General features: G+C 66.6%; 31 protein-coding genes and 1 pseudogene (2 of these 32 only partly in view). 8 read left to right on the top strand and 24 right to left on the bottom strand.

Features of this window, described 5'->3' with window-relative positions; genetic code table 11:
- The 9 genes and pseudogenes from CVN68_RS21550 to CVN68_RS21505 all read right to left on the bottom strand — a co-directional run.
- Positions 1-92, bottom strand: partial view of a tetratricopeptide repeat-containing sulfotransferase family protein gene (locus CVN68_RS21550; protein ID WP_100284012.1) — the 5' end (the start) only. Its footprint begins 1,747 nt before the window's first position; only the first 92 of its 1,839 coding nucleotides appear in the window; its start codon is at positions 90-92; its stop codon lies off the left edge, out of view.
- A 54-nt stretch (positions 93-146) separates the two neighbouring features.
- Complete coding sequence (locus tag CVN68_RS21545; RefSeq protein WP_100284011.1) at positions 147-1,598, bottom strand: Hint domain-containing protein; 1,452 nt, start codon at positions 1,596-1,598, stop codon at positions 147-149.
- 41 nt (positions 1,599-1,639) lie between these two features.
- Positions 1,640-14,217, bottom strand: a pseudogene (locus CVN68_RS21535) (filamentous haemagglutinin family protein).
- 619 nt (positions 14,218-14,836) lie between these two features.
- The gene (locus tag CVN68_RS21530) at positions 14,837-16,624 is read right to left on the bottom strand and encodes a putative porin (protein ID WP_158299013.1); all 1,788 of its coding nucleotides are present in this window, start codon (positions 16,622-16,624) and stop codon (positions 14,837-14,839) included.
- 58 nt (positions 16,625-16,682) lie between these two features.
- Positions 16,683-17,414 (bottom strand): energy transducer TonB, encoded by a 732-nt coding sequence (locus CVN68_RS21525; protein ID WP_100284007.1) that lies wholly within the window; start codon positions 17,412-17,414, stop codon positions 16,683-16,685.
- Positions 17,415-17,432: 18 nt separating this feature from the next.
- Positions 17,433-17,843, bottom strand: coding sequence for an ExbD/TolR family protein (locus tag CVN68_RS21520; RefSeq protein WP_100284006.1), 411 nt, complete (start codon positions 17,841-17,843; stop codon positions 17,433-17,435).
- A gap of 22 nt (positions 17,844-17,865) precedes the next feature.
- Positions 17,866-19,647, bottom strand: a complete 1,782-nt coding sequence (locus tag CVN68_RS21515; RefSeq protein WP_100284005.1) for a MotA/TolQ/ExbB proton channel family protein — start codon at positions 19,645-19,647, stop codon at positions 17,866-17,868.
- A 25-nt stretch (positions 19,648-19,672) separates the two neighbouring features.
- Positions 19,673-21,391 (bottom strand): ShlB/FhaC/HecB family hemolysin secretion/activation protein, encoded by a 1,719-nt coding sequence (locus tag CVN68_RS21510; RefSeq protein ID WP_100284592.1) that lies wholly within the window; start codon positions 21,389-21,391, stop codon positions 19,673-19,675.
- Between the two features lie 22 nt (positions 21,392-21,413).
- Complete coding sequence (locus tag CVN68_RS21505) at positions 21,414-22,187, bottom strand: helix-turn-helix transcriptional regulator (RefSeq protein ID WP_158299012.1); 774 nt, start codon at positions 22,185-22,187, stop codon at positions 21,414-21,416.
- Between the two features lie 433 nt (positions 22,188-22,620).
- Here CVN68_RS21505 and CVN68_RS21500 point away from each other — a divergent pair, with 433 nt between their 5' ends.
- The 3 genes from CVN68_RS21500 (at position 22,621) to CVN68_RS21490 (ending at position 25,245) form a co-directional block, all read left to right on the top strand.
- Positions 22,621-23,325: an STN domain-containing protein gene (locus CVN68_RS21500; RefSeq protein ID WP_158299011.1), complete on the top strand. Its 705-nt coding sequence runs from the start codon at positions 22,621-22,623 to the stop codon at positions 23,323-23,325.
- Between the two features lie 97 nt (positions 23,326-23,422).
- Positions 23,423-24,412, top strand: a complete 990-nt coding sequence (locus CVN68_RS21495) for a KpsF/GutQ family sugar-phosphate isomerase (RefSeq protein WP_233503473.1) — start codon at positions 23,423-23,425, stop codon at positions 24,410-24,412.
- Positions 24,412-25,245 (top strand): 3-deoxy-manno-octulosonate cytidylyltransferase, encoded by an 834-nt coding sequence (locus CVN68_RS21490; RefSeq protein ID WP_100284002.1) that lies wholly within the window; start codon positions 24,412-24,414, stop codon positions 25,243-25,245. The genes CVN68_RS21495 and CVN68_RS21490 overlap by 1 nt, the downstream gene beginning before the upstream one ends.
- Positions 25,246-25,273: 28 nt before the next feature.
- Here CVN68_RS21490 and CVN68_RS21485 read toward each other — a convergent pair whose 3' ends face one another.
- The 4 genes from CVN68_RS21485 to CVN68_RS21470 form a co-directional block, all read right to left on the bottom strand.
- On the bottom strand, positions 25,274-26,098 hold the full coding sequence (locus CVN68_RS21485) for a helix-turn-helix transcriptional regulator (protein ID WP_100284001.1): 825 nt from the start codon (positions 26,096-26,098) through the stop codon (positions 25,274-25,276).
- A 119-nt stretch (positions 26,099-26,217) separates the two neighbouring features.
- The gene (locus CVN68_RS21480) at positions 26,218-27,201 is read right to left on the bottom strand and encodes a FecR family protein (RefSeq protein WP_100284000.1); all 984 of its coding nucleotides are present in this window, start codon (positions 27,199-27,201) and stop codon (positions 26,218-26,220) included.
- Positions 27,202-27,261: 60 nt separating this feature from the next.
- The gene (locus CVN68_RS21475; RefSeq protein ID WP_233503472.1) at positions 27,262-27,864 is read right to left on the bottom strand and encodes an RNA polymerase sigma factor; all 603 of its coding nucleotides are present in this window, start codon (positions 27,862-27,864) and stop codon (positions 27,262-27,264) included.
- Positions 27,861-28,541: an energy transducer TonB gene (locus CVN68_RS21470; RefSeq protein ID WP_158299010.1), complete on the bottom strand. Its 681-nt coding sequence runs from the start codon at positions 28,539-28,541 to the stop codon at positions 27,861-27,863. Before CVN68_RS21470 ends, CVN68_RS21475 begins: the two co-directional genes overlap by 4 nt.
- Positions 28,542-29,022: 481 nt before the next feature.
- Between CVN68_RS21470 and CVN68_RS21465 the strand changes: the two genes are divergently transcribed.
- Positions 29,023-31,014 (top strand): calcium-binding protein, encoded by a 1,992-nt coding sequence (locus tag CVN68_RS21465; RefSeq protein WP_158299009.1) that lies wholly within the window; start codon positions 29,023-29,025, stop codon positions 31,012-31,014.
- A 405-nt stretch (positions 31,015-31,419) separates the two neighbouring features.
- On the opposite strand, the gene CVN68_RS21460 is transcribed toward CVN68_RS21465, so the two are convergent.
- The 10 genes from CVN68_RS21460 to CVN68_RS21415 all read right to left on the bottom strand — a co-directional run bounded on the left by CVN68_RS21460 (position 31,420) and on the right by CVN68_RS21415 (position 53,848).
- Complete coding sequence (locus tag CVN68_RS21460; RefSeq protein ID WP_100283997.1) at positions 31,420-32,031, bottom strand: OmpH family outer membrane protein; 612 nt, start codon at positions 32,029-32,031, stop codon at positions 31,420-31,422.
- Positions 32,032-32,077: 46 nt separating this feature from the next.
- The gene (locus CVN68_RS21455) at positions 32,078-32,842 is read right to left on the bottom strand and encodes a SapC family protein (RefSeq protein WP_100283996.1); all 765 of its coding nucleotides are present in this window, start codon (positions 32,840-32,842) and stop codon (positions 32,078-32,080) included.
- 32 nt (positions 32,843-32,874) lie between these two features.
- Positions 32,875-45,744 carry a filamentous haemagglutinin family protein gene (locus CVN68_RS21450; RefSeq protein ID WP_158299008.1) on the bottom strand — a complete coding sequence of 4,290 codons (12,870 nt, stop codon included), beginning with the start codon at positions 45,742-45,744 and terminating at the stop codon, positions 32,875-32,877.
- A gap of 100 nt (positions 45,745-45,844) precedes the next feature.
- Positions 45,845-46,006 carry a hypothetical protein gene (locus CVN68_RS23520; RefSeq protein WP_158299007.1) on the bottom strand — a complete coding sequence of 54 codons (162 nt, stop codon included), beginning with the start codon at positions 46,004-46,006 and terminating at the stop codon, positions 45,845-45,847.
- Positions 46,007-46,348: 342 nt separating this feature from the next.
- Complete coding sequence (locus CVN68_RS21440; RefSeq protein WP_233503471.1) at positions 46,349-48,079, bottom strand: putative porin; 1,731 nt, start codon at positions 48,077-48,079, stop codon at positions 46,349-46,351.
- Positions 48,080-48,130: 51 nt separating this feature from the next.
- The gene (locus tag CVN68_RS21435) at positions 48,131-48,853 is read right to left on the bottom strand and encodes a TonB-dependent receptor (protein ID WP_100283992.1); all 723 of its coding nucleotides are present in this window, start codon (positions 48,851-48,853) and stop codon (positions 48,131-48,133) included.
- Positions 48,853-49,272 (bottom strand): ExbD/TolR family protein, encoded by a 420-nt coding sequence (locus CVN68_RS21430; RefSeq protein WP_100283991.1) that lies wholly within the window; start codon positions 49,270-49,272, stop codon positions 48,853-48,855. The genes CVN68_RS21435 and CVN68_RS21430 overlap by 1 nt, the downstream gene beginning before the upstream one ends.
- Before the next feature lie 15 nt (positions 49,273-49,287).
- Positions 49,288-51,021: a DUF2341 domain-containing protein gene (locus tag CVN68_RS21425; RefSeq protein WP_100283990.1), complete on the bottom strand. Its 1,734-nt coding sequence runs from the start codon at positions 51,019-51,021 to the stop codon at positions 49,288-49,290.
- Positions 51,021-52,571, bottom strand: a complete 1,551-nt coding sequence (locus CVN68_RS21420; protein ID WP_100283989.1) for a ShlB/FhaC/HecB family hemolysin secretion/activation protein — start codon at positions 52,569-52,571, stop codon at positions 51,021-51,023. The genes CVN68_RS21425 and CVN68_RS21420 overlap by 1 nt, the downstream gene beginning before the upstream one ends.
- A 377-nt stretch (positions 52,572-52,948) precedes the next feature.
- A complete protein-coding gene (locus CVN68_RS21415; protein ID WP_100283988.1) occupies positions 52,949-53,848 on the bottom strand; it encodes an AraC family transcriptional regulator in 900 nt (299 codons plus the stop codon).
- Positions 53,849-54,039: 191 nt separating this feature from the next.
- On the opposite strand from CVN68_RS21415, the gene CVN68_RS21410 reads away from it, so the two are divergent.
- From CVN68_RS21410 to CVN68_RS21395, 4 genes are read left to right on the top strand one after another with little or no spacing between them, the layout of a single operon-like run.
- Entirely contained in the window at positions 54,040-54,693 is a 654-nt protein-coding gene (locus CVN68_RS21410) for an energy transducer TonB (RefSeq protein ID WP_100283987.1), read from the top strand.
- Positions 54,694-54,707: 14 nt separating this feature from the next.
- On the top strand, positions 54,708-55,448 hold the full coding sequence (locus CVN68_RS21405; RefSeq protein ID WP_158299006.1) for a TonB family protein: 741 nt from the start codon (positions 54,708-54,710) through the stop codon (positions 55,446-55,448).
- 16 nt (positions 55,449-55,464) lie between these two features.
- A complete protein-coding gene (locus CVN68_RS21400; protein WP_100283985.1) occupies positions 55,465-56,025 on the top strand; it encodes an RNA polymerase sigma factor in 561 nt (186 codons plus the stop codon).
- 25 nt (positions 56,026-56,050) lie between these two features.
- Positions 56,051-57,019, top strand: coding sequence for a FecR family protein (locus tag CVN68_RS21395; RefSeq protein ID WP_100283984.1), 969 nt, complete (start codon positions 56,051-56,053; stop codon positions 57,017-57,019).
- 100 nt (positions 57,020-57,119) lie between these two features.
- Here the strand turns inward: CVN68_RS21395 and CVN68_RS21390 are convergent, their stop codons facing one another.
- Positions 57,120-57,671: the 3' portion of an aminotransferase class V-fold PLP-dependent enzyme gene (locus CVN68_RS21390; RefSeq protein WP_100283983.1), read on the bottom strand. The gene runs 720 nt beyond the window's last position; the window shows 552 of its 1,272 coding nt (coding positions 721-1,272); the start codon falls outside the window, past its right edge; it ends in the stop codon at positions 57,120-57,122.

Here is a 57,671-nt window from a genome sequence, read left to right as displayed (position 1 = left end):
TCGAGCTCGCAGCAATTTTGCCGGCTGAGCCCGGTCCCGCAGGGACATGCTGGACCGCCTGCGACATCCGGCTTTTGAATCAGGTCGAGCAAAGAAGAACTCCTCGCACGCAAAGGCCCGGCCGCGGGCCGGGCCTTTGCAAGCCATCACGCCACGATGCGGAGCGTCGGCACCGCGCTGATCCACGACGGGGCGACCATGGTGAGCTCGATTTCGAGCAGCACCGGCGCAGTCCCTTCGAGCTGGAGCGTCGCCGCGCCATCGCTCCAGCGCCAGCCGAGATGCTCGTGCCGCTCGGTCGGGTAGAAGCCCTTGCCGAACGCTTCGGCATCGAGCGCGATCGCTTCGCCGTCGATGCGCAGTTGCGACACCGCCACACCCAGCTGGCGGTGGTCGGCGAGGCCGGGAACGAGTTGCGCCAGCACGCCGCAATTCGAGCGCAGCGTCACTTCGGCCGCCGCGGGGATCGCGAACCAATAGCGGTTCGCCGCGACATGGAGCGGCGCGATCTCGACGCCGTCCGCGACGATCGAGAGGCCGGCCTCCTCGCTGTGCAGCCAGCCGAGCTCTCCGGCGCGCGCATGAAGCCGCTGCTGGATCTCGACGAGTTGTGGACCCGCCGCGACCATCGGCGCGCAGGCATCGTCCCAGCTCTTCGGATCGAGCCGGCCGTGCAGCACCACGGCTTCGCCCGAGTTCGCGAAGCTCGCGCGATTGCCGTCGTCGAGATAGCTTTCGCAGGGCAGCCCTTCGGCGAGCAGGACGTCGTGCGTCTCAAGCTCGATGTGGAAATAGCGGATCGATTCGACCGCTTCCCGAACGATCGTCGCACCGTTGACGAGGTGGCCGACGGGCACGAGCACGCCTTCGACATGGACGGCATGGCCCGGCGACAGCCGCACGTCGCGCTCGGGAACGTTCGGCGCAAAGGCGTGTGCCTTGACGCGGATTGGATTGACTTCGTCCGGGCGCGGATAGCGCGCGGGACGCGCGGTCATCCAGCCGATCCATTTGACCGGCCGCGCTTCGCCCCCGGCGGTCAGCACCGCCTCGCCCGCGGCCAGTTCCTCGACCGCGCGCGGACCCGAGGGGGTGAGGATGTGCGTACCCTCGGCAAAGCAGATCGGATAGACGCTCGGGTCATAGCCGAAGGTCACGGGGAAAGTGAAAGCACCCGGCCCGAAACCATCCTCGCTCAACATCGCAATGTTGTAGCGGGTGTCCATGTTATCGATCGTATTGTACTGCATCGTATCTCTGTACAATACCCGATACAGTATCAGGCCATCCGGCGAGAACCCGATGATCGCATATTGTTGTAACCCCCCATTGAACGTGTCTTCGATATTGTCGAACGTGATTATGCCGAATACCGGTGGCGTATAGTCGCCACCGTTGGCAAATCCGGCTACGTAGGTATAATTTACGACATTCAGCGTCCCTGGATTGATCGTACTCGAATAGCCTGACGCCACGAGGTTATTTCCCGACCGTGTCACATCGTCGGGGGTTGCCTGCGCAAGATCGCCCAGATCGAAGGTTACGCCGTTCAGCTGCGCCAATTTGTCGTTGAACGGATTAGAGGGATCGCCGGCCATATCAAATCTCCGAAGAAGGTGTCGCTATTGAGTTCGCATCGTCACTGCGGATTGCCGCGATCGGGCGCGCAGTCCGGGTCGTCGCTCCGGTTGCGATCCTCGCAGCGGCCGTCGCCGACCGGCCCCAGCACGTCGACGGTGATGATCGAGCGGCGGTCGGCCGGGGGCTGCGCCGCCCGCGTCACTTCGCGGAGCTGTGCCTGTGCCTCGTTGGCGCCGTTGGGAGTCACCGCAACATTGATGCCGCTCTGGCTCGGCACGCCGGTGATGTCGCCCGCAGCCTTGAAATTGTCGGCGTTGGCGACGCGCGCAGCGGCGACCACGACATTGCCCGATGCGCGAACCCCGGCGTCGCCAGCGTCGACTTCGCCACCGGCGCGATGAGAATCACGTCGGAGGCAAGATCGTCGGGCGTCCGCCTGAACGTGCCGATGCCCGCACCCGAGACGCTGCCCGCGCTGTTGACGTCCGAAAGTCCGTTCTCGTCGAACCGCAAGGTGATCGGCGGGAAATTGGAGGCGCTCTTCGGCCCCTGACCGGCGTTGAGGTCGCCGTTGGACGACCACATGACGATGTCGCCGCCCTGCTGGGTGAAAGCGCGGCTCTGGTTGAGGATGAAGTCGCCGTCGGTGAACGCGTGGATCTCGCCGCCGCGCAACGTCAGCAGGCCTTCATAGCCCAAGGGGACGGAGGCGAATCTTGCGCCCTCGCTCCCGGTGACCCAGCCGAGCTCGAGGCGCGATCGAACCGTTCCCGCGTTCACCTGAAACGCCGTCGCCCGGCGCACCGCCTGGTCCGCCGTACGGACTACCGAGCCCGCGATGACATCGCCGCCGGGCCCCAGGATCGTGACGTCCCCGCCGCGCGCGGTCTGGATCGTCGCGAGGCGGAGGTCGACGCCGCCGGTGACCACGCGCTCCGCCCGTTGCGGCTGGCCGCCGACGGTGTTGCGCACCGGCTCGCCGAGCGGATGATCCGCGGAGACGGTCGAAGGATCGAGCGAATAGGGCGCAAGATTATCGGTATAGCCGAGGCTCGCCGGGAACAGCGTCTGGATCCCGCGATAGCCGCGGACATATTGCTGGAACGACGGCCCGCTCCGATTGCCGACCTCGGCGACCTCGTTGAAATAGAGGCGGTTGATCAGGAAATCCTGCTGGTGCAGCGAGTCGATCGCGGCGAAAGCATCGTAAAGCGCGCCTGCGTGGCCATAAGCCGCTTCCGCGAGCCCAGCGCCGCTCGCGACGCCGGCGCCGCCGAAGATCGCGGCAAAGGCCTCGGGCGCATTGTCGCGCAACCACTCGGCGAGGAGCGGCGCATAGATCGGCTTGCTGCGATCGGGCCGCTTGTTGCCGAACGCATCGGTGACCTGCGCGAACAGGTCGCCGTCGAGTTTCGCGAAATTCGCCGGGTTGAGATAGGTCTCGCGCAGCGCCGCGTAGTCGGCACCGGCCGCCATGCCGAAGCGGAGCTGCAAATCCGCGCCCTGGTCAGCCAGCCAAGGGTTATATTCGTTGCCGATCGTGCGGACACCACCGGCGAAGCTGTAGGTCTGTCCGCCTGCAGTGATATCGGCGGAGCTCGCGAACGGCCCGATGTCGCCGCCGGCCTCGAGGATGAAACTGCCCGGCCCGCCGAGGATGAAATTGCTCGATCGCACATAAGGCAGCGGATCCGAGGTCGACGCCATCGTCCCGAAAATGTCCCCGCCCGCCCGGATGCGGGTCACGTCGCCCCGGGCCAGATTCTGCCCGTTGAAGAACATGTCGACGATGTCGCCGGCCGCGGTGATCCGCGCCTGTTTGGGCAGGAAGATCGCCGAATTCAGGATGTCGCCGTTGCTGTAGATCCGCACCGGCTCGGGATCGCCCGCATGGGTGATGCGCCGGTTGTGCGCGGCGCGAAGCTGCGCGTCGGTCGTATCCGTGACGACATAGGGGAATTGATAGAAGAAGCCGACATTGGCGACGAAGGCGCCGGCGAGCAGTCCCGGGTCGACGTCGCTCATCGCGATCGACAGATCCTTGATGTCGCCATCGCTGAACAGGCGCAACTGGCCGATCGGCGAAGGATAGAGCAATTGCTGCGGCTCGGCGGGCAAGGCCACGCTGCCCGTCAGCGAGGTGAGCGACACGGTCGGTGGGAGAAGCTGGACAAACCGGGGAATGCTGCCAGTCGCAAGGAGCTCTCGCGGCTGCAGGCCGTAATCCCAACTTGCGGTCAACAAGGGCGGCGCTATCTCAACCTTCTCATTGGCCGAAATGCCGATCGCGGCGGCCGGGCTGAAGAAGCCGGCCGAATTGGCCGATTGCGGCGCGGTGCTGTCCACCCCGAGCGCCGATACGCTGGCCAAGCTCACTGATCCCTTGGCCGAGACGTCGACCACGGCATCGGCGAGGCGGATCCGCGCATATTGGGGCGGAACCGTCTCACCTATTCCAGCCATGACCGGCTCGAGCCCGAAGGCGCCGATGTCGCGCCCGGCGTGGATCGCGGCAGCCCCCGACGCCATGTCGAATTTGCCCGCGAGGATGTCACGGCCGGCGGTCAGTGCGAGATTGCCGTTGCCGAACGCGAGCATCACTGCATCCGGCGCAGTCGACGCTGTCGTAACGCCGTTGGTGAGCGCGACCATGAGTTCGACAACATCGCGCCCCGCGTCGATCGTCACGTCGCCGCCAGCGAGCGCGCCGACTCCCGAGGTGAAGTAGCGCGGCGCAATGCCGATCTCGGTGTCGATCCCGACCCCGCCGGTGCGCCACCGCTGGCTGATCTGGCCGCCGGTCGGGCCGGCATCGAGCCAGCGTTCGCTCCAGACGTCGCGATTGCCGAGCACGTCCCTGCCCGCCATGAGCGAGAGATCGCCGCCGCCATAAGCCAGCAGCGGCTGGGTATCGGACAGCCCCTTGGGCGTCGGGATGAAGTCTACCTTCTCGGACGCCGCATCGAGATAGGGGCTGTCGGGACGGATCGTAACCAATCCGCCGCCGATGATCCGCGCGCTGACATCGGCTTTCGCCACCCGCACGCCAGCGGTGTAGACCGCCGCCGCCGAGAACTCGACCGAGGCGCTCGGGCTGTTGCCGTAATTGGGGCCGGCCGTCGCGGTGCCGTTCTGCTGGCGATAGGTGACCGCATTTCGATCGGCGAGGTTCGCAGCGCCGCGCAGATCCACGTCGCGCGATGCCGCGAGCTGGATCGAACCGTCGCCGGTCCGCACATAGGAGCGGACATGGGCCTGGTCGGCGCTGCCATAGCTGGTGATCGCCGGGGTACGGTTGGCGGTATATCCCGTGCGTCCGTTCGCCAGCCCGGCCAGATAGGTCGGCTCGAACGATTGCAGGAATCCGATGATTTCCGAGAGCGGTGCCGAGATGCCCGTAGGCTGGGTCGGCGATCCGACGAAGCTATAGCCCTTGCCCGCGAAATAAAGCAGCGCCGCCGTGCGCGCGTCCACGCCCAGGCCTGCCGAATTGCCCCAGTTCAGCTGGGTATAGGCATCGCCGCGCAGCTGATCGAGCTGCGCGGTCGAGTCGCTCAGGTTGAGCGTGTCGCCGATGTTGAAGTCGATCGGGTTGGCCGCGGCCGAGTTGATGAGCCTGAACTGCAGCGGATCGTCGAAGCTGACCGTCCCGGTGGCGGTGAGCCTGTAGCTATATTCGCCCGCCACGATCATGTCCGCGTCGAGCGCGCGATCGACGTGGAGCGGGTTCGCCGACAGCACGCTGTTTGCGCCCGCGACGAGCCGCAGATCGGACGAATGCATCGCGACATTGCCGTCGAGCAGCGGGAAGAGCTCGGCAAAGCCCAGCGAGTCCCCCGCCTCGCCCCCGCCTGCCGCGCCGTTGCCCGCCAGCGCGAGCGGCGAATTGACGAAGGGATTGCCGTTGAAGTCGCCCTGCGCCGCCTGCGCGCTCAGCGAGATGGTCAGCGTTCGCGGCACGCCCGGATTGCCCGAGCCATAGCTCGGGATGTTGGCGCACGAGCCGGTGGCGCCGCCGCACGAGAATTGGAGCGCCGGCGAATAGCTGCGGTCGCCGCCGCCGAGCTGCCAGTTGATATAGGCGGGGTTCGATTTGTCGCGGAAACTGAAGAAGCCGTCGCTGATGCTGCGGTTGACGGTCAGGTTCCCGCCTGCGCGCAGCGTCATGACCGGCGCCTCGCCGCGCGCGGAGCCGCCCGTGCGATAGAGGAAGGTGGCGAAGCGATCGAGCAGCGTGCCTTCCTGACCGGGCACCAGCCGATATTGCGTCTGCCCGCCGGTGCTCAGTTCGGGGATCACTTCGAGTACCCCGGCGTTCACGGCCGCCTGGATCTGTTCGGGCGAGAAGGTCGCCGCGGCTAGATTCCACTGGGTCGTCGTCTTGATGCTGCCGTCCGAAGCAAGCTCGACTCCGGGGCGCAGGCGGACTCCGTCAAGGCTGCTGCCGTCCATGGTGGAGACGTCGAAATCCTGGATGAAACGGACCACCGACGATCCGCCATCGGCCAGCGCGAAATTCTCGGTGAACGGATTGAACTTGCCGCCGGCGGCGCTGCTCGCCGCCATGTTGAGCAGCAAGGTCCCGTCGGCATCGCGAGTGATCCCCGAATAGAGGCCGCTGCTCGCCAGCACATCGAGATCGTAGCGCTTGAACGCCTCGAGCTGAACGGTATCGGCGCCCAGGATAGAACCGCGCAGGCTGACCGCGACCTTGTCCTCGCCCGTACCGAGCACCGGCGCGCGCAGATGAACGGTCCCGCCGGTGTCCGCCGCGGCATAGCGATAGACGGTGACCGGATTGCCGCTGACCGGATCGGTGATCACTTGCGGGATCAGCCGTGCGCCGGTCTCGCCCGCGGCCAGCGCCGCCTGGGTGCGGCGCGCACCGACATCGATGATCGCGCCGTTCGCGATATCGATCGCCGCGTCCGCCGCTTCGATCCCGATCGTCACCTCTCCGGCCGAGGCGGCCCGGCTGTCGGTGTCAGCATGGCCGCTGGTGTGCGTGTCGAGCTTCGCGGTGGCAGTGAGCGTCACGCCGCCACGGCCCCAAAGCGCGATGTCGCCGCCGTCGACTGCGGCGTTGCGCGCCTGGTCGGCGGTCATTCCCGCAATGTTCACGCCCGAGGTGTCGATCGTCCCCGCGACGGTGATGCGCCCGCCATCGGCGGTGAGGCTGACATTTTTCGCCTTCAGCGTCTGACCCGCCGCGAGCGCGAGGTCACCCGCACCGCTCCGCACCGCCACGTCGCCGCCGAACAACCGGCCGTAGCGAGTCACGAACCCGCTCAGATCGAAGCCGGACCGGCCCGAATCAAAGACCAGTGAACTCTGGCGATTGCCCTGCACCCCCGGGTTGAGCGTCGCGGCGAGCGTGATCGCGCCATTGCCGGCGAGCAGGTTCAGCGCTCCGGCCGATCCGGTGCCGCTATCGACGATCAGGGTACTCGCCGCATCGACGGTCAGATTGCCGTTCTTCGACAGCAGGTTGATCGTCCCGCCGCCCGCCGACACGGTCACTGCGTCGACACTGTCTCCGAAGGTCTTTTCATAGCCCGGCGTCGAGAGTGTCGCACCCGTCAAGGCGATGTCGCCCTTCGCCTCGACATCGATGATGCCGGACGATGCGCGGATCAGGCTGCCGACGATCTTCGCCGAAAGCACCGGAGCGTCCTTCGTGCCGATGCTGATGCTGGCGCCCGGCGCGGCATTGCCGCTCGGCGTCGATGCGGACGCGCCCGCCGGCGCGGATAGCGTGAAGCCGGCGTTGGTGAGGAAACTGTATTCGGGCCGCACCTTCTGCGCGCGCGGATCGGCGGACAGTGCGCGATCGGCGAGGAAGGGCGCACGCAACGCGAGCGCGGCGTTGCCCGCCGAGAAGGAGCCCTTGCCCTCGACATAGATGCCGCCGGTCGCGGCGAGCGTCACCGAGTCGGCGAAGCCCGAAGCCCGCACGGCGTTGGCGCCGAAGCTGAGCGTCGCGGCGTTGAGCGTCAGCGCGCTCGCCGCGCCGCAGAAGCCCGCCACGCGGCAGCCGTCCGCGCCATTACCCGCATTGAGCAGGCGGACATCGCCCGCATCGATCGTCACTGCGCCGTCGGCCGCGGTATCGGCGACGGCGGCGAGCGTCGCGGTATCGAGGACAAGGCCGTTGAAGCGATGGGTCCCGGCCGAGAAGCGGATGGCGCCCGGCGAACGCACGGTAAGCTGTCGCGCCGCGGCGAGCTTCGCCTCGAGCGCCGCGCCGATGATGCCGGGTTGCCCCGCCGCCTGCGCGCTCGAATCGAACTGAAGCGCGCTGCCGCTGATCGCGATCCGATCCGCGGCGATCGCCGCCTGATCGGCGACCGCGAAGGTTCCGCTGGTGTCCAGCGCCAGTGACGTGCCGCTGATGCTTGCCGCGCCGATATTGATCGACGACCCGCCGGTGGCGGAGCGCGAGACGAGGCGCTCAGCGCCATTGGCTAGCCGTAGCAGCGAGCCCGCGGTCGATGCGGTATAACCGGTCGCCGGCTGTGTCCCGAGCGCGCCGCTCGCCTTGAGCGTCACGCCGTCTTCGATCGTCAGCGCCGAACCGGTGCCGCCGACCGCGAGCAGCAGCTCGGGGGTGTCTAGCGTCACGCCGCTTTTGATCAGGATCGACCCGGCGCTGGGATGGATCGCGGTGGTGCCATCGGCACCGTCGCTGCGCTGACCGCCAATTAGCAGGCTGGTCGCGCCGAGGCTCGCCAGAGTCGAGGCGCCGACCGTCAGCGCGCCGGGAGTCTGCTGGCTGTCGTCCGCGGCGATGACGACGTTCGTGCCGAGCAGGTCGAACTGGCCGCCCTGCCCGCCCTCGGCCGCGCGCGTATCGAACACTCCGGCGATACGAAGCTCGGTGAGCGGGCTGAGGATCACCCGCGCGGCATCGAGCGGCAGGCGCGGCCGGGCCACGCCCTTGTCGGAGGCATTCTTTACCAGCGTGTTGGAGCCGCTCGTCGTGACGATGTTCGAATATTTGAGGAAGCTGTCACGGCTTTGCACGGTGAACGCGTGGCGCGTCGATTCCGCGATGCCGGTGTCGGCATAGCCATAGGTGCCGCCGACGACGACGCTGCCGTCGAGCATCGTCGCGCTCTGCCCCGGCAGCGGCGCGCCGCTTCCCGTATTCTCGACGAGGCGCAACGCGCCCGGGATCGCCAGCGCGTATTTAGCCGGAACGAGCAGATACTCGCCCGCCGGCACGCCGGGCGCGCCGTCGAGCTTCACCGTCATACCGGCATTCGCGCCATAGAGATCGACCGAGCCCGCGCTGCCGTAATCGGCCGAATAAAGCGGGTCATAGGCCGCAATCTTGCCGGCCTGACTCACCGGCACCAAGGCGAAGACCTGGCGACGGTCAGCATATTGATAGCCGCGGCCGGTGACCGGATCGAAATGGTTGCTGCTGTACGGATCGCGGTTGATCCGATCGAGCACGTCGCGCGAGCCACCCACTCCCGACTGGAATTCGTACGCAAAGACGTCGCCGCCGCCGCGCCCGTCGATCCGGGCGCCGGCCTGCTCGACGATCGCGGCCGCGGCGAGATTGAGCTGTCCGGTCGGGAGTCGGGTGATCGGCGTCGCGATGGTCGGGAAATAATATTCGATCAGATCGGTGGTGGTGCCATAGGGGACCTTGAGGCCGGCGCCCGAGACGGTGGTGACGCTGCCCGCGCCCAGGGTCACCGATCGGGTCGGCAGGATAGAAGCCGAACGGACCGTCGTGGCCGTGTTCGAGCCGAGCTCGAGCAGACCCAAAGGCGCCGCGAGATAGCCATTCTGTTCGATCCGCGCGGCGAGAATGCGCAGATGCGTCCCTGCGGACAAGGGCGGCGGCGCGCTCGCGTCGAGATAGCTGTTGCCGAACGTGATGCTGTGATCGCCGAGCGCTGCGAGGGTATAGGGCCTCGAAAAGGCCTCCGGCCGGCCTTCGAGCAGCGCCTGCAGATTGCCCGTGCCCGTCGTGGCATAGGTCCGGCGCGCGTCGATCAGCAGGTCGCCATTGACGACGAACTGGCCGTTATAGGCGAACTCGCCCGCGCCGCGATCGTTCACCCCGATCAGCCGGACGTCGCCCGGGCTGCGCAGCGCCACCGAGGCGATCGAGCGATCCATGGCGATGGCGCCGACGAGGTCGATGCCCTGGCCGCCCGCGGCGAAGGTCACCTGCGCGTCGCCGGCCACAGCCGGGTGGATCTCGAACAACGGGTCGCCCAGCCGGCTGGCGAAGCGGATATAGGAGGCCGCCACCGCCGCACGCGTCCCCTGCGTGGCCGAGATATAGACGTCGGCGTCGGGACGAATCGGCGCGCCCTCCGTCGGATCCTGCGACAACACCATCAGCGACTTGCGCAGCGACAGCGAGAAATCGCCGTCGAGCGTCAGCGCGTTGCGCGCGATCAGGCTGTCGAAGCCGCTCGCCGCCACGGTGCCGGCATAGAGATAGTCGGCGCCGCCGTTCGCATTCGCGCCGAGGGTCGGCCGCAGCCATTCGAGCGTGCCGCCCTGCGCCTGCGCGACTCCGCCATGCGCGTCGATCGGCGTGGTGCCGAGCGATCCGCCGCCCAGCGCCGAGATCGTCCCCGCCGCGCTCCATTCGAGATACGGCGCGAAATTGCCGAGCCCGGTCGGCTGGTCGAGAAAGGCGCTCGTCCCGCTGATGTCGAGCCTGGCGCCGTCGGCGCGGACGAAGCTGTTCGAATCGAGCACCGATGTGTTGACGCCGAAGCGCGTCGTGCGGCTGGCGATCTCACCGGCACGCAGCAAGATGCTGCCCCCGTCGAGGACGCGGCCGACCCGGATCTGGGCACCGCCGGGTTGAAACGGCGCGCGCGGATTGAGCAAAGCGACGCCCGACAGATCGGTCACGCTGCCATTGTCGAGCAGGATGCCCTGCGCGGCGCTCAGCCGCCCGAGGAAATAGATCAGCCGGTCGGCGCCATCGCGCGAGACGAGCTCGGCATTGGTGATGATGCGCCCGGCGGACGCGGGATCGGTCACCCCGGCGGCGTTGCGCGCATTCTCGTCGAAGCGCCCGAGCGCATCGGTTCCCCCGCCGAACGCCTCGGCGATGCCGTTGCCGCCGAGATCGGCGGCGCGCACGCCGAGGCCGCCCACCACGAGATCGTTGGGTAGATCGTTGCGTTGCGAGATCGTACCGCCGCGAAGCGCGATCGTGCCGCCATTATAGAGCTTGGCGACAGTCAGGCTCGCCTCGGCCGCGCCGGTGATCGTGCCGCCCGCGAGCACGTCGAACTCGGTGAGCCCGCCGAGCACCAGATGCGCCGCCTTGCGATCCCAGGCCGCGTCCATCCGCGAGGGCGCGAGGAACGACTGGCCCGACAGGTCAGCACCGGTGCCGAGCGTCCTGAGCGCGAGCGACTGGTCGGCGGTCAGAACCGCGGGAAGCAGCCACTGGGTCAGATCGAGCGTCTCGCCCCCACGCACTTCGAACCGCGTCGTCTCGAGGAAGGCGGACTTGCCGGCGCGCCCATTGGTGAAGACGTCGTCGACGATCTTCGACCGGTAGCTGCTGAGGTCGAGCGTGCCGAAACCGGTCTTCTGGAAGAAGTCGAAACCGATATGCGTCGCCCCGGCATGGTTGTCCGAGCCGAAGCTGATATCGGGCGCGACGAGCGCGAAGGTTCCGCCGCCGCCGAACCCGAAACCGAGGATAGAGGCGCCGCCGATGTCGACGGTCGTGCGTGGGTCCGGCACGAGAGTCGGCAGCACCGCCAGCCCGAACGGCGTGCCGACCGGAAGCGGCGTGAAGTCGACCGATTGGCTCCCCTCGCCACCTAGCGGAATGTTGGAATAGGCAGGATCGCCCGCGGTCAGCCGGCCGCTGTCGGTCAACGACGTGGAAGCATAGCGAGTCGCCGCCACCAGCGAGACGTCGCCGCCCATGCCATCGAGAAGCAGGCTTCCGGTGGCCGTGACATAGCCGCCCGACATCACGTTCAGCGTCCCGCTGACGCGAATGCTTCCGCTCAGGTCGACTGCCTGCGTCGCGGTATCGAGGCTGGTGCCGATCGCCGAGAGGAAGTTCGGCGCGGCGGTCAGGCGGATGCTGCCGCCATCGCTGAACGCGCCGCCGCGCGGCGCGCCCTGTTCGGCATAGTCGTTGACCCACAGGCCGGCGGTCGAGAGCGTCCCCGTGACGACCACGTCATAGGGATTGAGCGCTCCGGGATCGGCGGCATAAAGCCGCGCGAGGTCGTCGCCGAGGCCGGTGCCGTACAGTCCGGTGCGGAACGCCGACCCATTGGGTCCGGGAAGGCCGTCGCGAACGGTATTGGTCCGCGTAGTTGCATCGATCGATCCCGAATTGGCCGTGACCGTCCCGTCGAACCGGATCGTCCGCCCGGCCAGAACCGTCAGTGCCCCGCCCGGTGCCAGCGCGAGTTTCGACGCGCCGGTGATCCGCAGCGCATCGGCCGCCTGAAGCGTGAACGGATTGCCGCCGGCAAAGGTAACCGATCCCGTCGCCTCGAGCGAAAGCGCCGACAGTCCGGCGCCGCTCAACATCGTGTCGCTCAGCAGCAATTCGGCCCGGTTCGATTCCGCCGCGCCGCGCTCGCCATGATAGACCAGCATGTCGCCCAGCGTCTTGAACGAAACGCTGCCGGCCGTGGGCAACTCATAACGCGAGCGCTGGAACCGCCTGCCGTCTCCGGCGAGGGTGCTCGCGAGGCTCGGCCGCACGCCGGCGGCAATCTGGCGCGCACCGGCAAAGGAATTGCCATAGAAACTGCCGTCGACCGCGACTGCCGGCGCGCTGATCGTCAGCCTGCCCGCATCACGCCCCTCGTCATAGGCCGCATCGAAGCGCAGCCCTTGCCCCGAGGCGTTGAGATAGGTGCGCAGCACGCCGAAGCGCGGCTGGACCTCGATGAAGCCGTCGACCACGCCGACATAATGGTCGTTCGGATCGGCCTTGCCGATATCCACGATCCGGCCGTCATCGGTGACCAGGCGGCTGGTCCGCACCGTTCCGGCCGCATAATTGACCCACCCCCCGGAGAAGTCGATCGTCGCGTCTCGTGCGATATGGATGCTCGGGGCCGTGGAGGCCGAGAGATTGTCGCGCGGGCTCAGGTCCGACGTCAGCAGGCTGACGCTGCCGCCCCTGGTCATGAACTCCTGCGCCGTGACGCCGATCTGCCCCGCCAGGCTGCCGGCCTCAATCAGCGGCGAGCCGACCCACGCGACGCCGTCCTCGCGCACCCCCGAGAGTCGCGGATCGACATACAAAGTCGCGCCGTTGAGAGTGAAATTGCCGTCGAGCGCCACTTCGCGATAATTGGGCGTGTCGCGCAGTTCGTTGCGCTTGACCGGCGTGATTTCAATCGAATTGCGCGACGCGGCGAGCTGAACGTCCTTGTAGCCGCTGACGTCGATCGTCGCGCCGCTTGCGATCTCGATCCGGCCGAACGCCAGACCACTGACCGCGCCAAGCGCCGCCGCGCCCACGGTGGCCCCCACCGTGACATTGGCTCCCGGCGCATAGATCAGCGCGTTTTGCCCCATGGTGAAATTGGTGGACAGCAAGCTCCCGACGGGCACGTTGGGGACCTGGACCTGGGTGCCGATCTCGAGCTGCGATGCCTTGAAGGTGGCCGGCTCGCTCGCCGAACCTTGCGGAATCGTCTCGCCATTGTCGTCGGCGATCATCTCGATCCCGCTCGCCTTGCCGGGGTCGGCGGCGCCGGCGAGCAGGATGTTGCCGCCGGTGATCGAGATCTTGCCGTTGCGCGAGACGCTGGTCGTGGTGGAGAGAAGTCCGTGGCTCTCGATCGAGCCATAGGGGCTGGTGCCGAGCGACAGATAGCCCCGGCGGGAGACGATGATGCCGTCGACGATGATCCTGCCGTCGCCGGGCAGCGGGTCGCGCGGCAGCTGCGGGTTGCTGCCGATGCCATAGAAAAAGCTGTTGAGCTTGTAGCCGCGCACATAGGGATCGGCGCCGGTCGCAGCGCCGGTGGATTCGATGAAGCTCACTGCCCGGCCGGCCTGCAGGCTGACCTGGCCTTCGACCGCGCTCAGCCTGCCCGCGCTACGGATCTCGGGTGCCGCCAGGATGAGGAATCCGCCCGTTGCCATGCTCAGCTGCGCGCCGCTATCGACGACGATACCGCCCTCTACAGCGCTCACGAACCGCACATCCCCGCCATTCTGCTCGGCGATCCCGGAGACGAGCAAAGCCGCACCGTCGCTTTCGCTGGTGCGGTCGGCCGTGCGGTTCGCAGGGGCGAACAGGCCGTTCTCGAAATAATAGCTGTTGCGATCCCTGATCGAAGCGACGCGGGTTCCCACGCCCTGCGTCAAAATGACGGCATTGCCGAGCTCGAGCGTGCTGGCGAGCAACGAACGGGTGTTCACCTGGCTGTTCTTGCCGAAGATGATGCCGGCGCGGTTGAGCACCACGACAGTACCGTCGGCCTTGAGATTGCCGAGGATCAGGCTGGGATCGGTCGCGTTGGTGACTCGATTGACCGCGACCCAGCCCGGCCGCGCGACGCCATTCTCTTTCTGGTTGAATTGCAGCGTCGTGTTCGCGCCCACGTTGAACTTGTTCCACGACAGCAACGCGCGCTCTTTGGTCTGGTCGATCATGACGACGGTGCGTCCGTCGACCACGCTCTGGCTCGGCAGCCCGGCGCCTTCCCACGTCTTGAGCCCCGTCGTGTCGTTCGCCGCGCCGGCGCTGACGAGGAGCTGGTTGGCGCGCGCAGTATCGCCGGCCCTGGTGGCTGCGATCGCCTCGCGGATCGCCTCGGTCGGATCGAGGCCGTCGGGCGAAAGGCCATCGCTCGCGCCGGTGCGCGTGACTGCCTGACGCAACGCACTGGCATAGGTGCGGATCTGCGCGATCCGCGACTGGGTCGAGCGCTGACGCGCAAGCGCCCCCTGCATCGTCGGCGAGCGCAGCGGCGCCGCGCTGGGCTGCTGCGCCTGCGGCCGCGGCGCGCCGGCCTGCTGGCGGAGCATCGCGCCCATCGTCTGGGCGCCCGCCGGCGTGCTGCCGAGACTGCAGGCCAGCGTCGCGACGCTCGCGCCGAGCAGCAGCAAGTGGCGGCGAGCGCGGCCGGACGATGGGACGCGACGAATGGTCATTGCAGGACTCCAGCCCGAGAATCGTTGAGCAACAGGGAGAGGATGGCCCGCCCGCCCGGGGCTGGCCGGATCCGGCAGGCCGGATCGCATCGGCGCGGCGCGGCGGGACGGCAGGTCATCAGAAGGCCACGCCGAGATCGACGTGGAGCACATCGATCGCCAGCGGCGCATCGACGATCTCGTTGGCGCTCAACCAGCGCGCACCGATCGCAATGCCGTCGAACGGCGACCAGGCGCCGCCGATGACATAGCCTTGCGCATTGGTGCCGCCGAGATGGAAATCTGAATCGGTGAAGCTGTCCGGGACGGCGTCGCTCTCGAGATATTTATACGCGAGATTGATCGCCCAGGCGCCTTTGTACGCGCGGCGCGGATTGACGCTGAACAGGTTGGGATCGCCGATCGAGAGATAGCCGCCATAGCCCTGATTGCCGCCGACGAAGCGCGCCGGGCCGGTCACGTCGCAGGCGCCCTGCAGCGGATCATTGACTGGATCCGACAGCACGACATTGTTCAGCGGCGCGCCGTCGGGGCCTTCAGCGCAGATATTCTTCCGGTCGAAGCCGAAATTGTAGAGGTAATTGCCGCCCAGCCTCGCGATCACGCCATCGGAGATCGGCACGCTCACCGATCCGTTCACGTCGAGCACGCGATAGGCGAATTTGAGGCCCAGATATTGCGGCTGGCGCGGATCGTTCGGATCGGGATTGGCGGTCGTGTCGAACCGCCGCAGGAACATCAGCGTGTTGCCCTTGGTGGCGTAGAGCGGCCGCAGCGCGTCGGTCGAGCATTCGACATTCTCGACCGAATAGATGTCGCACGGTGCCGAGACATGGCCGCGCAGATAGGTGAAGTTGTGATAGGCGCCTGCAAGGTGCGCCTCGACGCCGTTATCGAACTTCCTGGCGAGTTCGAGCTGGCCGCTGAACAGATAGCGGTCGCGGAAGTTGCGCTTGTCCGACGAAGTCGAAGGGTAATCCGAATCCTCGAACATGATCGGGAACGCGCCGCCGCGCACCGCCACGGTGAAGTCGTCGCCCTGGTCGAACAATTTGGCGAAATTGGCCTCGCCATAGAGCCCGTCGAGCGCGAGATCGGGATCGAACATCAGATCGGTGGTGCGGAACGGATTGTCGAACCGGCCGAGCATCGCGGTCAGCCCGGGCACCAGCTCGCCCTTCACATAGGCGTTCTGGAGCCAGAGGTCGCGCTTGCGGAAGCCGCCGGTGAGCGTCGCATTGGTCGAGATCGGCCCGGGATCGTCGCCGGTCGCGAGCTGGAAGCCGAGCTGGAACCGGTTGGCGATCGTCGCCTCAAGTCCGATCCGCGCGCGGATCTGCATGTTGTTGCGCTTGTCGCGCGTCGTGTTGAGCCGGGGCGCGAGCTGCCGGGTCAGGTCGATCGGCCCCGTCTCGTTGAATTCGGGCACGTCGATATAATCGGGCGAATTGTCCGCTGCGTAGAAGGCCGAGGCCGAACGGAAGCGGAAGTCGCCGTGGATGCGGATATTGTCGACCCAGTCGGGGGCGGCCTTGTCGGGCGCCGCCCAGCCTTCGGTCCTCGCCTGCGCCATCACTTCGGTGCGCAACTCGTTCTTGATCTGCGTGCGGACCGTCTCGGGAACATAGGGGACGCGCACGGTGCCGGGCGGCGGCGGGGGCAGTTCCGCGGCGGCCTGCTGGTTCGGAGCCGGCGCGGCCTGCGCCAGCTCGGCGCGCGCCTGTGCGGCCTCGGCTTGCGCCTGATCCATCAATTCCTTGCCCTTTTCGGGCGTCAGCACCCCCTGCTCGGTCAGCAGCCGGACGAGGTTCACCATCGCGCTGTCCGACCGCGGCGCTTCCTGCGCCAGCGCGGGCGCCGCTGCCAACACGGCGACGACGGCTACGCCGCATCGCCAATTGCGCATCAGTCGGCCAAAGTTTCGATGCCCTGACATTCCCATTCCCTTTTGTTCGCGGCGTCGCTCAGAGCGCGCGCCGCCCTCGAACCGTGATCTTGTATGGAAAGGACATTGCTGGCGGCGGCGGATCGAGCCGCGCCCCGCGCAGCACCTCCACCAGCCGCTGCAACGTCGCCTGGTCGTCGCGACCGCGCGCCTCGACCAGCCGCGCGCCGGTCACCTGTCCCTGGGCGTCGACCGTCAGCAGCAAATCGGCCGAGAAGACGAGCCGATTGAGCCGGTCGTCGCCCGACACGCGTCGCTGCAGCGCGGTGCTCAGGTAGCTGCGATAAATGCCCAGCCCCATGCCGCCGCCGCCCGCCTTGGCGCCGCAATTGCTCCCGAGGCAGGTCCCGCCGCTCGACGGCGCGCCGATCCCGCCGCCCGAACCCGCGCGCAGGCCGAAAGCGTCGCTCCCCGACTCGGCGGGGGCATTGATCGAGACCGGTGCCGCCTCGGGCTGCGGCTGCTGCGCTTTTTGCGCCTCGGCCGGTGAGGGCTGCGGCTGCTCGGTCGGCTCGGGGGGTTTTTCCTTGAGTTCCGGCGGCGGCGGGGGCGGTGGCGGCGGCAGCGGAACCACGTCGACCACTGACTTAGAATCCTCGGTGACCCGCACCCCGCTCACTGCGGTGAGCTGGCTGTAGACGAACCAGGCGAGCAGCCCGAGCAACAGCACCGCCACGCCATAGGGCAGCGCTTCGCGGACCGCCGATCGGTCCTCGAAGGCCTCGTAGCCCGGGGGCTGCATCGTGGTCATGCGCGCGTCTCGCCGATCTCAGGACGCGCTGGCGGGCTTGCCGGTGACGAGCCCCACCTTGTTGAGGTCGAGCTGACGGCACAGGTCCAGAACCTGCGTCACCTTGCCATATTGCGCGGTCTGGTCGCCCTTGAGCACGATCGGCACGTCGGGATTGCTCGCCTTGGCGCTGCGCAGCCGCGTCTCGAGATCGGCGAGCGTCACCGGAAAGGCATCCATGAAGATCTGTCCGTCATTGGTTACGGTGATCGCGATCGTCTTGGGCTGGACGAGGCTCTGCGCCGCGCTCGCTTTGGGCAGGTCGACCTTGATCCCCTGCACCGAGGCGGTCGCCATCAGGATGAAGATGACGAGCAGAACATAAGCGAGATCGAGCATCGGGGTGATGTTGATGTCGTCATATGCCTTGCGGCCCTTGTTGATCTGCATGACTGGTCTCCCCTTTCCGCGCCTATTCGGCCGCCTGGAGCGCAGCCGCCGGCGCAGGGCTGCCCTCGGTCTGCATCTCGGCGAGGCGCGTGATCAGCCGGTCGACGAAGACGCGCATCTCGTCCGAGAGCGCCGAGATCCGGCTGTTTAGATAATTGTACCCGAACAGCGACGGGATCGCGCAGGCGAGGCCGGCGATCGTCGCCATCAGCGCCGCGGCGATGCCGGGGGCGATCGCGTTGACGTTGACGTCGCCTGCCAGCGCGACACCGGCAAAGGTGTTCATCACGCCCAGCACGGTGCCGAGCAGACCGATGAACGGCCCGCCCGAGATCGCGATGGTAAGCAGCACCAGCCAGCGGTCGAGTTTCTGATTCTCCTCGACCACCACTGCGTCGACCGCGGCGCGCATCGCCTCGACGCTCTCGCCCGACAACGGGCGACGGCCGCGCGTCTCGCGGCGAATCTCGAGCTCCTCAATCCCGGTTTCGTAGAGCCGGCCCAGCGGGGCCTGCCCGATCATGTCGAGCTCGCGCGGACCGACGCCCTCGACGTGCTTCATGCTGACGAGATGCTCGTGGAGCGCCCGAAAGCGCTTGAGGAACACCCGGTTCGCGCGGACGGCCCGGTTGATATAGGCGACCTTCGTCACGATCACCGCCACCGCCAGCACGAGGATCACCATGCACAGCCCGATGATGAAGGCGTCGATCATCTCGACCTTGCCGAGCACGTAGACGAACGTGCCGCCGCCCGCGCTCTGCCGCTCGGCGGTGCCGGCGACCGCGACGAGCTTGTTGTTCGGGCCTTCGGCCTGCGCGCTCGCGAGCAACATCGCCGCGGGCCGCGCGGTCTTGGCGAGGCGAACCTCGTCGAGCTCGCCGACGAACGGTCGCCCCGCCGCACCGCCGAGCGCGATCGGACCGTCGAGCGCGGGGAGCGCGCCCGGAGCCGCCCCGGCCTCCACGCCATTGACGTAGAGACGCACATTCTGTCCGTCGGCGACGAAGCCAAGATGCGCCCATTCGCCGGCCTTGAGCGCCGCGCCCGCCTGGATACGCTGCGTGCCGACGAGCGCGAAGGGCGCACCGTTTGCCAGTCCGACGACCAGCGGTCCGCGCGCGAAGAGCGCCTGCTCGCCCGCCAGCTGATCGGCGCGCACCCAGGCGGTCAGGGTCAGCGGCGCGCCTGCCGGCATGGCCAGCGAAGGGGTCGCGGGGATGACGAGCTCACCCTGCCCCTGAAAACGTGCGGCGCGCGCGATCACGCCATTCTCGTCGATCGCCGGCACGGCATTCTGCGCATTGTTGCCGTTGGCGGTCAGATCGGCCGCGGGCTTCCCGCCGGTCTCGCTGAAATGCCAGGCGGCGATCGTGTCGGGGTCGTAGGTCCGCGCGATGTCGCTTCCCGCCGGGGCGTTCTTGTTGCCGAAATAGAGCCAGAGCTGACGCCTCTCCCCGCCGTTGAGGCCCGGCACCGACACCCACAAGGTCGCGATGCTGTTGGCTGCGTCATAGCGTTCGATGTGGAACGGCAGCGGGGTCTTGCCGTCGCTGTCGACGACGCGGAGGTCCGCGCCATTCTCGAGCGCGTCGCCGAAGGTGAAATTGCCGTCGTGGAGCCGGACCAGCAGCACGGTGCGGCCGATCGCGCCGCTCAGATTGCCGCCGGTCGGCGAGGTGTCGACCGTCACCATGCGCCGGTACGGCCAATCCTTGTTCCACCAGCCGGCGTCCGGTTGCGCGAAGGCCGGAGTGCTGATCGCGAGCAGGGCGATCAGCCATGCTAGAAATGTTCGGCCCACGTTCGATCCCCAATTGCTGTCCAGGTTAGAATTCGCCCTTGAGCGAGAAGCTGTATCGCGGCTCCCCTCGCCCGGTGGCCGGGCCGGCCCGCAGCGGCACGCCGATCACGAACTCGCCGGTGAGAAGCTTGAAAACCTGCAGACGGAAGCCGCCGCCGATGCCGGCGATGCGGAATTCGTCGGTCTGGCCCACCGCCGGCGCGCGGATCCGCGCGTAGCCGGCGTCGAGAAAGGAAAAGAGCCGCAGCTCGTCGACGAAGCCCGGCAAGGATGGCGCAAGGCTCGGCGTGCGCATCTCGATCGAGGAGACGAAACCGTCATCGCCGACCGCCTCCGAGACATAATAGCCGCGCACGCTCGACATTCCGCCGATCGAGAATTGCTCGTTGGTGACGAGGCTCGAATCGGCGAGTTGCCCGGAGAGGCGCAGCGCGAGCTGGAAGTCCTCGATCAGGGTGCGCGTGTAGTTGAGGTCGAGATTGAAACGGACGAAATTCTCGCTCGCATCGATCGCGCGCCCGGTAAATTGGTCCGCGACCACCCCGGTATCGCCATTGCCGAACTCACAGGTGATGATCCCGGGCGGCGGTTGCGGCGTGTCGAAAGGACTTTCGAAGCAGGTGTCGTGCTTGACGACACGGAGCCCCGCAGTCGCGGCGAAGGTGAGCCCGAAACTCGTCGTCTCGTCGTTGCCGCCCATCGAATATTCGCCGACCAGCGGCAGATAGCGGATCTGCGTCGGCTGGAGCGCCGCGCCGTTCAGCGAGATATTCTCTTCGAACACTTTGACGTCGGGTCCGAAGCTGATCTGCTGAAACAGCTTGTCGCCGGGCAGCCGATAGCTGACCCGCGCGCCGATCTGATAGCCGTTGCCCAGCACGTTGGTGCCGCCCAGCGCAGCGACGTTACTGTTCGATTTGTAGCCGTAGAACAGGAACGACCACGGGGTTCCGATCAACGGCGCGCTGTACGAGGCCGAGAGCACCGCGCTCTGATCGATGTCCTGCGGCGTCAGCGAACTGGTGATCGACAGCGTATGCCCCTGTCCCCACAAATTGGTGTGGCGCAGCGTGCCGCTCAGGCGCAGCGACCGCGTGTTGGGGCTGCTGTCGTTGTTGAGTTCGATGCTAGCGTGGATCGGCGCGCTATCCTCGACCTCGAGGTCGACATCGACCGTCCCCGGCGTGGCGCCCGCCTTGAACCGCGGGCTGATCGTGCGATCAGGAAAGCGATTGGCCGCCGCGATGTCCCGCTGGAGTGCCGCGACGTCAATCGGCTGCCCTTCGACGAGCGATGGCACCTGCGTCCGGGCGATCTCGCTAGAATGATGCTTGGCATCGACGACCTGCACGCGCCCGAGCGGCGCTTCGTGCACGGTGAGCTGGACGATGCCTTGGCTGAACAACTCGTTCGGCTGGACCGGGATTTCGACTTCGACTGCCTCATAGCCCTTCGCGGCGTAGGCCTGTTGCAACGCCTTCTGCGCGGCGGTGACGTCATCGGTGGTACGATCCGGACCGAGATGGGGATAGACGAGACGCTCGATCTCGGCGCTGCTCAGCTTGGTCACGCCCGACACGTCGATCGCCGTGATCATGAACCTGGTCGGCGCCTCGCGCGCCGCAGCGTTGCCGGCCTCGACCGGTGCAGGTTCCTGCTGCGCCGGGATCGTTTCCTGCGCCAGCGCCGCGATCGGCACGCCGGCGGCTCCTGCCGCAAGGGCGATCATCGCGGCGGATGGCATCAAGGGGGAAAGCGCGTGCATCTCAGACCTGGATCAGACCGGCGCCGACCGCGATGGCGACTGCGTGGATCTTGTTGGCGGCGCTCAGCTTTTTGCTCGCGCGAGCTACATGAAGCTCGACGGTGCGGACCGACACCCCCAACTTGGCCGCGGCATCGGCCAGCGTGTCTCCGAGGGCGGCAAGCCGCAGGCACGCGATCTCGCGGTCAGAGAGTGCCGGTCCGAGCGCGTTGCTGGCCGGCAGGATCGCCTTGGCGAGAAGATGGAAAGCGAGCGCCTGCACCGCCAGCGATGGCATCTGCGTATCGATGAGATGCACCGCGTCCTGCTCGGTGCCGCCGAACAGGATGAGGCAGGCAGGCCCGGCCGGGTGATCCTGAACCGGTGCCGTGACTCCGGCCGGCCAGTCGAGGAGCTGCTGCGACACATACCATTCGCGCTGCGCTGCAGTGAACCCCTCGCCGTCGCCATTCGACCAGGCGAAGGGCAAAAAGGTGACCAGCATTGCCTCGACGCCGGCCTTGTCGGTCAGCCACAGATCGGCGCGGTCTTCGTGTGTCGATAGAAAGCGCAGCAGCTTCCAGTGCTGTCCGCGCTGCCCAAGATGGAGATGACCGAGATGCAGGTAGCGCGCGCCCCGAAAGCCGCGTTGCCGCGCATATTCGGCAAGCCATTGCCGCAACGCTGCAGGGGTCGTGCATTGCGACAATTCGCCGACCAGCGACGAGAGCGACGCCGCATCGGTCAGCCCCACCCGGTCCGCAGGCGTGCTCGGGTCATTCGCAACAGGGCTCACGTGGCGTGCAAAGGCACTGCTCGCAAACATCTCTCAAAATCCCCGCCGAACCAGCACCCTCGCTAGTTGGACACGGCGGCAGAACCATTTTGGCAAAAGTTTTTTGTTGCAAATTAATTACAATTACAGCCCTGAAATCGACTTTAGGTCTAGTTAAAAATATATCGCCATATCTTCACACGATTCGATTCGCTCTATCATGAAATATTCAATATAGTCCGGTAAAGATATTTTCTGGACTCCAGTCGTTTCATAAATTGGCTCGAGAAAAACCCGCCTTTGCTGGATACATTACCTGCGGCTCATCCCGATGGAACGACGTACGGCGCGATGGCCGCTCGGCCAACGGCTCGCAAAACGCGTGCGCAACCCAGACAGGCAAACGGACGAGGCAGCTCGCAAAGGGGCGCTTGCCGCTCTATCTTCGCGCGCGATGGCGGCGCTGACCCTTTCCGGCAAGTTTCCGATATGCCTGGCCCTTGCCGCGATCGGCGCGCCCGCTTTTGCAGCGACGGATACGCATGCGCAGGCGCAGGCAATCGGTGGCGATCAGCGGACGGCCTTCGACATCCCCGCCCAGCCGCTCGACGCGGCGCTGGCGCAATATTTCCGGCTGACCGGCGTTCAATTGCTCTATGACAGCGCACTCACCGCGGGGCGCCGATCGACGGCAGTGCGCGGCAATTACAGCCCGCGTGAGGCGATGCGTCTGCTGCTCCGCGGAACCGGGCTGATCGCGCGCTACAGCCGGACGAACGCCGCGATCATCACCACGCCCGACGCGAGAGGCGAGGCACCCTTGATACCCCTAGGACGCGTGGTGGTGCGGGAACGGATCGCAACCCCACGCCCCACGGCGATCCAGCGCCTGGAATTTTACGGCCGGCTTGCGAACGAGCTCCACGCTTATCTTCGCGACGACCGGCGCACCCATCGGCTGACGTTCGACATGCGTGCCTCGATCCGCATCGCCGGCGGCGCGATCGAGCGGATCCGCATCGATCGGAGCAGCGGCGACGCGCGCGCGGACCGTCTCGTCGCCGAGGTTCTCGCCGGCAGGAGGGTGTCCGCTCCGCCCGAGGGAATCGCGCAGCCGCTGCTCGTCGCGTTGAAAGGAAAGCGCACCGTCGGCGATTGAGCCGCGACCTGTGGTTTCCCCCAGCGCCGCGCCATATGGCCTCCATTAGCTAGGATGCAGCGCCGTCTCCACGGCGGAAAGGAGCCCAAGTCGCGGAATGGACGCGGTCGTCGACGGAGCCGTGGATGGCGGCACGATCATCGCGATGGGACGAAGGGCCATCGCGATCGAGGCCGAGGCCTTGTGGGCGCTCGCGCACGAGCTTGGTGCGGACTTTGCCGATGCGGTCGCCTTGCTGATGACCACGCCCGGCCGCATCATCCTGTGCGGCCTCGGCAAATCGGGCCAGATTGCCCGCAAGATCGCGGCAACCTTCGCGTCGACCGGAACGCCGGGTATCTTCCTGCACGCCGGCGACGCCGTCCATGGCGAACTGGGAACGCTGGTCGCAGGAGACACGCTCGTCATCCTTTCCAATTCGGGCGACACACGCGAATTCGGCGTGATCATGCGCCGGGCGGAGACGCTCGCCTTGCCGATCATTGCGATCACTTCGAGCCCCGATGCGCCGGTGGCGCGCAATGCGACGATCAATCTGCTGCTCCCCCCGAACCCCGAGGCCTGTCCTTACGGCCGGTCGCCCACCACTTCGACGGCGATGATGCTGGCACTGGGCGACGCGCTTGCAGTGACGATGATGCAGCTGCGCGGGGCCAAGGCAGCCGACCTTCTCGCGCTGCACCCGGGCGGTCGGCTCGGGCTCGATCTGGTCGCGGTCGAGAACTTCATGCATCGGGGCGACGAACTGCCGCTGGCGCCTCCCGAAACGCCGATGGGCGACATTCTCGACCTGATCAGCGCGAGGAATCTCGGCATTGCCGGCGTGGTCGACACGCATCAACGACTGCTCGGGGTGATCACCGACGGTGACATTCGCCGCTGCGGCTTGGATCTCGGATCGCGCTCGGCCGAGCAGGTCATGACCAGGCGGCCGCGGACGCTCGTCGGCGGCGCGATGGCGCGCGATGCGCTGACCATCATGTCGGAGGCGCGGATCACCGCGGTTTTCGTCGTCAACGACGCGCTGGGCGGCCGAGTTCGCGGATTGGTCCATATTCACGATCTGCTGCGGCTCGGGATCGGTTGATGCTCAAGCTCGTCGGCGGAACCGGAGTCGCGCCCCGACCTGCGGAGGCGGCGATCATCATCCCTGCCCGCTTCGCCTCGTCGCGCTTCCCGGGCAAGCCGCTGGTGCCGCTGCTGGGCGCCGAGGGAGCTGCCAAAACCCTGCTCCAGCGCAGCTGGGAAGCAGCGCGTGCCGTCGGCGGTGTCGCCGAGGTCTGGATCGCGACCGACGATGATCGCATCGCCGAAGTCGCGCGCGGCTTCGGCGCGCAGGTGGTGCGGACGCCCGCCGATTGCGCCAACGGCACCGAGCGCTGCTGGGCAGCGGTGTGCGAGGCGGGGATCCACGCCGACATCATCGTGAACTTCCAGGGCGACTCGCCCTTGACGCCCCCGCCGGCGGTCGAGTTGCTAGTCGACACGCTGGCGGCAGAGCCGCGCATATCGGTCGCGACGCCGATGATCCGCTGCTCGCCCCTCCAGGTCGACCGGCTGACTGCGGAAGCCAGGCTCGGCCGCGCGGGGGGGACGACGGTCGTGTTCGACGGCGCGGGCGATGCGCTCTATTTCTCCAAGCGCGTGATCCCGCACATACCCGAGCGCTGCCGGGATGCGCCGATCTATTTCCATCTCGGCGTCTACGCCTATACGCGCGCCGCGCTCGCCGAATATATGCGAACGCCGCCTTCTCCGCTCGAACGGGTCGAGGGGCTGGAGCAGCTTCGCTTCCTCCATTGCGGCCTCGCGGTGCGGATGGTCGAGATATCCGATCCGCCCGGCGGGTTGTGGGAAGTCAACAATCCGTCCGACGTGGTGGTCGTCGAAGCGGCGCTCGCCGAGCGCCGGCTCGTCTAGCGAGGGCAGCGCGCAACGGATCCGGCCACTAGATCGCGACTGCAGCCCCCGCGCCAAACGCCAGCACTACGGCGCGCAACTTGCTCGACGCACCCAGCTTTTCCAGCGCATTGCGCAGGTGGAACTCGACCGTACGTCCCGAAATGCCCAAGGTCCGCCCGCTCTCGTCGACGGTCTGTCCCAGCGCCGCGAGCTTGAGGCATTCGAGCTCGCGATTGGACAGTCGTGGCGCCCGCCCGACCCATTCGGCGATCGGCACGAGCTTCTTTGCGAGCGCGTGAAACTGCCCCGCGAGGAATGCCATTTCTGGCGCATTTTTCTCGATCAATCGCTGGATCGACGACTCGTCGAACCCGAATAGGCTCAGATAAGCGGGGCAACCCGCGCTGTCCTGGACCGGGATGACGAGCCCGGCATCGACTCCACGGGCGCGCTCGCCGTCGAGCCAGCCGCGCTGGCTGGCGGTGAGCGACGCGCTGATTCGCGTCGACCAGGAGAAGGGCACATAGGCGCCGCGGATCCGCCCGATCGCCGGATCGCTGGCGATCCACTGTTCGTCCTCCCGATCGGCATGGCTCGACGTGGAGAGATAGCGGATCGCGCATCCCGGCTCGCTTTCCTCGAGGCCCCAGCAAGGCCGGCCGAGCTGGATATAGCGCGCGCCGTAAAAGCCGAGGTTTCGCGCATATTTGAGGAGCCAGCCGCGAAGATCGAGCGCGGAAGCACAGCGATCGAGCAAAGGCAGTCCGCTCTGGGCTTCCTTCAGACCAACGGCAGCGCGTTGCCCGGTCCCGTCGGCGTCGGCTCCGCAATCCCGCAGGCGCTCTTCATGCTCGGCCCGACTCGCAAGCATTGGTGCTTCCCCCGGCAGTGATCCCAACTGAAGGACACCTCGAACAAAGCATTCTGGCAGGAAATTTTTATTACAATTCAATGACGTTCGTCTATTACCAAGATGCACATCGGATGACTTCAACTCAATACGACGACATTACCGGGCAGACGCGCCACATTGATCCCAAGCGCCAATTCCGCCTGGCTGAAGAAATCGTCGAGTCGATCGACATAATAGGTTCCGCTCAGCGAGCGCGTGGCCAGATCGGAATTGGCGAGGAACACCCTTCCCCGGCGATAGCGATTAATCTCGGCCACCACCTGATGCATCGGCATGTTGCGAAAGATCAGCGTTCCGGTCTGCCACGCGGTGAGCACCGCTGCATCGGCTCCCGGCTTGACCGGCCCGATTCCCGACCCGTCGTAACGAACCTCGGCGGCCGCACGAAGCGCACGCCTCTCCCCCGCCCACGCGACTTCGACCGCGCCTTCGAGACAGGTGATGCAGACCTCGCCGCCGTCGCGCCGCGCATTGAAGCGGCCGCCGCGGACGACGCTGACGCCATCGCCCGCCACGAGCGCGGCGCGCTCTGCCCTGCCGCTTGACAGCACGGCCTCACCCGAGATCAGCGCGATCGCCGGCATGCCTAGACCGGCCTGCATGCCGATGCTGGTCCGCGTGTTGAGGTCGACGCTCGCACCGCCCGCCAGCTGTACGACCCGACGCTGGCCGGGACCGGTGCGATAATCCGCCATCGCTTCCGCCGGGCTGGGCAGCAGATCAAGGGTCCGCCCGAACAGGAACGCGGTACCCGCCGCCGACGCCGCGATTGCGCCGCCAAGGAAATAGCGCCGGGTGAGATGCCGCCGCACCGGCAATGCGAAGGCGATGACGTCCGCATCCGCGTCCATCGGTTGCGTCTCGACGGTACGCACGAGCTCGCGCAGGCGTAATGCCGCACGGAAAGCCTCTTCATGCGCGAGGCTCTGGCCGCGCCACGCAATGAACGCGGCGGCGTCGCGGTCAGTCGCCTCTCCAGAGCGGAGGCGATTGAGGTGATCCAGGCCCTCGAGGCGCATGCGCGCGAGCTCGGAATCCGTCCAGCCGCTCCTTTGCGTCATTCTCAATGGCCGTCCAATAGCTCCAGGAGGAGCGCGGTGTGCCTGTTCATCGCGCATTCCTTATTGAGGGGACACTTGAGCGAGGCGTTTTTGCAACCCGGCGACGAAAGTTTCTTCCGTTGCCGCATGTAGATAGCGCGTCGCAAGCAGCAGCTCGTTCCGAACGGTTCTCTCCGACACGTTGAAATCCAAGGCTATTCTCTCGTAGTCGGCATTCTCCACCCAGAAGCAGCGGAACATTGCGCGACGGCGGGACGGCAACGCCTCCAACGCCCGTTCCACCGCGGCCAGTTCGGAGCGCGCCTCCGCGATGCGCTGCGGCCCGGGATCATCGTCGGCAAGCTCGAGAAGTTCCTCCACGTCCGCCGCGGACAGATGCCGCGCCTCCGACCGCCGGCGATTGCTCGCGATGTTGAGCGCCATGCTGATCAGGTAGGAGCGCGGATTGCGCAGTTCGCCCTGAATTTCGGTGCGTTGCAGGCGGACATACGTGTCCTGCAGCGCCTCGCTGGCGGCCTCCGCGGATCCCAGCCGGCTGGTAAGCCGCTTCTTGAGGTCGGGATAGGTCGAGACGAGCAACCCGATCAGGACGTCGCGCGGACTGGAATTCACCGCCGCACTCCGATCGGCCCCGGTGCGGATGCGCGCTTCGGATCCGGTCACTGACCCGCCGGCCAGCTTGCGGATTGCTGCATGACCGAGAGATCGATCTCGATCACGAAATCCATCCGCGACGGCAGACCGGCGGGAATAGGCGGCAGCGGCTGCGCCCGCTCGAGCGTGTCGAGCGCCGCATCGTCGAGCAGTTCCGAGCCCGAACTCTCCTGAATCCAGCTGTCGAGGACCTTGCCCATGCGATCGATCTTGAACGCGAGTCGCGTGACGCCGGAAAGGCTAAGACGCCGCGCCTCGGCCGGGTAGCGACTGCGCGCCGCCACCGCTTGGTAGAGCCGCCGCTGATAGTCGCTGAAATCGGCTGCACTCACTGCCCCGCGATGCGCCTCCGTTTCGCTCGAGACCGCAACGGCCGCGTCGCCAGCCGATGTGGAAGGGGGGGCCGCGGAAAGGACAGGGAGCTGGGGCTGTGCCGGGCGACGCCCGCCCGCCGAAACGGCCGGCACGAGCTTCATCGGATGCGCGCTTTCGACTGCGTTACGCGGTGCGCCCTCGTCGGGGGGCAGCGGGAGCAGCTCGACGACCAGCGAAGTCCGCGCCTCCCGCAACCCCGGTTTTTCGGGGCGATGGTCGGACAGACCATAGATGATGCCGCCCAATATGACGGCATGGCCGACACACGAGCAGAAGAGGCTCAGGAAATTGATCCGGTTGGGACCAGGCATGAACACTCGCATTGAGGCGGGGCACTGCTCGCTTAGACCACCGATCTGGGACGCTAGTGTGACATGCCGGGTCTCGCGATTCGCTCAGCTAGGGGATTCACGGGGTCTTCGGGCGCATCTTGCATACCGACGGGAACACGGCTTCGCGCCCGGGGCGGGCAAGCCTGTCACCCATCCGAGTCGCACCGCGGTCGTGCCACGCGCATTGCCGCCGGCTATTTTTCGGCGTCGGGGACACTGGCTCACGCGACAATATCGCACAAGATCGTCTCAGTATTAAACGGTCATGCACCAGAATAGACAAAATCTACGCGATTACGTACAATAATGTCTTCGCATAGGACGAAGTTAAATTCGCAAATAAAACAGTGTCGCAACGCGGATGTCACACTCAAATCATAGATAGGTCGCGATCAAGTCTGCGATCCGCGTATCCATGCCATTCTCGCGCGTAATGCGCGACCCTATAAGGAAAAATCCCATGCGAGAGACTATCCTTCAAGATGATATCCTTGCTATAGAGGCGGTCAGCCAGTTGAGCATCGGCGATGCCAGCGTCGTCGAAGGCGACAGCGGCACCCGCAACCTTGTCTTCACCGTGACCCGCAGCGGCAGCACCGCCGACGCGGTGAGCGTCGAATATGGCGTCAATCTCGACGGCACCGCATCGATCGGCGACCTTGCCGATGGCGCAGTGCTCGCCGGCACGCTCGACTTCGCCGCCGGCGAAACCACCAGGACGATCGTCATTGCGGTCAAAGGCGACACCGTGATCGAAGCCAATGAGGCGCTCTCGGTCCAGCTCTATCCGCTGAGCGGCGACATCGTCCTTGCCGACGACACCGCCACCGGCACGATCCTCAACGACGACGTGCTTCTCAGCCATGTCAGCATCAGCGATGCCAGCGTCGTCGAGGGCGACAGCGGCACCCGCAACCTCGTCTTCACCGTGACCCGCACCGGCGGCACGGACGCGGCGAGCCTCGAATATGGCATCAATCTCGACGGCACCGCATCAATCGGCGACCTCGCTGATGGCGCGATCCTCGCCGGCACGCTTGACTTCGCCGCCGGCGAAACCACCAGAACGATCACCCTCGCGGTCAAGGGCGACACTGTGGTCGAAGGCAACGAAGCGCTCTCGGTCCAGCTCTATCCGCTGAGCGGCGACGTCGTCCTCGACGACGACACCGGCACCGGCACGATCCTCAACGACGACGTCCTCCCCAGCCATATCAGCATCAGCGACGCCAGCGTCGTCGAGGGCAATAACGGCACCCGCAATCTCGTCTTCACCGTGACACGCACCGGCGGCACCGATGCCGCGAGCCTCGAATATGGGGTCGACCTCGACGGCACTGCATCGATCGGCGACCTTGCCGATGGCGCCGTCCTCGCTGGTTCGCTCGATTTCGCTGCCGGCGAGACCAGCAAGACGATCACCGTCGCGGTCAAGGGCGACACCGCGGTCGAAGCCGATGAGGCGCTCTCGGTCCGCCTCTATCCGCTCAGCGGCGAGATCGTCTTCGACGACCACACCGGCACCGGCACGATCCTCAACGACGATCAACCCAACCAGTCACCGGCCGCGCACCATGACGCGGTCGCAGTCAATGAGGACGCGACCACCGCCAATTTGTGGTCGACCCTGCTCGGTAACGACTCCGACCCCGAGGGTCAGCCGCTGTCGATCAGCGCGGTCAACGCTTCGGGTACGCTCGGCCACGTCGTGTTCGACGCCTCGACCCAGAAGCTGCAATATGTCGCCGATGCCGATGCGTTCGACGCGCTCGCGCCCGGCGCCACCGCGACCGACAGCTTCACCTACACGGTGACCGATGCCGGCGGCCTGACCAGCACCGCGACGGTCAACGTCACCGTGACGGGGATTGCCGACGGCGTGACGCATATCGGCACGACCAATGACGACACGCTGAATGGCACCGCGGGCGAGGATACCTTGTGGGGCGGTCTCGGCAACGACACGCTGAACGGCCTCGGTGGGCACGACCTGCTCGACGGCAGCCTCGGCAAGGACAAGCTCGACGGTGGCGACGGAAACGACACGCTGTACGGCGGGCTGGGCAGAGACGAGCTTCGCGGCGGCAACGGTAACGACGTGCTGTACGGCGGGCTGGGCAAGGACAAGCTATGGGGCGGCGCGGGTGCCGACAGCTTCCATGTCAGCTGGCTCGAGGGCAACGACACGGTCTACGACTTCAGCACCACCGAGGATCGGATCGTACTCGACGACGGCGTGACGGTGAGCGGCACCAGCGTCACCGACGTCAACAGCGACGGCGTCAACGATCTCATCCTCCAGCTCAGCTTGGGCGGATCGGTCACGCTGCTCGGCGTGAGCAACGCCAGCCAGGTCGATGTCGTCACCGGCGACTCCTTCTGGAGCCACGCGTCGAGCGTGACCGGCGCATTCGACCATGTCGCGCCGGTCGAACTGGCGCACGGCTTCTGATGTATTGACGTCACGGCGGCCGGCACTCCCCGGTCACCAATGCCCCTCTTCCGCTTGTTTCCGCGTGTGGAAGAGGGGCCAGCTGACCTTCGGTGTCCCGATCCCGATTTGCGTGTGATCGGAAGGGTCTCGAACCTGCCGACTCGACCGCTCGCGGCCTAGGCTATGTCCTGCGTGCCGCAGCGCCCCGCGTTCGGAGCCGTCCGGCGGTGCGCTACTTCATCGCCTAGCTCAAGCCGGAGATCGACCGCTCAATCGCGCAGTTCGACCGATGGCATTCGGGGATAAGTTGATAGCCCGGCCGCCCTTGCGAGATTGGTAACGATTCAACGACGGATGTCGCCGTTGTCGCAACATCCAGACGCAGCGTTCATCATCTCTGCCGCACATCGTATTTGGGGGTGCCTATTGCGCGCCTGCCGCTTGCTGCGGCAACCGCTCACGCTCAACCGGGATCGTCAGGACCGTCGCGTCCAGGCCCTTCACCACATCGACCGTCAGGTCGTTGCCGAAATTTCCGCCGAGCGCCGAGCCGCGGTCGAACAGCAGCCCGCATTTCTTTTGACCATAGACCTGAGCGATTACCGGCTGCGCCGCCGTGGCGATCCGCATCAATGCCTTGCCGCGCGTCGCCTCGATCTCCCGGCCGTTGTGCGCCGCTTTCAACTGCAAGGCCTGCCACTTGCTGACCAGCGCCTGACGACGCGGCGCCAGTTGGGGCGTTTCGGGTTTGCCTTCCAACGCCTTCGCTTCAGCCTCCAGCGGTTTGCGCTCCGCGTCGATTTCGGCTTGGGCAGCACGTGCCAGTTCCTGAAGTCGCGCCGACACCGATTTGCCCACGACGGCATTCGCGTAGATCGCCTCACGCGATAACAGGCACACGCCCGCCACCAGCGGGCCGCCGAGCGGCTGCGCTGCCGGCGTCGCCGCCGCGCCGGTTCCCCCGGTAGTCTGCGCAACCACAGACGAAGCTGCGCCGAGAAGAGCGGTGGCAGCGATGAAGATACGCACGTTCATGACTGTTCCTCGAATGTGATGAGAGAAGGCTCGGATGCCGCGTGCTCTAGGACGCTGAGGCTTCATTGCGGCTCGCACGCCGGGCGAGCAGCGCCGGAAAGCGTTCGAGCGATGACAGATGGAGATGGATGAGGCCGAGCCAGCCCTTGCGGTGCCAATCGAGGATGGTCTCCCCGGGCAGCGCGGCGAACCGCTCCGCGTCGACGATGCCGAAACCGTCCAGCCCTAGCTTGCGCCCGTCCGGCAGCGTCACGTCGGCACGACGATCTACCAGCAGGTCTGCGGCGACCAGCGCCCCGACAAAGGCGCTTGTCGCCGCAGCCTCGCCCTCGAACGCTTCGCAGAACCGCATCGCCTGACGCGTCAACGCGGTAGGTCCATCGGCGTCGAACAGCGCAGCACCGTCTTCGCCTTCGCGGGTAACGCGATCCGCGCCCGTATCGATGGCGAGCGCGAAGCCATCGGGGTTGACCGTGCGGATGAAGCCGAAGGGGTAGCGCCGCACATAAGCAGGCACATAGGCGTCGGGTATCCAACGGCCGTCCTCGACGAACAGATTCTCGTACTCGACGCCCAGCACGGCGATCGGCTGAGCGCCGCCGGCTGCGAATACCACCGGATAGTCGCGCGCCGCGGCAGCGATCTCTCCGGCGACGATCGGCACGAACGGCGTTTCCGCCGCGAAGGAAAGATCGCCGTCGTGCAGGCGCCAATCGCCATGCCTATGGGCAGTCAGCGGTTCGGGCGCTCGATAGAAGAGCGGCAGGGGATTGGCAACGGCCTGCTCGTCGCCCTGGGGATCGGCGGACATGTTGTTTCTCCTGTGATGTTCGAAGCGTCGCATCAAGGCTCGATGCCGAAGCCGAGCAGGCGCACATTGATGATGACAGGCATTTCGGTGCGCATCTGCGGCCGGGTCCGTTCCGCCACCTTTGCGGCTTCCGCGAGAACGGCGGTACTGGCGTTCGATGCTGCCGTCAGGGCGCCGGTGTTGACCACCGGCGGCAACGGAATGCCCCGCGCATCCCCCTGCACCTTGATGTTGGCGGCGTTGAGCACCTGGAGCGCCGCCAGATTGACGTTGCCCGAGACGCGGATCCCTGCCTCGCCTGCATCGATCACGCCCAGCGGCGCGATCAGATCGACGTCCCCAGCCGGGATTTCCGGGATCGGCGCCAGCGTGGCGATGCCGGCGCCGCTGTTCTGGGTTGGCGGGGACAGAGTGACGACGCCGTAATTGTCGTATACGCGCCGCGGCGGCTGGAACACGGCAGTGCTCTTCGAGCCGCGGCCGGCGTTGATATCGCCCTCCGCCGACCAGATGAACAGATTGCCGCCAAAGGTGGTGAAGACGCGGCTCTGGCCGAGCAGCACCGAGCGGCGCGAGAAGATGTCGACATCGCCCGAGCCCATGCTCACCACGCCCGCTGTCGCCGGCGGCACCAGGCTGCCCACGCCCACCAACGTCTGGCCGCCTGCCACCATCAATTCGATGTTGCCGCCAAACAGCGTTCGCACCCCCGAACCGCCGAACATCGTGAGGTCGCCGGCATAGGAAATCGGCTTCCCGGCCGCATCCTTTTCCGGGAACAGCGCGGCGATGGCATTGCGGCCGCGCAGATAGCTCGCAAAACGCGGGCCTTCGGGATCGTTATACTCGCGGCCGCCGGCCTTGAGTTCGTCATAATAGGCCTGACGGACGAAGATTCCGCGCTCGACCGGTTCGAGGCCGTCGAAATAGGCGATCGCGGCCTCGGCATTCGCCGCCTTGAAGCCATAGCGCGCATCGAGCCACTGGATCAGTTCCTGATCATAGGTGTGGGCGACCTTGCCCTGGTTCTCGACGTGCGACAGCGGGAATTCCGCATTCGCCCGGTTCGTCGGGTTCAGATAGCGCTCGGCGAACCCGTCATAGTTCGGGCCGCCTGCCCCCACCCCGGTGAGCACGGTGATCGCCGCGCCGCCGTTGCGCGTTTCGGGAGTCAGGCCGAATAGCGGACCCATGCTGCTTAGGCGGCCATTGTCGCCCTGATAGACGTTGCGCCCCGCCTCGAGAATCAGATTGCCCGGTCCCGCCACCGTCATGTTGGCGAAGATCACGTCCCGCCCGGCGGAGATCAGCGTGATGTCCCGCGGATCGTTATGGACCACCAGGCCGGAGGTGAGGAATGGCCCGCCGAAGATCTGGGTGGTGCTGCGGCAATCAAGCGGCCCCTGAATGCCGCAGCCGAAGGTGAGCGCCGAACCGAGATTGACGATGTCGCGGCCGGCGCGGATCGTTGCCGAGCCCGAGCTGATATAGATCGGGGACAGCAATTCCCAATTGGTCATGCCGAACGAGAAGTCGCGCACGTCGCCCTCGACCGCGTAGAACAACGCCGGCGATTTCGGGCCGTCGAGCAGGCGTCCGCCCGCGGTTTCGGGCTGAAAGGCGATGCTGCTTCCAACGGTTCCGTTACCGGCCAAGATGGGCGGAGCGGCCTCCGGCGTGCTCATCCCCTCGCCCGCCCAGACCGGGCGGAAGATGTTGGGCAGCAGATCGCGGCTGTTCGACATGCCGGAAAGTGCGATAGGCATACCCATCGAAAACTCGCCGATATCGTCGCGGCGAACCGTTGCGGTTCCCTTGATCGTCCCGGCGGCGAGGAACTCGACCTGGCCCTTGGGCGAAGGCGCGAGGACCAATGCGGGGACACCCGAGTTGCAGTCGTTGCCGCAGATGCCGCCACTCCATTCGACGTCGCCGCCGGCGGCGGTGGCGGTGAGGATCGCCGGATACCAATAACGATTGTCGCGGCGCGCGGCGTTGCCGCCCGCCAGCGTAACCGGGGCGACGCTGCCGCCGCCCGAGAACAAGTGGATCGCGGTATCGTCCTGCCACAAAGTAAAGCTGCTGCGCGACAACAGCCCGTCGGTACGGATCCAGTTCCCATCGGCGTCGAGCCGGCCGAGGCTGGTGCCCGCCCCGCCGATCTGAGTGAGCGCGCCGGGATCGGCGACGCCCGACAGAGCAAGCGTGCCGCGCGTGTTGAGGTTCACGTTGGTGTCCCCCGGTGCCAGCGTGAGCCAGCCGATCGAGCGCGCGAGCACGTCTATGTTGCCGCGCAGATTGGTGAAGGTTCCGCCCAGATCGGACGGGGCCCCGGTCCTCGGCTTCACCGGGTTCAGCGCGCCGCCGATGCGGATGGTCATGTCGCCGCCGCCGGTCTGGACCAGATCGCCGCCGGTCACGAAGCCGGCAACGCGCGTGATGTCGGTCACGCGGCCCGTGCTTGCCACCGTGAAGTTCAGCGCAGTGCTCGCGATCGACGCACGATTGCCGTCGCTCGTGCTGTCGCCATTCATTCCCTCGAAGCTGGCGAGCGTGCCGGCATCGCTGCCCGCCGAGACGGTGAGGTTGCCGCCGCCCAGCGTGCCGATGCCCATGAAGCCCACCAGCAGCGGGGCATTATGGTTGGCGTTCAGGTCGTTGGTGTCTTGCGGGTTGTTGGGAACATAGCCGCCGAAGTGGATCCACCATGCCGTGGGGACATCCTGGCCAAGCTGCGACGGCGCGTTCTCGCTCGCGCCATAGCCGCCCTGGCGCCACAGCCAGCCGTTGATCGAACCGCTGCCCGGCCGGAGATACGACACGTCGCGGGCGGTCTGGTAGCCGGTCAGCTGATCCTGGACCGACAGCGTCAGATCGCCGCCATGTTCGGGATACCAGGCCTGATAGTCGCCGATACTGTCGGCATAGCCATCGAAATTCGCGCCGATCCACGGATTGGCGAGGTTGCCGCCGCCGGCGAGGATTGCGCGCGGCTGATTGTAGACATTATGCCCGTCCGGGGTGGTGCCGCCGATCTCCGCAGAAGGCGTACCGGCGGTATAGACGCCGAACAGCGAATATTGCGCGTAGGAGCCGCCGGCGAGCAGATCGAGCGAACCGATGCCGGTCCGAACGACGCTGAATTGCTGGGTCCAGCGCATGCGCGTCAGCCAATCGGCACTGAAAGCCGGGTTCTCCGCCGCTTGTGGATTGAGATAGTGCCGATCGGCGAGGATCAGGTCGCCCGCCTGCCCGCTCTCGGCCAGATCGGTCGCGGCACGCAGCGCGCGTCCGTCGGCGGAGTCGATATCGGCCCCCGCGACGAAGCGCATCGACCAGGATTGCGAACCCTGCGCGAGCATCGGCGCGGCCGCCCACATCCGGCCCTGGCTACCGTCCGCCTGGACCGGGCGCATGCTCATCATCGAGCCGTCCACGGCCAGCATGTCGATACCCGTGGTCCCGTCGGCCAGCGCCACAATAGTATCGCGTGGAATGAGATCCCCCGCCTTGAGCAATGCCGTTGATGACAGCGTAACCGCAGCAGGCAGTTCGACATTCGCGGGCCAGATCATCGCAGCGGCGCTGACCTCCATCGGCATCGCCGATCCGGCGGACAGCCTTGTGCCGGCTTGCAATTCGGTTCCCGCGGCCAGGATAGTGCCGCGCGCGATCACCGATCCGTCGGGCAAATGGATGTCGGCACGCGCCGTCCATTCGCGGCTGAGCACGGTGTCTTGCGAAAGCGCGACATCCGCGCCCATCACCACGTTGGAGCCGACGCTGAAGCCGCTGACGGAGATGGCATAACCCAGCACGTTGCCGGGCCGGATCTGCGTTCCTGCGCCGAGCGCGACCGCTGACGGCACGACATAATCCTGGATCCACTGATCGTTGACGCCCTGCGCGCCCGGATAGAGCACCCAGCCATTGTCGTCGGGCGTCCGTGCGGGAACGCCGAAGCCATCGGTGATCGAGCCGTTCAGGCTGAGATCGCCCGATGCGCGCACCAGCAGCACGCCCGCCTCGCCCGAACCATAGCCGCCGCCGAACGGATCGGCATAATTGATCGCGCGCTGATCGTTGGGGTTGAGGCTGGCATAGCGATAGCCCGCCAGGTTGAGGTCGCCCGAGACGCGCAGATCGCCACCCGCCATGCTCGCCAGCTCGACGCCCGGCCGCAGATGGAACGCATCGCGATAGGCGCGCAGCCCCGCGACCCGGTCGAGCAGCGCGGAATTGCCGATCGCCGCGTCGATGAAGCCGTCACTGTCGAGATGGATTCCGTCCATCAGCGCCTGATCGATCACGCCGGTCGCGGGCTGATAGGTGCGGAAGGCATTGACCGACAGGCTTTCGGCCCCGTGGATGTTGAGCGTCCCCGCCGCCGCGATCGCGACGTCGTTGGCGCCCAAGCGGCGGGCGTTGAGGTCGATCCTGCCGCGCGACACGCCATCGGGCGAGGACAGGTCGATCGTCATGCCCGGCTGCAGCGTCAGAGTGCCATTGGCGCTGGTCAGTTCCACCATGGCGCGGTTCGACGCCTCGATTGGTGCGCCATAGGCGTCGACATGGAGCATGGTGCCGTGCGCATCGAGCGACGCGCCGCTGGTCAGCACCAGATCGTTCTTCGCCGACAGCCGGATCGATCCGGGCTTGGCACCGCTGGCGTCGATCTTGCCGGTGACGGTCATGCTGCCGCCATCGGCGGTGATGCTGACGTTGCGCGCCTTCACTTCGTTGCCAATGCTGAGGTCGCCGGTCTTGACGAGGAAGTTGCGCGAATAGGTGACGCCGCTATCGTTCAGCCGCTGGTTGAGACCGGTGAAGTCGGCGATTCGGCCGGCGCGAATGTCGATGGCGCCGCCGCGCAGTTCGGGGTTCTCGCCCAGCGTGCCGTTGCGCGCCGCGCCCTTGATCACGCCTGCCAGCACCGCATCGCCCTTCAGCGCAGTGACCTTGAGCAGGCCGGCATGATTGTAGTCGGCGCTGAGATCGATGACTGCGCCCGTGGCCATGCTCACATTGCCGGCTGCGCTTTCGAGTTCGACGTCGCCGCCCCAGCTATAGCGGGTTTCGTCGAAGAACTTGGTCGCTTGGCCCGCCATGTCGATCCTGGCGCGATCGCCCAGCGTCACGTCGCCCGAAAGCGCAGTGAGCTTGAGCCGCCCGCTGGGCATCGCGACCAGCGTGTCGACATTGATCGTGGCGCCGGTGAAGTGGAGCTCGCCACCGATCGGCAGTTCGGGCCGCTGGGTCGGGGCGGTCCAGCCAGTGGGCGCGGCGAGGTTGACCGCGCCGCCGGCGACGAAGCCGACGGTCGACCCGCCCTTTGCCGTCAGCAGCGGTGTGGTCAGGTTTAGCGTGCCGCCGGTCCCCGGCTTGCCGTAGACTGCCTGCGATTCATAGACCGAGATCGTGCCGCGATGGTTGGTCTCTATCCGCTGTCCCGCAGTCAGGTTAACCGCCGAGAAGCCGAGCGCGAGCCGGTCCATCGGCAGCGTTCCATCGTCGGGGATGCCGTCCTGATAGCCGAGCACGATCCGGTCGGCGACGAGGTTCAGCGTGCCTTGGCCGGTGCCCGGGCCACCAGCGATCGGCGCGCCGGGCTTGCCCGCCAGGACCTGCGCGGAATAGCTCGGCCCAGTCGTGCCGTAGACGCCGTTCCAGACCAACGTCGCCGCGCTGATCGTCGCGACGTCCGTGGCATCGCCATGGCCGTATAGCGCCGGCGTATTGAGCACGAGCTGCAGCGCCGACTGGTGCCCGTTGGCTCGCGTATCGAGGTCGACCGTGCCGTAGAAATTGATCGAATCGTTGCCGGTCAGGATCAGTCGTTCCAGCGCCGGCGCGCCCTTGGTGGTGTCGCCCAGCATGAGCCGTTCGAGCACGCTTTGGTTGAGCAGGATGCCGCTCGGCAGGATCCCCTGACCGCCGGCAGCCGCCAGCCCCTCGCTGGTGCCGATGTTCACGGCACCGCTGGCCAGCGACAGATAGCGCGCGCCGTAGCGGACCTGTTCGCCCAACGCGACCGGGCCAAGGCTGGAGAAAGCGAGCGTGCCTTCCGAATAGAGCGCGGCGCCGTCCTCCACGACGATCCGGCCGGTCGTCCCCGCGCTGCTCGGTGCCTGGAACTCGAGCAGGCCGTTCGAGACCGCCAGCATGGCGATTTGGTTGTTCAGGATGGTGTAGCCGCCGTTCATGTCGAAGGCGGGCTTGCCCTTGCCGATCGTGCTGAGCGTCGCGCCCTGCTCGACGACCAGATCCGAACTGCCGTTGGACACCATCAGGATTTGCGCGGCCGAAAGCGTGGCGCCTTCGCGGACAGTGATGCCGTTGAAGGCGCCGCTCGAAAAGGCGTCCGCCCCCACCTTGATCTCGAGAGTCGCCAGCAGATCAGTAGACGGGCCGCTGACGTTCCGGCGAAGCTCGCCGCCCAGGATCATCAGGCTGGCGCCCACCGCGTTCAGGTCCGATGCGTAGAGGCCCGCGGCGCCCTGGGTTGCGGTGGTGCCGTCCGCCAGGATTTCCAGCGCCTGCTTGTCGGTGTTGGCGTAATTTCCGACCACGACCGACAGCGAACCGCCGATTCCGCCTTCGGCCGCTGCGAACTTGCCGGCGCCCTTGAACGAGAAGAGCGAACGCGTCTCTTCACCGGTGACCGAAGGAACGGCGATGGTCAGCTGCTTGCCGTCGCGCGGCAGCAGCGGCAGCGGGCGGCCGAACAGCGAACCATCGGGCAGGTCGGTGAGGAACTTCTCGAAGCCCGTCTCGACATATTGCGAATGCTTGCGCACCGCATCGGCAGGGGTGAGGATCACGTCGACCGCCTGGGGCGAGCGCCGGTTGAGGTTGGCGACGTCAGTATGCACGCCCAGCGCGAACGAGCCGCCGGGAAGCGTGGTCATCTGGCCCGCGCCCGGCGCGGTGGCATGGCCCATCTCGACGCGATAGGCGCCCTTCATCAGGGCGAATTCGGCGGGGAGCAGGGTGTAGGTTCCGGGCTTCAGTCCGGGAACGCCTTCGGGGATGACGATCTGCTGGCCGAATACCGGCTGCGCATGCCCGTCGATCGCAGTGGGCGCGGCCGAATTCTTATAGTCGGGAACGATCGCATAGACCTTGTTGTCGGCATGACTGAACCCGGCAAAGGCAGGGTTCAGCGCGGCGAGCGGATTCTTGAGAATGTCGATCGATCCGCCGCGGCCGGGCGTGAAGCCCGCCCCGGTGGGATTGCCGCCGCCCGACAGATCGAGCACCGCCCCGGCGTCCGCCTTGAGCGAGCCGACGATCGTGATCCCCTGCTTCGGCGTCGTCGTGAGCACCGACGCGCCGTTCAGCGTCCAGCTGAGCCCGTCGGTGGTGCTGCCATAGGGAATTGCGAGCCCCGCCCCGCTCACCGACGTGAGGCTGCCGGAAAGCAGGTTGACCTCGCGCGTCGACACGGCGCTTTCGCCTGACCAGTAATCCTGGCCCGGAGCGGCCATTTCCGGCCCAGGCACGTAATTGCCGCCGCCGATGCCCAGCGTGATCGAGCCGAGCGGCGCGACCAGCACGCCGCCCTGATTGATGATGTCCGCACCCACGGTCAGCTGGCCATAGGCCGATAGCGGCATCGACGGCGTGCTGCCGGCCAGCTTGTGGAAGCTCACCGTGCTTCCATCCATGATCGTGCTGTAGAGGCTGGTATTGCCCGGCAGGCGATAGGTATAGACGCCGGCATAGATCGCCGCGACGGCGCCAGTGGTCGGGTAGATCTGCGCCGCGGTCAGCGAGACGTTGCTCATCGAGCGGACGGTGCCGCCGGTGAGCCGGATGTCGCTGCGGCTGACGATGTCGATGTCCTTCGACGCCGCATAATCATATTCGAGCTGCTCGTTGCCGATCAGGCCGATCGAGCCGTTCACGCCGAAGCTGATGCCGGAAATGTCGACCAGACCGCCGGTGATGGTGACGCTGCCCTGCCCCGCGACCGGGCGCCGCAGCAGCGCGAGCTGGCCGACATTCTCCGCGACGATGGTGTTGCCCCAGCCCGACCCGCCGCCGGCGAACTTCACATAGGCCGCCGACAGCGACATGTGCGCATCGGGATCGAGATTGGCGAGCGCGCCGTACAGCGTGAGGTTTCGTCCCAGCGCGAGGTTCACATCGCCGTCGAACAGCACCACGTCGTCGCTTGCCAGCGACAGGCTGTCGAAGCCGCCCGCCTTGATGCGGTCGACGCCGATGCGCGCCTGGCCGACCAGATTGGCGACGCCTTCGTTGGCGGCGTTCGACTGCTCTACGGTCTGGCCCGGCGTCCAGCAGCCGGTGATGCAGTCGCCATATTCGATCGTGTCCGACAGCAGGTTCGAATATTCCTGCTGAACCACCACTTCGCGCAACCGCCGCATGAAATCGGGCACTTCGGTGCCCTTGCCGATGCCGCGGTCCGAGATGATTGGCGTGGTCAGCTGGATTGAAAGCTCGCCGCCCAGCGCGCCGGCGCCACCGGCATGCGCGCGCGCGGTGCCGTCGAGGAAAACGCCATATTGCGAATCGAGCGCGATCCGGCCGCCGTCGCTGGCGAGGGTCAGGCTGGTACGCCGCTCGGGCAGGCCCGAGGTCTGATAGTCGATCTCAGCGCTCGCGCCCGACGCGTCGAGCAATGCGCCGTCGCGCACCACGACATAGGCCGACGTCATCTCGCGGCCCATCGCCACGCCCGAATCGGTCTGGCGCTGAACGTCGCCGCCGATATGGATCGACCCGCCCTTCGACACATTGGCGTAACGCAGCCCGCGCGCATCGAGCGCGGTGTGCGCGCGGCCCGACACGTCGATCACCGCACTCGAATCGATCCACAAAGCGGCAGTCGAGTCATAGCGGATCGGGAGCGTGGTCGGCCGGTCGCGGCTCATATTCTCGAACAGCGACGAAGTGATGTTGACCGCGCCGCCATGCGCTTCGACCCGACCCTGGATCAGCATGCCCTCAACCGAATTCAGCGCGATCGACTGGCCCTCATCGACGCGCAGGGTGGCGCCCTTGCCGATGCGGAGTTCGCCAAAGGGCTGGGCGTCCTGCAGCAGAGCGCCGTAGGGATCATAGGTCAGGCGCGGCCCGAGGCCCGACGCGATCAGCGTCAGGCTGGCACCCTGGCGCTGGACGAAGCGGCCGTTCGCCGCGTCTTCCTGCAGCATCGGCGCGGTCCACAGCGTCATCGCGTCGTCAAGCGCGGCACCGCTGGCCACCACCAGGCTGGCGCCGGTGATCCGCCGCGTCGGCGCGACCACGTCGATCGTCGTATCTGCCCCCACCCACAGGTCGCCGCCGGCGCGGACGGTGTAATTGCTGAACCCCTTCTGGAAGAAATCCGCATCGAGATGCAGCGGCTTGACGACGTTCAGGTCGACGGCGAACTCCCAGCCGCGCTTCAGGGTCGCGCCGGCCTTCAGCGTGATGTCGCTCTCCAGCACGGTGCCGGCAGTGATGAACCGGGTGATCGGCTCGGCGAGCGGAAGCCCGCTGTCGCCGTACACCGCGCTCATGTCGGGGACGATCTGTCCCTCGCCGAGATTGATGTAGCCGATATACATTGCGAAGCCGGCGGGCAGCGTATCGCCGGGGAAGAACATGTTGAAGTTTTCATCATAGACTTCGGCACCGTCGGGAATGACCCAGTCGGCCAACAACGTGCGTCCCGAAAAGTCGGCGGAGGCGCCGCCGGTGACGGTCTCGCCCGCGGCCAGCTTCGTTATTTGATAGGAATAGTCATAGGGCAGCACCATGCCGGCCTTGATCAACGCATCCGCACCCAGTTGCAGATCCATCGGCAAGGGCTGGCCGGCGATCAGCAGATTGCCGCCCTCGAACAGTTCCTTGCCGATCGTGATCGGAGTGCCGCCATTGTTGACGATCAACGTGCCGCCGGCAAAGTCGCCCGAGCCATAAGAGCGGATCTCGCCATCCAGCACCATGATGTTGGCCGCCTCGCGCGGCAGCGTGCCGACCGAAAGCGCCACGTCGCCGCCGCGCGCGCCCTGCGTCTCGCCGAGATCCAGCACCGCACCGCCCGCCGAGGCATCGATCAGGCTATCCTTGCCGAGCGTCACCGAGCCCTGCACTGCGTTGATCAGGACGTCGCCGCCCTTGGTGAAGGCCAGGTCCCGGCGATCGCCGCCCTTCAGCAGGTTCACCCACAGGCCGGTCGTGTCGATCTTGACGCCGTCCGCCAGGTCAATCGGCGTGGGAATGACTTCGCAGATCGAGTTGCAGCTGGCGGTGAGCCCCTCGATCGAGATGGTGCCGCTATGCGCAGTCAGATTGCCCGCGACATGGGTGCTCTGGGCCTGGAGCGCGATGCTGCCACCGGCGGCGACTGCGATGTCGGCATCGACACGCACGTCCTTGCCGCTGATCCGCAGCGCACCGAGCTTGGCCGCGTTGATCGAATCGGCGGACAACTGGACATTACCGACCATCTCGGGAGTGAGCGTAGTGGCGGCGGTCATGCCCGACGTAACGTCCGTTCCGGCGCTGACCGTCACACCGTTGGGGAACGGCGACGTGACTTGTTCCGTCGGACCGTCCAGTCGATTGCCGACATAGAGGCCGCCGGCCAGCGGCGTGGCATTCTGCGGCAGCTTGTAGCCATCGATCCGGCGTGCCGTCGTGCCGGCAAGCGTTCCCAGCTTGTCGATGGTGATCGGCAAATCGGGCCGGGCCTGGGTCTGGCGGTCGCCGACGACCACGTCGGCCAGCACCGTGCCCTCCATAAGCACCGTCGGCATCGACATCGAGATCGCGCCGGCGTCGCGCCCCACGGTATAACCGTCCTCCCACCGCGCGCTGAGCGTGCGCGAGAAGGGCGTGCTGAACAGCTCAGTATAGGCATCGCCCCAGCGATCGTGCGTGCGCATGAACGACGCGCCGACCGATGTCAGCTTGACCCTCGCCGGCGCCTGGCCGGCGGCGTAGAGCTTGCCGTCCGAACCCATGAACAGCGTCGAGCGCACCACGCCCCCTGCATAATCGAGGCTGCCGCCCGAAATATCGAGGATCGCCCCCTTCTGGATCACCAGCTGACCGGCGTCGGGCGGGCGGACGTTGGCCACGCCACCGCCGCTCTGGAACGCGATGCTGCCGCCTACCGATGCCCATTCGCCGATCGAATGCGCGACGTTGCTGAGATGCCCGCCCACTTCGAGCAGGCCGCCGGGTGTGTAGTAACGATCGCCATTGTGCCCGCCGGTGCCGCTGGGCAGCAGCACCAGATCGCGGATGTCGACCCACACGTCATTGTGCTTGAGCGCGTCGACTTCGCGGTTGTCCGGGGAATCGCGCATCTCGTAAGGCTGGATGTTGACCATCAGGTTGTTGGACTCCATGTCCATCGCAACCCCGCGCACGCCCGATACATCGAGCACCGCGCCTTCGCCCACGAACGCCTTGGTCCGCGCGAACACCGCGATCTGCCCGCCCTGCGCGATCGTCTGCGACCCCGCCTGGAAATCGACGGTCCCGCCGGTCATGATCTCCACCCGCGAACGGTCCAGCCGATCGGCCATGGTGAAGTTGAAGTTGCCTTCGCCCTGATGCGCGAGGAGCCAGCTGTTCACATTAGTCGCCGGGTTGGCGAGCGCATCGCGCTGGGCGTTGGTCGCGCGGTCCTTGCTGTCCAACTCGGGCAGGATCATCGTCAGGCTGTCGCCAGTCAGCGTCACGCTGGTTTTCGCCTTGGCCTCTCCGACGCTGGTCAGCAGGTGGATCGTGCCGCGTGCGTTCACATTAGTGGTCGCGATCGCGATGCCGCCCTGCACCACCGTCTCGCCTGCCAGCGTGATGTCGCCCTGGCGCGCCTCGATGACGCCGGTATTGGCGACCAGCCCGGCAGTGCTGTTCGCGCCGACACTGACCTGGACTTCGTTGCCGCGCGTGGTCGAACGCTGGTTGGTGTCGGTGCCATAGCCGGCGCGGACCAGGAACCGGTCGCCCGCCGCGAGCAGCGTCTGCCCGCGATCGGTGCGGATCGAACCGGCATTCTCCACCGTGTTGCCCAGCAGCATGACGAAACCGCCCGCTTCGACAACCGATTTGGGCGCGGCGGTGGCGATCTGCGCACCCGCCTCGACCTTCACGTCGCCGATCGCGTTGGTGAAGCTTTCGACCACCTGGGTCGGCGGCGCCGACGCCGTCGACTGAGTCACGCGGGCATAGATGCCATAATCGCGGAAATGCTGGTCGGTGATCGTCGCCGCCGCAGCGACGAGATTGCGGACATTGATCTGGCTGGCGCCGCCGAAGATCACGCCATTCTGGTTGAGGATATAGACCGAACCATCGGCCTTGATCGTACCGAGGATCTGGCTGGGATCGGCGCTGTCACCGACGACGCGGTTGAGCGTGACCCAATTGGTGTTGCCGTGATGATTGAAGCTCAGGTCGGTCTCGCGGCCGACGTTGAAGCTGTCCCAGTTGAGGATCGCCTTGTCACGCGTCTGGTTGACGAGGACGCTGGTGCGGCCGTTCGTCCCCTGGCTCTGTGTGGGTCCGTCGGCGCCGACCCACAAAGCAGGGTCCAGCGCGACGCCGTTGGCGACCTCGAGCCCGCCCTTGCCGAGACCGTTGGGCACCTTCGACTGCGCAGCGAGTGCGGCAGCGCGCGCAGCCACCTGCGCGGCATCCATCTGCGCGCGGATACGCGAGGCGCGCTCCAGCGTCACGCGGGTGCGCTGGGCAGCGGCCTGCGCCGCCGCATTGCGGTTGCCGGCGCTCTGCGCGGCGCGCGTGGCGGCGGCGGCGGGATCCGCCCCTTGCCGCGCGCCGAAATTCTGTGCGTGCGCGGAGCCCGCGAGCACGAGGCTGCCTAGTGAGGCGCCGAGGAGCAGGGCGTTGCGGAACGAACGGCTGTTGCGGATCATCTGACGATCTCCAGGATGCGTGTCGCCCGCTGCGCGGGGCCGCCGATAGGAAAGGAAGCGAGGCGCCGCACGTGCAGGCGCTTCGAGCATGAACATGAAATCATCGCCGCGGGCCGATCGGCGCGACGGGCATTGCGACGGGCCGGTCGGGACGAACCGACCTGCCCAGTGCGTTCCCCATGCGCAGCCGCGAGCCGGACAGGCTCGACACGCCGATCTGGACGTCCGGAGAGCCAGCCGCGGGAACGGCGGTGTCTCGCATGGTTTCGGCTTGGTCTCGCGCGACCCGGGCAGCTTGCTCAAGGCGCCGAGCTGCGCATTCGAGATGGCCGACCCGATGGCCCGCGACATCAATCGCGACGCAAGGCGCTCCGGCCATCCTGTCGCCCCCGATGCGCTCACGCGTTTGGGGCGCTTCCTGCGCCGCGGCGGTGCCCGCCAGCGTAAACACCATGCCAGCCAGCGCCGCGCGCGCCGAACTAGGGGCCTGTCCGCAAGAGGAAGGAACGGACAGGCCCCGCCGCTGCCGGCGGGCTTCGTGCTTGCCAAACGAAGCCCCCGACAAGCTGGACAGGATGGAATGCGCGGCTGACATTTGCCTGGCTCAGAAACGCGTGGTCAGGTCGACCAGCAGGTGATCGACGGCAAGCGGCGGCCCCGCCACTTCGTCCGCCGAGAGCCAGCGCAGACCGAAGGCGGTGTTCTCGGCAAAGCCATAAGCGCCGCCGGCGAACCAGCCCTTCATGTTGGTGCCGCCCAGCCCGAAGTCGCTGTCGGCCAGCGCATCGAGCGTCGCGTCCGACGCGATCCGGCGATAGCCGAGATGCGCGTTCCAATCGCCCTTGCGGATCGACTGGTCGCCCTGCGGCATGCCGCGTCCGAGATGCCCGACCGAGAGCCGCGCCTGCCAGCCCTTGTCGCCCCCGGCGAATCCGCCGCCGGTAGTCCCGACCATCGGCGCATAGTTGTTCAGCGCGACCTTCGAGACGGCGCTACGGTCGAACGCCAAATTCTTGATGAAGTCGCCGTCGACGCGAATCGAGAGCCGGTCGGTCAGGCCGAAATCGAACTCGGCGCGCGCCGCCACCACTTCATATTTCGAGGCGAGGCCGAAATACTGGACTTCCGGGCTGACCCCCGGCGCCACCGCCGGGTTGGGCGTGACGTTGCGCAGCGCAGTGATCGTGTTGCCGAATTGCTGGAAGGTCGGCCGCGTCGCATCGGTGTCGCAAACGTCCTGGTCGAACGCGCAGGGCGAGGAGAATTCGCCCTGCGTATTCTCGAAGCGGTAATAGCTGCCGGCCAGGCGAAGGCGGAGCCGTTCGCCGGGATGGAATTCGAGGCCGATCTGCCCTGCGGCGAGGTAGCGGTCCTTCGAGCCGAACACGCCGGCGTCGCGTGAGCCGAAGTCGAAGCTGGTGTTGAACAGCGGGAAGAAGCCGGCATTGGCGAACAGGTCGATCCCGTCGCTGACCTTTCCGGTGCTCGACAGGGCGACGCCGTCGAAGTTGAGATCCTCGTCGAACTGGAGCGTGCTGGTCCAGAACGGATTGGCGAAGCGGCCGACATGCACGTCCACACCCTCGACCGGAGTCATGTGGATGTTCGCGCGATCGAGCCACAGCGCATATTTGCCGAATTCGCCATGCTGGCCGATCGTCTGGTTGGTCGAGACCGGCGACGAATCATTGCCCGTGGCGATGCGCAGTTCGGCGGAGATCCAGTCGTCGATCCGCGCCTTCAGGCCCAGGCGCGCACGCAGGCGCATCGCCCAGCGATCGCGGGTCGCGTTGAGATAGGGCGGATTGACATAGCCCGGTGCGCCGTCGTTCGCTTGGAAGCCCTGCCCGGCGTTGATCGCCGACCAATCGACGAAATCAGTGAAGTTGCCGCTGTCCATCAGCAGGCCATCGGCGCGGGCGCGGATGTCGCCCGACAGCGTGAAGCGCTTGGTCCATTCGGGCAATTCGCCCGGCTTGGCCCAGCCCTGGGTCTGCGCCTGGGTCGACAGCTCCTTGCGGACCTGCTCGACGAGCTGTTCGCGCACGACCTGCGGCACATAAGGGATGGTCTGGGTGCCGTCCGCCGCGACGCCGCCTGCGGGAACCGGCGGCAGCGCCTGCGCCTGCGCCTGCGCTTCGGGCGCGGCGGTGCGTGCCTCGGCGATCATCGCATCGGCCTCGGCGCGCGTGACGAGGCCCTTGGCGACCATGATCTCGAGCAGCTTGTTGGAGTCGACCTGCTGGGCCAGCGCCGGCGACGCCAGCAACGTGGCGCCGGCGGCACAAGCGAGCAGCCAGTGCTTGCGGCGAGGGCGAGGTACGAACTGGAACATAGAAATTTCCCCCTTGCGAATGAAAGTGTCGCTGGACCGGGCGCGCATGGCTCAGGCGCCCGACCGCGTGTTGAATTCGATCCGCATCGCCGGCATCCCGGCGGGCGGGCGCTGGAGCTGCAGCCGGTTGAGCAATGCAACGAGGCGGGTATCGCGACGCTCGCTGCCCGAACCGTCGAGCAGGCGGACACCGGTGATCCGGCCATCCTCCGCCACCGTGACGAGCAGCCTCAGGCTGTAGCGCCCTCTGGCGAGTTCGCGGTCGGCTTGGGTGGCACGCCGAATCTCCGCCAGTGCCGACTGGGCATAGGCCGCGAAGCCGTTGCCGCCTCCCCCACCGCCGGCGCGCCCGCCGATGCGAGTGCCGCCGCCATTGCCCACCGCGAGCCCGTAATTGCTCGGGCCCGCGCCTTCGCGCGCGCTGAGGGCGTTGTCGCCGGGCGCGGGATCCGATGAAGGCGAGGCGGATGGCTCCTTTGCCTGATCGGGCGGCGGCGGCGTGTCGGTCGGCTGGTCGATCGGCGGCGCCTCGGTCGGCTCGGGGGGCTTCTCCTCGGGCTTGACCTCGGGTGGCGGTGGCGGTGGCGGTGGCAGGATGACCTGCGTCGTCTTCATCTCGTTGGGGCGCTTCGTCACGATCTGGGCGCTGAACATGGTCCAGGCCACGAACACCGCCAGCGCGATCCCGCCGGCCGCGGCGACCCGACCCCAGGGGACGGGCGAGCGCCGCCGGTGCGGGCCACCCGGCCCGCCGTTCAGCGCGAGCGCCGCCATTACTGCCCCCCGCCCGGCGGCCGGGTGGAGGCCATGCCGAGCGACGGCACGCCGACCTTGGAGCACAGGTCGAGCACCTGCATCACCTTGTCATATTGCACCGCCCGATCGCCGCGCAGGATCACCGCGAGATCGGGCGTCCCGGCGATGCTCGCGCGCAGCTGCGCCTCGAGCTCCGACAGCGACACCGGCACCGCGTCAATCGAGATCGTGCCATCGTCACCGATCGCGATCACCCGGCTGTTCTGCGCCGCCAGCGGCTTGGCCGACGACGCGCTCGGCAGGTCTACCTTGATGCCCTGCACCGCCGCAGTGGTGAGCAGGATGAAGATGATGAGGAGAACGAGCATCACGTCGATCATCGGCGTGACGTTGATCTCGTTATACGGCTTGTCCTCTTCGCCGATCTGGATCGCCATGGCTCAGGCCTCCCTTCAGGCGGCCTGGGCGGCAGGAATATCCTGCCACGTTTCGGCGATGCGCTTCTCGAGCTCGTCGGCGAAGATCTGATTGCGTGCGGTGATCTTCTTCGAGCGGACCAGCAGGCTGTTATAGCCGAACATCGAAGGGATCGCGACGATCAGTCCGGCAACGGTGGCGAGCAGCGCCGCGGCGATGCCCGGAGCGATCGCGTTGATGTTGACTTCTCCCGCCGCCGCGACGCTGGCGAAGGTGATCATCACGCCGAGCACGGTGCCCGCAAGGCCGATGAACGGACCGCCCGAGATCGAGTTGGTGAGCAGGCCCATCCGCTCGCTGAGCTTCTGGTTCTCGATCACCTGCTCGGCGTCGAGCGCCGAGCGGATCGCCGCGATCGATTGCGCGCGGATCGCAAAGCGGCTGCCGGTGGCGCGGCCTTCCTTGAGCCGTTCGGCGAGTTCGCGGCGACCGAGCTGATAGAGCTGGCTCAGCGTCGAGGATTCCGAGCCGGGGCCCGGATCGAACGCCGGCAGGCCGTCATGGTCGCCCGAGCGCCTGGCCTGGGCGCGATATGCCTCGAGGAAAGTCTCGTTGGCCTTCTCGATCCGCGAGAACAGCAGATGCTTCGAGAGCATCGTCCACAGTGCCAGCACCAGCATCACGCCGAGGATCGCGATCACTGCCCAGGCGTCCCAGGTGAGCGCCGAGAACAGGATGCCGAAATAGCCATGGCCGCCGCCGGTCTCGACCTGTTCGGGCGTGTCGAAGGTCGCCAGCTTCGGGCCCTGGCCTTCGGACGCCGCGGCCAGCTGGAACATCGCCTGCGGCAAGGCAGCGCCTGCGACGCGCACTTCGTCGATCTCGCCGCGCAGGCCCTCGCCGAACACCGCATCGCCGCTTGCCGGGGCGAGCGCGCCGGCGACTTCGCCGGCCGGCTGGCCGCCGACGAACAGCAGCGTCTTCTTGCCATCGCTGACCAGCGCGACATGCGCCCAGGCGCCGGCCGCCAGCGCCGCACCTGCCGAGCGATTGCCGCCCTGGTCGACGAATAGCTGACCGCCTTCCAGAACCAGACTCACTGCGCCGGGCAGCGCGAAAAGCACGCCGTCGCTCGCCGGCTTGGCCCAAAAGCTCACCGACAGCTGCCCCGCGGCGAAGGCCGAGGCCGGCACGCTGAGCCCCGTTGCGCCATCCAGCGTCAGGCTCTGGCCGATAAGTCCGGAAGCGTTGCGCGTCAGCGCGCCGCCCGCGGGAACGCCGCGGGCGACATCCTTGGCGGGCCCGGTACCGTCGAAGTGGAAGACTGCGCGATAATCGGGGGCGAAGCTGCCCGCCACATCCTGGCCGGGCTTAGCTTCCTTGTTGCCGTAATAAGCGTAGATCGCGGCGGCCTGGCCGGGCTGCAGCGCCTGGACATCGACCCAGATCAACGCCGTCTGGCCCGCGACGTCCCACTTTTCGATGTGGAATTTGAGCGGCGTGCGATCGTCACCGGCGACGAAACGGAGGTCCGATCCGTCCGGCTTCACGTCGGCGAAGTTGAAATTGCCCTGATGCAGCCGCACCAGAACCGGCGCGCGCGATACTTCGCCGGTGACGCCGGCGGCCTGCGCGTTGAGGTTGATCCGGGTGCGATAGGCATAGTCCGCCTGCCACCAGGCGGAGGCCGGGGTGGCAAAGAGAGTGATGGCAGCGAGCGCAACTGCGCCTGCCACCGCGCCCTTTCGGGCACGCTGGACGATCGACATTAGAATTCCCCCCAAATGCGGAAGCGTGCGAAAATATCGCCGGAGTGGCTCTCCGGCCCGGAAATCAGCGGCGTGCCGAGATCGAGCGCGCCGTTGAAATGATCGAACAATTTGATGTGCCCGCCGACGCCCATGCTCATCAGCCGGAAGCGATGATCCTGCCCTCGCAGCGGCTGGTGGATGCCGCCCAGCCCCATGTCCCAGAAGCCATGGAAGCGCAGCTCATTGAGAATCGGCGTGCCGAAGGCCTCGGCTAGATCCGGCGCGCGCAGCTCGAGCTGATAGGCGACGCCGTAATCCCCCAAGCTCTCCGATTCATAATAGCCACGCACGCTCGACATCCCGCCGAGCGAAAATCCTTCGTTCGATATCAGCGGATTGCCCGACCATTGACCGCTCAGCCGCGCGTCCAGCTGCATGCCGGCGCCGATCTCCTGATTGTGCCCGGCTTCGACCTTGAACGCGAAGAAGCTGTCGCTCGCCTGATAGCGCTTGTACAGGAAGGCCGAACGGCCATCCCCCAGTCCGCGGATGCCGAGGATGGCGGTGGCGGTCAGGTCGCTGCGCTGGCCGCCGCTGTTCCAGTCGCCGCGCCACGACAGCGTCGCCGGGAAATATTCGATCGGGGCGCTGTCGGTATCGGCGCCCAGCGTCAGATCCTCCTGGAAATCCTTCCAGTCGATCCCCAGTGTCAGCGCCGAATAGAAGCCGTCGGCAGCACCCAACGACTGGATCAGCCGCACGCCGAGGATGTTGCCCTTGCCGACGACGCTGGTGCCGCCGATCACCGCGATGTCGCTGTCGGAATGGACGCCGTACAGCATCAACTGGGTGCCCTGCCCCAGCCGCGCGAGATAATTGGCCGAGAGCACCGTCCCGTCGCCGGTACGCCGCGGCGCCAGCTGCGACGAAACCGACAGGCTGTCGCCGCGACCCCACATATCGTCGTAGCGCAGCGTGCCCGAATAGCGCAGGTCGGTGGTCGCCGCCGAGCTGAAATTGTTGAGTTCGGCCGAGGCGTGGAACGCCGAGCTTTCCTCCACGGTAAGCAGCACGTCCAGCGTTCCGGGCGCGACGCCAGCGCGCAACTCGGGCGTCACGCGCCGGTTCGCCTTCTGGTTCATCGCGATCACGTCGCGCTGGAAGTCGGTGAGGTTGGGCGTCTTTCCCGCCGCCAGCGACGGCGCCTGGGCGCGCACCAGCTCGGGGTGTTTCGTGCCTTCGATCTTCACTTCGCCGATCGCCTGCGGCTCGACTTGCAATTGCAGGATGCCGCCAGCCACCGCCTGTTCGGGGATGAGCACCGAGACCGCGACATAACCGCGATCCTCGAACGCCTTTTGCAGCGCGGCGCGCGCCGCCTCGACATCGGCTTCGGTGCGCCCGGGCCCCATGTGTGGATACACGGCGCGTTCGACCGCATCGGCGGGGAGCAGCGTGTTTCCCTTCACCTGGAAGGCGCGGATCTCGAATGTCGCGACAGGTTCGGCCGCTGCCGTATCCGCAGTCACGGCGACTGCCTCCTGCCCCTGTGCCGGGCTCGCGCTCATGCAAGCCGTGATGGCTATTGCGAGGATAGACGCCCCGCTCCCGCCCAATGCTACGATCTTCAACTCTTGTCCCCTGCCACCTGGCATCGCCGTCGGTCTTTCGATCGACGGCGTGTCGATGCCTTGGCGCGGTGCTGTGACGCATTTGCTGCAACGCAGCGACCGCTTGCCGAGGCGGCGTTTAGGGATCCGAAGTCGATTCTATCAATCAAAAATCGGAAAAACCTGGCTGCTGAGAATCAATGTTCGAATTAGGTTCGATAATGTGAATTATATATTTCAAACGCTGAATATTATTAGAAACGCACAATGGGGTTTAACTTCGACATCTCGCTTGATGACGAAGCATTAATTTGCAGTTTCTACGTTTTTACGTATTATTCGTCGCGAATATGCGCCTCGTTACTCAGCTTTACCGATGCATAGCGGGTTTTTGTCGGGGTTTCGCCGAATGCTTTTTCGTACGCCCGGTTAAAACTGACGGTGCTGGCGAAGCCGAAGGCTTCGGCAATCGCAGCGATCGAACGCGTCTCGTAGATGCTCGTCAATCGCGCGCGCGTCTCGCGCAGGCGGACGATCTGCGCATATCCGGCGACGGTCGTTCCGATACAGTCGCGAAAGCCACGCTGGAGCGTGATCGGCGTCACGCCCGCCTTGCGGGCGAGCGCCTCCAGGCTCCAGCGCATCGCCGCGCCTTGGTCGAGTTGCGCCCTGGCAAGGCTTACCGAACGGGATTTGGGGAACGCGCGGTCCGGGCCATGCTGATCGACGAGAAGGTCGACCAGCGCCTCGACGAGCCGCACGCTCGTCGCGCGATCGGCCATACCGCGTGCGGCCAGACTGTTTGCAAGCTCGCGAAGCTTGCCGTTCGCCGGGATTGCGAGCGACAAGGAGGCGCGGGCAATGCGGCGCGCATCGCCAAGGGCGGCGCTTGCATATGCCTGGGTCACGCCGCGCGGCATCGAGATCATCACGCCCGTGGCGCCTGCCGCCCAGTGGATCTCGCCCATGCCCTCTCGACCGAACACGCACGGTGCATCGGGGGCGAGGACGGTTCGAACCCCCTCGAAATCGACGATCGCGCGCCCCTGAACCGGCACGATGAGCAGATACTCCGCAGCATCCGACGCGGCCTTCATGCGGGTCGGCACGAGGCTCTGGACACACTCCACCGTAAGTCGAACGTCGCGTCGCGACAGATCGAGTGCGACTCCCGTATCTGGCCGGCCCGCGAACCCGCCACTGTCGCGTGCTGCTGCTGTAACCGTCCCGCTCATCGCATGTCCTCCAACGGCGAGACACGCGGCAACGGCCGATCACGAACGACTTTTTCGGTACCGGATGATTTTGTCGAACCCCGTCGGCTTGTGACGACGCGGTTGCACTCAGGTGTCATGAAGCGCCGCTACGGCGGCGGCGTATTTGATGATGCGGCAAGAACCGCACGTACGCCGACCAGGGATCGCACATGAAGCCTGCACCGATCGAGCGACTGGCCTCGCTTGGCATTACCACCATGATTCACATCGCCGCAGGCGTCGCCTTGTTCATGGTCCTGGCACCCGGCGGCAAGGGCTCCCGCGGCATGCATGCCGACCGCAGCGGCGCGCTGGTCGTCGAACTGATTCCGCTCGCGCGCGAAAATCGCCACGCGTCGGCGCGTGCGGACCCGTGGTTGCAGAAGGCGCATAGCGACGTAGCGTCCGCGCCACGCGAGCTCGCGCCATTGCCCTCCGGCACCGGCCGTCGCGCTTCCACCGCCGAACCTGCCGATGCGGCAAAGCCGGTACTGCACAGCGAGCCCCCGGGCAGCGCCGCCTCCGACATGACGGGTTCGGCAGCGATTCTATATCGCGATATCCTGCTCGCGCATATCGCCCGCTACCGCCGCTATCCCAGCGAGGCACGCGACGCCCGGATCGAAGGCGTGGTGGAAATCCGCTTCGTTCTCGATCGGAAAGGCCATGTGCAAGACGCGTGGGTCGCCAGCAGTTCGGGGCGCACGAGCCTCGATCAGGAAGCGCTTGCGGCGATCCGGCGCGCGGTTCCAATGCCCGGCATTCCATCCGAACTGCCCGACCGCATCGACATCACGCTACCCGTCGATTTCGAGATCGGCTGAAGCGACCCATCAGCTTGTCGACGACTCGTCTCCCTCCAGCGTTCAGAGCGGCTGCACGCGCCTTGCCGACGGGCGCGTGGCTCGGGGCGGCAACGCTGCTAGCGATCGGCGGCGCGTTAGTTCCGTCGGTCGCCGCGGCGCAGCACCGCAGCTATGACATTCCGGCGCAAGCGCTCGAAGCTGCCTTGCTCACGCTGGGCCGGCAAAGCGGCATCGACGTTCTCTATCAGCACGGCGTCCTCGACGGACTAACCTCCGCACCGCTCCGGGGCGACTTTTCGCCTCCGGCCGCGGTTGCGACCCTGTTGCGCAGCACCGGGCTGCGGCATCGTTTCACCAGCGCGACCGCGGTCCTGATCCTTCCCGCCGCGCTGCCGGCGACTTCAGGGGAGACTGCCCGTGCAGCGCCCGACGGAAACGCGCCGCGGCTCGTGCTTGATCGTCTCCGGGTGACGACCGCACGCGTGATCGGCAGCCCGGCGGCGCGGGACTACCGACCCTTCGGACAGACGATCCGCACCGCAATCAGCCGGCAGCTTCAGCAGGATCCCCGCACGAGCAAGCGACAGTTCAAGGTCCGTATCGCGATCGAACTGGACGCTCGCGGCGTGATCCACGGGCTGCGGGTGCAGCGTGGTTCCGGTCAGGCGAGACTGGACCGCGACATCGCGCAAGTCCTGAACGGTGCCTCGATGCCCGGGCCGCCGCCGGCCGGGCTGCCACAGCCGATCTGGTTCGAGATCGACGCCAAATGATGCGTCGGCGGGCACCATGATGGCCGATTCCGCACGCGGGTCGCTGATCCGCGCGCTGCTGGCGGGATATTCTGCGCTGCGCACCCGGCTGGCCCGAAAGGTCGGCCCGGAGCTCGCGGAGGATGCGCTGCAGGAAACCTGGATTCGGCTCGAGACTCGCGGCGAGCTTGCGCCGGTGAAGGACCCGCAAGCCTATCTGTATCGCGCGGCGCTCAACGCGGCGAGCAACATGATTCGCGCCGAGCGCCGGCATCTGACCATTGTCGAAATCGAGGAACTGCTCGACGTCGCCGACGACGCGCCCGGGCCGGGCACGATCGCCGAAGACCGGGCGAGCATCGCGATCGTCGAGCAGGCATTGTCCGAACTCACCGAGCGGCAACGCATCATATTCCAGGAGGCATTTCTGGGCGACACCAGCCATCACGCGCTGGCGGAGCGCTTCGGCGTGACGCTGCGCACCGTGCAGAAGGAACTTCGCCGCGGCGTCGACCTCAGCGCGCGACGGCTCGGCCGAAAAAAGTCGTTCGTCACGGGCGTGCCGCAACTGTCAGTAGATAAGGAGGGGGAGGAATGACCGACGCCCCGAAAGGCCACGCGCCATGACCATTCATGGAACCGAGACGGCCGATCTGCCGCCCCTGGTGCACGAAGCGCTGGGCTGGGTCGTGCGCCTGACCTCGGGCGCGGCGACCACGGCCGACGCGGAGGCATTCGAAGCGTGGCGCGCCCAGGGGCCGGCGCATGTCGAGGCGTTTCGCGAGGCGATCGCTTTCCGCCGCACGCTGCGGACAATGCCCTTGTCGCGCCTGGCGCCGGGCAGCAATGTGGTCGCGTTCGAACGAGGAAGCCGCCCTGCGGTTCTGGACCGGCGCGCGATGCTGATCGGGGGCGGGGCCGTGGCCGCGTCTGCGGCGATGCTGATGGCCACGCCTCCTTATGGCTTGTGGCCATCCCTCGCAGAACTCGGCGCCGGCGAGCGCACCGGCGTCGGCGAGAGGCGCACGTTGCGCCCGATGGCGGGGGTGACGGTCGAAATGAATGCGCGCACCGCGCTGTCGCTGGTTCAATTCAGCGCGAGGCTGATCACGGGCGAGGCCTTTGTTGCCGTGCGCAGCAGCCAGTCGCCCTTTTCGATCGTGGTGGGCGGGAAGACCTGGTCGACACGGAATGCCGAACTTAACGTCCGGTTCAGCGACGGAAACACCTGCATCGCGTGCCTGCGAGGCTCGGTCAGGCAGAGCGGGGACGGCGTCCACACACTCGGCGCAAACCAGCAATATGTATCCAAGGCGGGAGAAGCCGGACAGATTTCACCGATCGATGCGCAAATCAGCGCCGCATGGCGGCGTGGCGTTTTGATCTTCCGCGACACCCCACTCGCGGAAGCGATCGACAGCATAAATCGCTATCGGCCCGGCCGGATCATTTTAGCGAACGAACGCATCGGCAGGCGACTGGTCAGCGGCATGTTTCACACCAACCAGATTGAAAACGCCGTGGACCAGCTTCAGCAGCTGCTCTTGCTGCAGGTAACGCAGATTGCCGGCGGCGTAGTCATTCTGCGATAGCCGGAAGTGCATTTGCAGCGCTCCACCGAATGCTGCGTTTGGGCGTGCTTCTCCCTTGGTGCGAGCCGGCCTGAACCAACGCCCTCCCTCTCGCCAGAGGTCAGCCGCGTTGCATAACCGAGACGATGTCCGGCAACGCCCGGGCGAGTCGATCCACGTCCTCGGGGCGCGTGAATAGCGCAGGGGTGACACGCACGCAGGCGCCGCTCGCGATCCCGTCGCGATGGACGGTGAAGATGCGATGGCGCTCGATAAGATGCTTCGCGATACGCATATTGGCAGCGACGTCGATCACGCCCTTCACGCGAAAAGACGTGATGCCGCCGTGCGACCGGGAATCGTCCGGCGTCAGCACCTCGATCCCCGCAACGCGGCGCGCGCCCGCAACCCAGTGATTCCGCAACCCCCTCAGCCGGTCCGCCCGGCGTTCGCTGCCGATCGCCTGCTGAAAGGCCAGCGCGGCGGGCACGGTCAGGCTGGCGGCGAAATCGTAGGTGCCGAGATGCACGCGCGCGGAAATATCGTCGCGGCCAGTCGCCGGATTGGCCGGATGGCGGTCGATCCGGTCCAGCGCGCCCTCACGAATATGCAGGAACCCCACGCCCAGCGGCGCGCCGAGCCATTTATGGCCGTTGACGCCGATAAAGTCGCA

The organism is Sphingomonas psychrotolerans, assembly GCF_002796605.1.
Taxonomy (GTDB): domain Bacteria; phylum Pseudomonadota; class Alphaproteobacteria; order Sphingomonadales; family Sphingomonadaceae; genus Sphingomonas; species Sphingomonas psychrotolerans.
Note: the sequence above shows the minus strand (reverse complement) of the source record. Positions and strands in the feature narration are given on the sequence as shown.

What these genes read in the sequence shown, in the direction of transcription:
- CVN68_RS21490 (WP_100284002.1), top strand. Translation starts at nt 24,412, where the DNA reads ATGCTCAAGCTCGTCGGCGGAACCGGAGTCGCGCCCCGACCTGCGGAG.
- CVN68_RS21450 (WP_158299008.1), bottom strand. Translation starts at nt 45,744, where the DNA reads ATGATCCGCAACAGCCGTTCGTTCCGCAACGCCCTGCTCCTCGGCGCC.
- CVN68_RS21500 (WP_158299011.1), top strand. Translation starts at nt 22,621, where the DNA reads ATGGCGGCGCTGACCCTTTCCGGCAAGTTTCCGATATGCCTGGCCCTT.
- CVN68_RS21465 (WP_158299009.1), top strand. Translation starts at nt 29,023, where the DNA reads ATGCGAGAGACTATCCTTCAAGATGATATCCTTGCTATAGAGGCGGTC.
- CVN68_RS21495 (WP_233503473.1), top strand. Translation starts at nt 23,423, where the DNA reads ATGGACGCGGTCGTCGACGGAGCCGTGGATGGCGGCACGATCATCGCG.
- CVN68_RS21425 (WP_100283990.1), bottom strand. Translation starts at nt 51,021, where the DNA reads ATGTCGATCGTCCAGCGTGCCCGAAAGGGCGCGGTGGCAGGCGCAGTT.
- CVN68_RS21455 (WP_100283996.1), bottom strand. Translation starts at nt 32,842, where the DNA reads ATGTCCGCCGATCCCCAGGGCGACGAGCAGGCCGTTGCCAATCCCCTG.
- CVN68_RS21460 (WP_100283997.1), bottom strand. Translation starts at nt 32,031, where the DNA reads ATGAACGTGCGTATCTTCATCGCTGCCACCGCTCTTCTCGGCGCAGCT.
- CVN68_RS21400 (WP_100283985.1), top strand. Translation starts at nt 55,465, where the DNA reads ATGATGGCCGATTCCGCACGCGGGTCGCTGATCCGCGCGCTGCTGGCG.
- CVN68_RS21435 (WP_100283992.1), bottom strand. Translation starts at nt 48,853, where the DNA reads ATGGCGGCGCTCGCGCTGAACGGCGGGCCGGGTGGCCCGCACCGGCGG.
- CVN68_RS21510 (WP_100284592.1), bottom strand. Translation starts at nt 21,391, where the DNA reads ATGCCATCCGCCGCGATGATCGCCCTTGCGGCAGGAGCCGCCGGCGTG.
- CVN68_RS21530 (WP_158299013.1), bottom strand. Translation starts at nt 16,624, where the DNA reads ATGCGCAATTGGCGATGCGGCGTAGCCGTCGTCGCCGTGTTGGCAGCG.
- CVN68_RS21520 (WP_100284006.1), bottom strand. Translation starts at nt 17,843, where the DNA reads ATGCAGATCAACAAGGGCCGCAAGGCATATGACGACATCAACATCACC.
- CVN68_RS21420 (WP_100283989.1), bottom strand. Translation starts at nt 52,571, where the DNA reads ATGAGCGCGAGCCCGGCACAGGGGCAGGAGGCAGTCGCCGTGACTGCG.
- CVN68_RS21395 (WP_100283984.1), top strand. Translation starts at nt 56,051, where the DNA reads ATGACCATTCATGGAACCGAGACGGCCGATCTGCCGCCCCTGGTGCAC.
- CVN68_RS21525 (WP_100284007.1), bottom strand. Translation starts at nt 17,414, where the DNA reads ATGACCACGATGCAGCCCCCGGGCTACGAGGCCTTCGAGGACCGATCG.
- CVN68_RS21440 (WP_233503471.1), bottom strand. Translation starts at nt 48,079, where the DNA reads ATGTTCCAGTTCGTACCTCGCCCTCGCCGCAAGCACTGGCTGCTCGCT.
- CVN68_RS21545 (WP_100284011.1), bottom strand. Translation starts at nt 1,598, where the DNA reads ATGGCCGGCGATCCCTCTAATCCGTTCAACGACAAATTGGCGCAGCTG.
- CVN68_RS21410 (WP_100283987.1), top strand. Translation starts at nt 54,040, where the DNA reads ATGAAGCCTGCACCGATCGAGCGACTGGCCTCGCTTGGCATTACCACC.
- CVN68_RS21430 (WP_100283991.1), bottom strand. Translation starts at nt 49,272, where the DNA reads ATGGCGATCCAGATCGGCGAAGAGGACAAGCCGTATAACGAGATCAAC.
- CVN68_RS21415 (WP_100283988.1), bottom strand. Translation starts at nt 53,848, where the DNA reads ATGAGCGGGACGGTTACAGCAGCAGCACGCGACAGTGGCGGGTTCGCG.
- CVN68_RS21485 (WP_100284001.1), bottom strand. Translation starts at nt 26,098, where the DNA reads ATGCTTGCGAGTCGGGCCGAGCATGAAGAGCGCCTGCGGGATTGCGGA.
- CVN68_RS21470 (WP_158299010.1), bottom strand. Translation starts at nt 28,541, where the DNA reads ATGCCTGGTCCCAACCGGATCAATTTCCTGAGCCTCTTCTGCTCGTGT.
- CVN68_RS23520 (WP_158299007.1), bottom strand. Translation starts at nt 46,006, where the DNA reads ATGCGAGACACCGCCGTTCCCGCGGCTGGCTCTCCGGACGTCCAGATC.
- CVN68_RS21480 (WP_100284000.1), bottom strand. Translation starts at nt 27,201, where the DNA reads ATGACGCAAAGGAGCGGCTGGACGGATTCCGAGCTCGCGCGCATGCGC.